Source organism: Janthinobacterium sp. SUN073, assembly GCF_030397665.1.
In the GTDB taxonomy this organism is placed as follows: Bacteria; Pseudomonadota; Gammaproteobacteria; order Burkholderiales; family Burkholderiaceae_D; genus Janthinobacterium.
This window is the reverse complement of sequence record NZ_JAPUBT010000010.1, coordinates 1-57,671: the sequence shown is the minus strand read 5'-3', so window position 1 is coordinate 57,671 and position 57,671 is coordinate 1. Positions and strand designations below refer to the sequence as shown.

General features: G+C 61.7%; 44 protein-coding genes and 1 rRNA gene (1 of these 45 running past the window's edge). 17 read left to right on the top strand and 28 right to left on the bottom strand.

Annotated features, from left to right (window positions below; translation table 11 throughout):
- Positions 1-1,063 carry the 5' portion of a M20/M25/M40 family metallo-hydrolase gene (locus tag O0882_RS22605; RefSeq protein WP_289951688.1) on the bottom strand. Its footprint begins 173 nt before the window's first position, so 1,063 of the gene's 1,236 nt are visible here — the first part of the coding sequence; the start codon lies at positions 1,061-1,063; its stop codon lies beyond the left edge, outside the window.
- A complete protein-coding gene (locus O0882_RS22600) occupies positions 1,060-2,286 on the bottom strand; it encodes a urate hydroxylase PuuD (protein ID WP_289951685.1) in 1,227 nt (408 codons plus the stop codon). Before O0882_RS22600 ends, O0882_RS22605 begins: the two co-directional genes overlap by 4 nt.
- Before the next feature lie 131 nt (positions 2,287-2,417).
- Here O0882_RS22600 and O0882_RS22595 point away from each other — a divergent pair, with 131 nt between their 5' ends.
- Together O0882_RS22595 and O0882_RS22590 are read left to right on the top strand one after the other, a co-directional pair.
- The gene (locus O0882_RS22595) at positions 2,418-3,356 is read left to right on the top strand and encodes a LysR substrate-binding domain-containing protein (RefSeq protein ID WP_071079255.1); all 939 of its coding nucleotides are present in this window, start codon (positions 2,418-2,420) and stop codon (positions 3,354-3,356) included.
- 73 nt (positions 3,357-3,429) lie between these two features.
- Positions 3,430-5,184, top strand: coding sequence for an allantoate amidohydrolase (locus O0882_RS22590; RefSeq protein WP_289951681.1), 1,755 nt, complete (start codon positions 3,430-3,432; stop codon positions 5,182-5,184).
- Positions 5,185-5,206: 22 nt separating this feature from the next.
- On the opposite strand, the gene O0882_RS22585 is transcribed toward O0882_RS22590, so the two are convergent.
- The 7 genes from O0882_RS22585 to O0882_RS22555 all read right to left on the bottom strand — a co-directional run bounded on the left by O0882_RS22585 (position 5,207) and on the right by O0882_RS22555 (position 15,122).
- Complete coding sequence (locus O0882_RS22585) at positions 5,207-6,442, bottom strand: Zn-dependent hydrolase (RefSeq protein WP_289951680.1); 1,236 nt, start codon at positions 6,440-6,442, stop codon at positions 5,207-5,209.
- Between the two features lie 15 nt (positions 6,443-6,457).
- Positions 6,458-7,849: a dihydropyrimidinase gene (hydA, locus tag O0882_RS22580; RefSeq protein ID WP_289951678.1), complete on the bottom strand. Its 1,392-nt coding sequence runs from the start codon at positions 7,847-7,849 to the stop codon at positions 6,458-6,460.
- Positions 7,850-7,870: 21 nt separating this feature from the next.
- Complete coding sequence (locus O0882_RS22575) at positions 7,871-9,355, bottom strand: NCS1 family nucleobase:cation symporter-1 (protein ID WP_289951676.1); 1,485 nt, start codon at positions 9,353-9,355, stop codon at positions 7,871-7,873.
- 134 nt (positions 9,356-9,489) lie between these two features.
- Complete coding sequence (gene preA / locus O0882_RS22570; protein WP_289951675.1) at positions 9,490-10,770, bottom strand: NAD-dependent dihydropyrimidine dehydrogenase subunit PreA; 1,281 nt, start codon at positions 10,768-10,770, stop codon at positions 9,490-9,492.
- On the bottom strand, positions 10,770-12,137 hold the full coding sequence (locus tag O0882_RS22565; protein ID WP_289951673.1) for an NAD(P)-dependent oxidoreductase: 1,368 nt from the start codon (positions 12,135-12,137) through the stop codon (positions 10,770-10,772). The genes preA and O0882_RS22565 overlap by 1 nt, the downstream gene beginning before the upstream one ends.
- A gap of 47 nt (positions 12,138-12,184) precedes the next feature.
- A complete protein-coding gene (locus tag O0882_RS22560; RefSeq protein ID WP_289951671.1) occupies positions 12,185-13,687 on the bottom strand; it encodes a CoA-acylating methylmalonate-semialdehyde dehydrogenase in 1,503 nt (500 codons plus the stop codon).
- Between the two features lie 118 nt (positions 13,688-13,805).
- Complete coding sequence (locus tag O0882_RS22555; protein ID WP_289951669.1) at positions 13,806-15,122, bottom strand: aspartate aminotransferase family protein; 1,317 nt, start codon at positions 15,120-15,122, stop codon at positions 13,806-13,808.
- 360 nt (positions 15,123-15,482) lie between these two features.
- Between O0882_RS22555 and O0882_RS22550 the strand changes: the two genes are divergently transcribed.
- From O0882_RS22550 to O0882_RS22525, 6 genes are all read left to right on the top strand, one after another.
- A complete protein-coding gene (locus O0882_RS22550) occupies positions 15,483-16,952 on the top strand; it encodes a PLP-dependent aminotransferase family protein (RefSeq protein ID WP_289951668.1) in 1,470 nt (489 codons plus the stop codon).
- 10 nt (positions 16,953-16,962) lie between these two features.
- Positions 16,963-17,640: a TetR/AcrR family transcriptional regulator gene (locus O0882_RS22545; RefSeq protein WP_289951666.1), complete on the top strand. Its 678-nt coding sequence runs from the start codon at positions 16,963-16,965 to the stop codon at positions 17,638-17,640.
- 91 nt (positions 17,641-17,731) lie between these two features.
- Positions 17,732-18,247 (top strand): hypothetical protein, encoded by a 516-nt coding sequence (locus O0882_RS22540; RefSeq protein ID WP_289951664.1) that lies wholly within the window; start codon positions 17,732-17,734, stop codon positions 18,245-18,247.
- Between the two features lie 137 nt (positions 18,248-18,384).
- The gene (locus O0882_RS22535; RefSeq protein WP_289951663.1) at positions 18,385-18,654 is read left to right on the top strand and encodes a hypothetical protein; all 270 of its coding nucleotides are present in this window, start codon (positions 18,385-18,387) and stop codon (positions 18,652-18,654) included.
- Between the two features lie 160 nt (positions 18,655-18,814).
- Positions 18,815-19,237, top strand: coding sequence for a VOC family protein (locus tag O0882_RS22530; protein WP_289951661.1), 423 nt, complete (start codon positions 18,815-18,817; stop codon positions 19,235-19,237).
- 11 nt (positions 19,238-19,248) lie between these two features.
- Positions 19,249-20,412 carry a dipeptidase gene (locus tag O0882_RS22525; RefSeq protein WP_289951660.1) on the top strand — a complete coding sequence of 388 codons (1,164 nt, stop codon included), beginning with the start codon at positions 19,249-19,251 and terminating at the stop codon, positions 20,410-20,412.
- On the opposite strand, the gene O0882_RS22520 is transcribed toward O0882_RS22525, so the two are convergent.
- The 7 genes from O0882_RS22520 to xapA all read right to left on the bottom strand — a co-directional run bounded on the left by O0882_RS22520 (position 20,409) and on the right by xapA (position 29,023).
- The gene (locus tag O0882_RS22520; RefSeq protein WP_289951929.1) at positions 20,409-21,626 is read right to left on the bottom strand and encodes a nucleoside deaminase; all 1,218 of its coding nucleotides are present in this window, start codon (positions 21,624-21,626) and stop codon (positions 20,409-20,411) included. The two genes, O0882_RS22525 and O0882_RS22520, sit on opposite strands and share 4 nt — an antisense overlap.
- A gap of 4 nt (positions 21,627-21,630) precedes the next feature.
- A complete protein-coding gene (locus O0882_RS22515) occupies positions 21,631-22,065 on the bottom strand; it encodes a cytidine deaminase (protein WP_354670285.1) in 435 nt (144 codons plus the stop codon).
- Between the two features lie 58 nt (positions 22,066-22,123).
- Complete coding sequence (gene deoA / locus O0882_RS22510) at positions 22,124-23,446, bottom strand: thymidine phosphorylase (RefSeq protein ID WP_289951658.1); 1,323 nt, start codon at positions 23,444-23,446, stop codon at positions 22,124-22,126.
- 74 nt (positions 23,447-23,520) lie between these two features.
- Positions 23,521-25,872 carry an aldehyde dehydrogenase family protein gene (locus O0882_RS22505; RefSeq protein ID WP_289951927.1) on the bottom strand — a complete coding sequence of 784 codons (2,352 nt, stop codon included), beginning with the start codon at positions 25,870-25,872 and terminating at the stop codon, positions 23,521-23,523.
- 42 nt (positions 25,873-25,914) lie between these two features.
- Positions 25,915-26,874, bottom strand: coding sequence for a deoxyribose-phosphate aldolase (deoC, locus tag O0882_RS22500; protein ID WP_289951656.1), 960 nt, complete (start codon positions 26,872-26,874; stop codon positions 25,915-25,917).
- Positions 26,871-28,064, bottom strand: coding sequence for a phosphopentomutase (locus O0882_RS22495; protein ID WP_289951654.1), 1,194 nt, complete (start codon positions 28,062-28,064; stop codon positions 26,871-26,873). Before O0882_RS22495 ends, deoC begins: the two co-directional genes overlap by 4 nt.
- A gap of 119 nt (positions 28,065-28,183) precedes the next feature.
- The gene (xapA, locus tag O0882_RS22490; RefSeq protein WP_289951651.1) at positions 28,184-29,023 is read right to left on the bottom strand and encodes a xanthosine phosphorylase; all 840 of its coding nucleotides are present in this window, start codon (positions 29,021-29,023) and stop codon (positions 28,184-28,186) included.
- Positions 29,024-29,390: 367 nt separating this feature from the next.
- Between xapA and O0882_RS22485 the strand changes: the two genes are divergently transcribed.
- From O0882_RS22485 to O0882_RS22455, 7 genes are all read left to right on the top strand, one after another.
- Entirely contained in the window at positions 29,391-30,548 is a 1,158-nt protein-coding gene (locus tag O0882_RS22485; RefSeq protein ID WP_289951650.1) for a carbohydrate kinase, read from the top strand.
- Positions 30,549-30,551: 3 nt separating this feature from the next.
- The gene (locus O0882_RS22480; RefSeq protein ID WP_289951648.1) at positions 30,552-31,481 is read left to right on the top strand and encodes a pseudouridine-5'-phosphate glycosidase; all 930 of its coding nucleotides are present in this window, start codon (positions 30,552-30,554) and stop codon (positions 31,479-31,481) included.
- A gap of 90 nt (positions 31,482-31,571) precedes the next feature.
- Positions 31,572-32,474: a LysR family transcriptional regulator gene (locus tag O0882_RS22475; RefSeq protein ID WP_219132978.1), complete on the top strand. Its 903-nt coding sequence runs from the start codon at positions 31,572-31,574 to the stop codon at positions 32,472-32,474.
- 493 nt (positions 32,475-32,967) lie between these two features.
- Positions 32,968-33,963, top strand: coding sequence for a BMP family ABC transporter substrate-binding protein (locus O0882_RS22470; protein ID WP_071079281.1), 996 nt, complete (start codon positions 32,968-32,970; stop codon positions 33,961-33,963).
- Between the two features lie 81 nt (positions 33,964-34,044).
- Positions 34,045-35,574 (top strand): ABC transporter ATP-binding protein, encoded by a 1,530-nt coding sequence (locus O0882_RS22465; protein ID WP_289951645.1) that lies wholly within the window; start codon positions 34,045-34,047, stop codon positions 35,572-35,574.
- A complete protein-coding gene (locus O0882_RS22460) occupies positions 35,571-36,650 on the top strand; it encodes an ABC transporter permease (protein WP_289951644.1) in 1,080 nt (359 codons plus the stop codon). The genes O0882_RS22465 and O0882_RS22460 overlap by 4 nt, the downstream gene beginning before the upstream one ends.
- Before the next feature lie 4 nt (positions 36,651-36,654).
- Positions 36,655-37,626 (top strand): ABC transporter permease, encoded by a 972-nt coding sequence (locus O0882_RS22455; RefSeq protein WP_086145100.1) that lies wholly within the window; start codon positions 36,655-36,657, stop codon positions 37,624-37,626.
- A 142-nt stretch (positions 37,627-37,768) separates the two neighbouring features.
- On the opposite strand, the gene O0882_RS29130 is transcribed toward O0882_RS22455, so the two are convergent.
- Positions 37,769-38,725, bottom strand: a complete 957-nt coding sequence (locus O0882_RS29130; RefSeq protein WP_354670284.1) for an NUDIX domain-containing protein — start codon at positions 38,723-38,725, stop codon at positions 37,769-37,771.
- A 75-nt stretch (positions 38,726-38,800) separates the two neighbouring features.
- Between O0882_RS29130 and O0882_RS22445 the strand changes: the two genes are divergently transcribed.
- Positions 38,801-39,565, top strand: coding sequence for a DeoR/GlpR family DNA-binding transcription regulator (locus O0882_RS22445; RefSeq protein ID WP_289951643.1), 765 nt, complete (start codon positions 38,801-38,803; stop codon positions 39,563-39,565).
- 35 nt (positions 39,566-39,600) lie between these two features.
- Here the strand turns inward: O0882_RS22445 and O0882_RS22440 are convergent, their stop codons facing one another.
- The 10 genes from O0882_RS22440 to puuE all read right to left on the bottom strand — a co-directional run bounded on the left by O0882_RS22440 (position 39,601) and on the right by puuE (position 56,831).
- Positions 39,601-40,668 (bottom strand): S1/P1 nuclease, encoded by a 1,068-nt coding sequence (locus O0882_RS22440; RefSeq protein ID WP_289951642.1) that lies wholly within the window; start codon positions 40,666-40,668, stop codon positions 39,601-39,603.
- 2 nt (positions 40,669-40,670) lie between these two features.
- Positions 40,671-41,900, bottom strand: coding sequence for a phospholipase D-like domain-containing protein (locus tag O0882_RS22435; protein ID WP_289951640.1), 1,230 nt, complete (start codon positions 41,898-41,900; stop codon positions 40,671-40,673).
- A gap of 16 nt (positions 41,901-41,916) precedes the next feature.
- On the bottom strand, positions 41,917-43,614 hold the full coding sequence (locus tag O0882_RS22430) for a bifunctional metallophosphatase/5'-nucleotidase (RefSeq protein WP_289951638.1): 1,698 nt from the start codon (positions 43,612-43,614) through the stop codon (positions 41,917-41,919).
- A gap of 156 nt (positions 43,615-43,770) precedes the next feature.
- Positions 43,771-47,217, bottom strand: coding sequence for a TonB-dependent receptor (locus O0882_RS22425; RefSeq protein ID WP_289951636.1), 3,447 nt, complete (start codon positions 47,215-47,217; stop codon positions 43,771-43,773).
- Between the two features lie 792 nt (positions 47,218-48,009).
- A complete protein-coding gene (locus O0882_RS22420) occupies positions 48,010-49,497 on the bottom strand; it encodes an adenosine deaminase (protein WP_289951635.1) in 1,488 nt (495 codons plus the stop codon).
- A gap of 43 nt (positions 49,498-49,540) precedes the next feature.
- Entirely contained in the window at positions 49,541-50,857 is a 1,317-nt protein-coding gene (gene guaD / locus O0882_RS22415) for a guanine deaminase (RefSeq protein WP_289951633.1), read from the bottom strand.
- 9 nt (positions 50,858-50,866) lie between these two features.
- Positions 50,867-51,946, bottom strand: coding sequence for a xanthine dehydrogenase accessory protein XdhC (gene xdhC / locus O0882_RS22410; RefSeq protein ID WP_289951631.1), 1,080 nt, complete (start codon positions 51,944-51,946; stop codon positions 50,867-50,869).
- Between the two features lie 9 nt (positions 51,947-51,955).
- A complete protein-coding gene (gene xdhB / locus O0882_RS22405) occupies positions 51,956-54,301 on the bottom strand; it encodes a xanthine dehydrogenase molybdopterin binding subunit (RefSeq protein ID WP_289951629.1) in 2,346 nt (781 codons plus the stop codon).
- Positions 54,302-54,311: 10 nt separating this feature from the next.
- Positions 54,312-55,778: a xanthine dehydrogenase small subunit gene (gene xdhA, locus O0882_RS22400; protein ID WP_289951627.1), complete on the bottom strand. Its 1,467-nt coding sequence runs from the start codon at positions 55,776-55,778 to the stop codon at positions 54,312-54,314.
- Positions 55,779-55,877: 99 nt separating this feature from the next.
- Entirely contained in the window at positions 55,878-56,831 is a 954-nt protein-coding gene (gene puuE, locus O0882_RS22395) for an allantoinase PuuE (protein WP_289951624.1), read from the bottom strand.
- A 121-nt stretch (positions 56,832-56,952) separates the two neighbouring features.
- On the opposite strand from puuE, the gene uraH reads away from it, so the two are divergent.
- Positions 56,953-57,306, top strand: a complete 354-nt coding sequence (gene uraH, locus O0882_RS22390; RefSeq protein WP_289951623.1) for a hydroxyisourate hydrolase — start codon at positions 56,953-56,955, stop codon at positions 57,304-57,306.
- Positions 57,307-57,563: 257 nt separating this feature from the next.
- Here uraH and rrf read toward each other — a convergent pair.
- A 5S ribosomal RNA gene (gene rrf, locus O0882_RS22385) occupies positions 57,564-57,671 on the bottom strand; the annotation flags it as partial.

The window sequence follows — 57,671 nt, the reverse complement described above, 5'->3', positions numbered from 1 at the left end:
CCGCATACAGCGGCGTGCCGAGGGCGGGAATCGTCTCGCCAAGGATGGCTTGCGCATTTTTCTGCAGACTGCCGACCAGCTGCTCGGAACCGGGCAAGGGCCGCAGCGCATGCGACAACAGCAGGCGGCGGATTTCGATGCGGATGCCAGGTTCGCCGCTCACGGCGTCTTCGATCAGCGCGCGCACCTGCGCTTCCACCGCCACCGGGTCTTCTTCCGGGATCATGCGGCGGTCCATCTTCATGACCACCTTGCCCGGCACCACATTGGTATTCGTGCCGCCGTCGATGCGTCCCACCAGCATGGTGGGCGAATCGATGCCAGCGACTTTGGATTTGATCTTTTTCAGCTCCGGCAGCTGGCTGTAGATGGCGTTGAGGATCTTGTTGGCCGCCTGCAGCGCGTCATGCCCCGTCTCCGGCATGGAGCCGTGGCCCGACTTGCCGTGCACGGTGATTTCCAACTGCAGGCAGGCGTTGTGCGCCGTGACGATGCCATAGCTGAAACCGGCGGCGATGACGAAATCGGGCTTCGTCAGCTGCTGTTCCAGCAACCAGCCCGGCCCCAGCAAGCCGCCGAATTCCTCGTCGTAGGTAAAATGCAGTTCCAGCTGGCCCTTCAAGGCAATACCCAGCGCTTCGAGCGCGCGCGCGGCAAACACATAGGTGGCGAAATCGCCCTTCGAGACGGCCGTCGCGCGGCCGTAGATATAGCCTCCGTCGATCTGGCCACCATACGGCGGATACGTCCAGTTGTCGCCGGGCGGCACCACGTCGCCATGCGCGTTCAGGGCCACCGTCGGCCCGCCTGCGGCATACGGGCGGCGCACGATCAGGTTGGTGATGCTCTGCATGCCATATGCCACCACCTGGTCCACAGGTACGGCATGCTTTTCCGCGTTCCAGCCATATGCCTGCAACAGCTGCGCCACCAGCTCCGCATGCGGCGCGTTGTTGCCGGGTGGCGTATCCGTCGGCTGCTGCACCACCTGCTGTAAAAAGGCGACTTCTTCGTCGAAGTGTGCGTCGATCCAGGCCGTGATTTTTTCTGCGTGCGTTGTCATTTTGCTCCTTGCATGGTCTGTTGCAGCCAGGCGCCCAATTCGCTGCGCTCGGCCTCCGTCATATTGGTCAGGTTCCCGATCGGCATGGCTTTCAGCTCGATGGCCTGCTTGTAGATTTGCGCCGCGTGCTGGCGGATTTGCATTTCATTATCCAGCATCATGCCGGCCGGTGCCGTGGCGAAACCCGCTTGCGTGGGCTGGGCCGAATGGCAGGTGGCACAGCGCTGGGCGATGATGGCATGCACGCGCTGGAACTGCGCGACCGGGTCCACCGCCGGCGCGGCCGCCACGGGCGCTTTCGGCGCGATGGCGACGGCCACGGCCAGCAGCAAGGCCACGCCGATGGCCGGATAGCGCCACTCGACACGCCCCTTGTGGCGCAGGTTGAAAAAGTGGCGGATGAAGACGCCAGCCGCCATGATCAGCGCCAGCACCAGCCAGGCGTGATCATTGCGGTAGGTCATCGCGTAGTGGTTGCTGATCATGATGAACAGCACCGGCAAGGTAAAGTAATTGTTATGCACGCTGCGCTGCTTGGCCTTCAGGCCGTGCCTGGGATCGGGCAGCTTGCCGGCGGCCATGGCTTCGACCATCTTGCGCTGGCCGGGAATGATCAGCATCAGCACATTGGCCACCATGATGGTGCCGATCATGGCGCCCACGTGGATGTAGGCGGCGCGCCCGCTGAGCAAATGCGTGAGCACATACGCGGCGCCGACGATCAGCGCAAACACCGTCACGCCGAACCACAGTTCATATTGCGCCAGCTTGGAGCGGCACAACAGGTCGTACACGGTCCAGCCGATGACGAGGGTGGCGATGCCGATGCCGACGGCCTGCCCGCTGCTGATGTCAGCCACGGCTTTGTCGATCATCATGGCCTGGGCATTGAAGTAATAGGCAATCGTCAGCAGGGCAAAGCCGGACAGCCAGGTCGAATATGCTTCCCACTTGAACCAGTGCAGTTCCTTTGGCAGTTCGGCGGGGGCCAGCAGGTATTTCTGCGGGTTATAGAAGCCGCCGCCATGCACGGCCCACAGCTCTCCCGAGACGCCCTTCTTCGCCAGCTCGGAGCCAGGCGCGGGCGGGCGGATCGAGTTGTCGAGCCAGACGAAATAAAAGGAAGCGCCGATCCAGGCGATGCCCGTGATGACGTGCAGCCAGCGGACGATCAGGTTCAGCCACTCCAGGCCGTACGGAATCAGGTAGGCAAATACTTCCATAAATTTCCTCTAGTCAGACCGAACCCATATTCGTGCCAATCTACACAAGATAAACGGATTTACCGCCCTTCACATGAAAAATATCGTATATTTGACATATTCAAATCGATATACAACAGAGCCGCCGCCACATGTCCAGCCTGCCACAACACCTCGACCTGCACCTGATCCGCATCCTCTACCTGCTGCTGGTGGAAAAGAATGTCTCGCGCGTGGCGCTGAAACTCAACCAGCCGCAGCCGTCGATTTCCGCCTCCTTGCGCAAGCTGCGCGAATTGACGGGCGACCCGCTGCTGGTGCGCGGCGCACGCGGCATGGTGCCCACCCAGCATGGCGAAAGCCTGCTCAATCCGGCCAAGCGCATCCTCGACCAGACGGAGAGCCTGTTCATCAAGAAGACGCCGTTCGTGGCGCAGGAAGAGGCGCGCACCTTCCATATCGCCGCGCCCGACTACCTGGACAGCCAGTTCCTGCCCAATGTGGTGGCCCAGCTGCGCCGCGGTTCGCCGAAAAGCCGCGTCGTGCTGCACAGCCTGGGACCGGGCATCGATCATATCCGGCAATTGTCCGACGGGGGGCTGGATCTGGTCATCGCCAACTGGGATGAACCGCCCGCCCATCTGCACATTTCGAAACTGTTCGAAGATCCCATCGTCTGCGCCATGCATGCGGAAAACGCCTATGCGCGGCGCACGGCCAGCGACGCCATGACGCTCGACGATTATCTGAGCCTGCCCCACGTGGCGCCGTCGCAGATGATGCCGGGCTACCACGGCGTGATCGACTCCTTCCTCGAACGGCAAAACCTGCAGCGCAACGTGGTGGTGGAATCGGCATATTTCGGCCTGATCCCCTACATGCTGACGCAGACGGACCTGGTACTCACCACGGGCCGGCAGTTCATGCGCTTCTATGAAAAGACCCTGCCGCTGAAAACGTATACCGTGCCCTTGAAATTCCCGCCCATGCGCTTTTACCAGTTGTGGCACCAGCGCGTGCACCAGGCGCCCGAGCATAAATGGCTGCGCGACCAGGTCAGCGCGGCGGCCAAGGCGCTGGTGCAGCGATAGCCGCTATCAGCACGCGCATATAATGGATGCAGGAACGGGGCGCTATCATCACCGCTTGCATGATCGGAAAACCATGACCACCCTTTCAGACCTGAACGCCGGCAACCAGGCCGATTTTATCGCGCAGCTGCATGGCATCTATGAACATTCGCCCTGGATCGCCCAGCGCGCGGCCGCCGCGCGGCCGTTTGCCAGCCTGACGGCGCTCAAGACGGAATTGCAGCGCGTGCTGGCCCTGGCCTCGCCCGAAGAACAGCTGGGACTCATACGCGCCCACCCCGAACTGGCCGGCAAGGCCGCCATTGCGGGACAGCTGACGGCCGAGTCGACGCGCGAACAGGCCAAGTCCGGCCTGAACCTGTGCAGCACCGACGAATTTGCCACCCTGCAGCGCCTCAACAGCGACTACAACGCCAGGTTCGGCTTTCCCTTCATCCTGGCCGTCAAGGGCCCGACGGGCGAGGGTTTGACCCGCCAGGACATCATCGCCACCTTTGCCCGGCGCCTGAAGAACCGGCGCGCCGATGAACTGGCCGAATCGCTGCGGCAGATCAAGCGCATCGCCGAGCTACGCCTGAACGACCTGTTCGACGTGCGTCTGGACTTCGGCCCGGCCATCATGCAGCACGCTGAAACACTGGCCGGCTGGAGCGACAGCGATTACAACCTGACCTGCGCCTATCTGACGCCGGCGCACCAGAAAACGGCCGCGCAGCTGGCCGACTGGATGCAGGAGGCCGGCATGCAGGTGTACATCGACGCCGTCGGCAACGTGGTCGGGCGCTATCTGTCCGACGCGCCCGGCGCAAAAACGCTGATGACGGGATCGCATTACGACACGGTGCGCAACGGCGGCAAGTACGATGGCCGGCTGGGTATCGTGCTGCCGATCGCCGTCGTGCGCCACCTGCACGAACGGGGCGAAAAGCTGCCCTTCCACGTCGAGGTCGTCGGCTTCGCCGAAGAGGAAGGCGTGCGCTTCAAGAGCACGTTTTTGGGCAGCACGGCCGTCACGGGCAGGTTCGACTTATCGCTGCTGGAACAATGCGACACGGATGGCGTGAGCATGCGCGACGCGCTGGCCGCCGCCGGTCACGAGGCGAGCGCCATCGGCACCATCGCGCGCGATCCTGCCAGCTTGCTGGGCTATGTGGAAGTGCATATCGAACAAGGCCCCGTGCTGCTGGAGCGCGACCTGCCGCTGGGAATCGTCACGGCGATTGCCGGCAGCTCGCGCTACCTGGTCAATCTTGGCGGCGTGGCCAGCCACGCGGGCACCACGCCCATGACCATGCGCAAGGATGCGGCCAGTGCGGCGGCCGAAATCATCCTGCTGGTGGAACAGCGCTGCAGCCAGGGCGTAGCACTGGTGGGCACCGTCGGCCAGCTGCAGGTGCCCAACGGTTCCGTCAACGTGATCGCTGGCGCCTGCACCCTGTCGCTCGACATCCGCGCCGCCAGCGATGCGGTACGCCAGGCGGCCGTCGACGATATCCTCGATGGCATCGCCGCCATCTGCGCACGGCGCCAGATCGACTATCAGCTAGAACTGCTGCTGTCGGCGCATGCGGCGCCGTGCGCGCCCTGGCTGATGGCGCAGCTGGCACAAGCCGTGGAATCGGTGGGCATCGAACCATACGCGCTGCTGTCGGGCGCCGGCCACGACGCCATGGCCATGGCCGCCATCACCGACGTGGCCATGCTGTTTACGCGCTGCGGCAATGGCGGCATCAGCCACAACCCGCTGGAAACCATGACGGCCGACGACGCCGACATCGCGGCGCGCGCGCTGCTGGCGTTTTTGCGCGACTTCCAGCCCAAGCCCTGAGTGAGGGACGTGGGCCGGTGACCTATACGGCCACGGCCCGCTCCAGCATCGCGTGCAGCAGCACGTTGCAACCCGCTTCCAGATGTTCGGGCTTGGCATCCTCGATTTCATTGTGGCTGATACCGTCCTTGCACGGCACGAAGATCATGCCGGCCGGCGCCAGGCGGGCAGCGTAGATGGCGTCGTGACCGGCGCCCGACACCACGTCCATCACGGAATAACCCAGCTTTGCGGTGGCATTGCGCACGGCGCCCACGCAGTCGGGGTGAAACGGACATGGCGGGTAGTAGGACACCCTTTCCAGTGAAATGCCCAGGCCCGTCCTGTCACGCGTGGCGTCGATGAAGGCCGTGATCTCGCCGTGCATGGTGTTGAGCAGTTCGTCGTTCACATTGCGCAGGTCGATGCTGAATGTGACTTCGCCGGGAATCACGTTGCGGCTGTTCGGGAACACCTGCACCATGCCCACCGTGCCGCGCCCATACGGCGGGTAGCGGTTGGCAATGGCGACAACTTCCTGCATGATGACGGTGGCCACCTGCAGCGCATCCTTGCGCAGGCCCATGGGCGTGGGGCCAGCATGCGCTTCCATGCCCGTCACCACACAGTCGTACCACGACAGGCCCATCACGGCAGGCACCACGCCGATGACTTTATCGGCGTCTTCCAGCACAGGGCCCTGCTCGATATGCGTTTCAAAATAGGCGCCGATGGGATGGTCGCCCGGCACCTGGTCTCCACGATAGCCGATGCGCGCCAGCTCCTCGCCCACCGTTTTGCCTTCCGTGTCTTTCGCCGCATACGCGGTTTCGAGCGAGAATGCGCCGCAAAATACGCCGGAACCCATCATCACGGGCACGAAGCGCGAGCCTTCCTCGTTGGTCCAGAAGGCCACTTCGATGGGCGATCGCGTCTTGATATTGAGCTCGTTCAAGGTGCGCACTACTTCCAGGCCCGCCAGCACGCCGTAATTACCATCGAACTTGCCGCCCGTGGGCTGCGTATCGATATGGCTGCCCGTCATCACGGGCGGCAAGCTATTGTCGGCGCCGTCGCGGCGCATGAAGACATTGCCGATCTGGTCGATGGTGATGCTCATGCCCGCCTCGCGGCCCCAGCGCACCACCAGGTCGCGCCCCTGTTTGTCGAGGTCCGTCAGGGCCAGGCGCTTGACGCCGCCCTTCACTGTCGCGCCGATCTGCGCCAGTTCCATCAGGGCTGCCCACAATCGTTCGCCATTGATGCGTAGATCATCCATTATTGTCTCCTGACTTCATGCGGTGGTGGCGGCAAACGCCGGGCGCTCGATATAGCGCCCTGCCCCTTCGACGGCCGTCAGCTCGCCCTGGTGGAACACCACCTTGCCGGCGGCAATCGTGGTGCGGGGGATGCCGCGCACGGTACGCCCTTCGAAGACGTTGAAGCCCCCTTTGGCGAACTGCGTGGCGGCGGAAATGGTGCGCGTGCCCTGCGGGTCCCACAACACGATGTCGGCATCGCTGCCCGCGGCGATGAGGCCCTTGCGCGGATACATATTGAAGATCTGCGCCGCATTGGTCGACGACACCTTGACGAATTCGGACGGCGTGAGCATGCCGGAATTGACGCCCGCATCCCACACCACGGCCATGCGTTCTTCGACGCCGCCGCAGCCGTTCGGGATGCGCGTGAAGTCGTCCTTGCCGGCCGCCTTCTGCTCGGCGCAGAAAGTGCAGTGGTCGGTGGCCGTCGTGTGCAGGTTGCCGCTTTGCAGACCGTGCCACAGCGCCGCCTGATGGTGCTTGCCACGGAACGGAGGACTCATGACGTGGCCCGCCACGTAGTCGAAATCATCGCTCTGGTAGACGCTGTCGTCGATCACCAAATGGCCCGCCAGCGCTTCGCCATACACGCGCTGGCCGTTGGCGCGCGCGCGCGTGATGGCGTCGAGCGACTCCGCGCACGAGACGTGCACGATGTACACGGGCGTGTTGAGCACATTGGCGATGGCGATGGCACGGTTGGCCGCTTCCGCTTCCACGGCCGGCGGGCGCGACCGAGGATGCGCCTGTGGCCCGGTAATCCCCTTCTTCAGCAAGGCTTGCTGCAATTGAAAAACCAGCTCGCCGTTTTCCGCATGCACGGTGGGCAGCGCGCCCAGCTCCAGCGAGCGGGTAAAGCTTTTCACCAGCGTTTCATCATCGGCCATGATGGCATTTTTGTAGGCCATGAAGTGCTTGAAGCTGTTCACGCCATGCTCGCGCACCAGCACTCCCATTTCTTCATGAACCTGCTCGCTCCACCAGGTGATCGCCACGTGGAAGGTGTAGTCGCCGGCCGCCTTGGCCGACCATGCGCGCCACTGGTGATAGGCCTCGATCAGCGACTGCTTCGGGGCAGGAATGACGAAGTCCATGATGGTGGTGGTGCCGCCCGCCAGTCCCGCCGCCGTGCCCGTGAAAAAATCGTCCGACGTCACCGTGCCCATGAAGGGCAGATTCATGTGCGTGTGGGTATCGATCCCGCCCGGCATCACGTACAGGCCGCCCGCGTCGATCACGGTGGCGCCCACCGGCAGCGGCAAGTTCTCGCCGACGGCGGCAATCGTGTCGCCCTCGATCAGCACATCGGCGCGGAAGGCCCGGTCGGCGTTGACGACGGTACCGCCACGTATCAGTGTAGTCATCTTGTCTCCTTCTCGAAAAGATCAGGACTGCGGTGCCTGCTGCACGCGTGCTGCCGCCTTGCCCTTCATCATGACGCCGTAGACGACTGCGGCGATGGCCACGCCCACGAACCAGGCGTAGGTGTAAATGGTTTTAAAGCCTTCGGCCACGCCGGGAAACGCCGTGGGAAAAGCCGCGTTCAGAAAGCCGGGAATATTCGGCAGCACGGCGATGACAAAGGCGATCAGCGCCGCCATGTTCCAGCCATTGCCATACGAGTAGATGCCATCGTCGCGGTATAGCTGCCTGACGTCGAGCTGCGTCTTGCGCACAAAATAATAGTCGACGATGAGGATGCCGGCAATCGGCCCCAGCAGGGCCGAGTAGCCGATCAGCCACGTGAAGATATAACCCTGCGTCGATTCGAGCACCTTCCACGGCATCATGACGATGGCGATGAAGGCCGTGATGTAGCCGCCCATCTTGTACGAAATCTGCTTCGGTGCCAGCGAGGAAAAGTCGTACGCCGGGCCCACCAGGTTGGCCGCCAGATTGACACTGACCGTGTCGATCAGCAGAATGATCAGGGCAACCAGCACGGCGGCGCCCGTCATGCGGCTGGCCAGGTCGACGGGGTCCCAGATGGCCTTGCCGTACATGACCACGGAGCCGGCAGTGACGATCACGGCCAGCATGGCCAGCAATCCCATGGGCACGGGCAAGCCGACGGACTGCCCGATCACCTGGTCGCGCTGCGTCTTGGCGAAACGCGTGAAGTCGGGAATGTTCAGCGCCAGGGTAGCCCAAAAACCCACCATGGCCGTCAGCGATGGCCAGAAGACGCTCCAGAACTGGCCCGCCTTCTTACCGCCCGGGATGAATTGCGATGGCTGGTCCAGCAAGCTGGCCACGCCGCCGGCCTTGCTGTGCACCCAGTACAGCAGCACGAAGCAGATGAGGATTTTCAAGGGCGCCGTATAGGTTTCGAGCTTGCGGATCGACTCCATGCCGTGCAGGATGTAATAGAACTGGATAGCCCAGAAAGCCAGGAAGCACAGCAGCTGGCTGCCATTGATGCCCAGGCCCGCGATCTTCTCGCCGCCCAGTTCATGCCCCATCAGCACGCCCATCAGGGTATAGATCATCTGGCCGCCGAACCAGGTCTGGATGCCGTACCAGCCGCAGGCGACGATGGCGCGCATCAGCGCCGGCAAGCGCGCGCCCATGGTGCCGAACGAGGCACGCGCCAGCACCGCATACGGGATGCCGTATTTGGTGCCCGCATGGCCGATCAGCAGCATGGGCAAGAGCACGATGGCGTTGGCGAGGAATACCGTGAGCACGGCCTGGTAACCGGACATGCCGCTGTCGATCAGGCTGGCCGACAGGGTGTAGGCGGGAATGCACATCACCATGCCGACCCACAGCGCGGCAAAGTGATACCAGCGCCAGGTGCGCTGCGCTGCCGTGGTGGGCGCAAGATCTTCATTCCACAGCTGCGTATTGCCTGAATAGTCGTGGTTCACAGGTATTCTCCATCGGTTAGGCCGCCGGCATCTTGAATGACGCCAGGGATACGGCATTGTGTAAACTGCGGCAGTCTAGCTTACTGCAAAGACAGGTAACAGTTTATAAAATAAACGTACGCAAAAAACGTGCCCTACACCGTTTCCGTCAATGCCCGTGGATTTCTGGGATCCTGCGTCCAGTTCATATATGGCTTGCCCGTGGCCTGCGGCACCATCGTGATGCAGCCCTGCACCGGACAGGTGATTTCGCACAGGTTGCAGCCCACGCATTCCTCCTTGATCACCTCATACGTGCGCGTGCCGGCAGCGTCGATCAGTTGCGCAATCGACTGGTGCGAGGTGTCTTCGCAGGCCACATAGCACTTGCCGCACTTGATGCAGTCGTCCTGGTTGATGTGCGCGATGACCTGGTAATTCATGTCCAGGTATTTCCAGTCCGTCGTGTTGGCCACGGCCTTGCCGGCAAAGTCGCTGATGCGCTCATAGCCCTTCTCGTCCATCCAGCGCGACAAGCCATCCTTCATCTCGTCGACGATGCGAAAGCCATGCAGCATGGCGGCCGTGCACACCTGCACGCAGCCGGCGCCCAGGGCGATGAATTCGGCCGCGTCGCGCCAGTTGCCGATGCCGCCGATGCCGGAAATGGGCAGGCCGCGCGTCTGCGGATCGCGGGCGATTTCCGCCACCATGTTCAGGGCGATGGGCTTGACGGCAGACCCGCAATAGCCGCCATGGGTGCTGGCGCCGCCCACGATGGGCAAGGCCACCATGCGGTCCAGGTCCAGCGAGGTGATGGAATTGATGGTGTTGATCAGCGAGACGGCGTCCGCGCCGCCCGCCTTGGCCGCGCGCGCCGGCATGCGCACGTCCGTGATGTTCGGCGTGAGCTTGACGATGACGGGTAGTTTGCTGTGCTTCTTGCACCAGGCGGTGACCATCTGCACGTACTCGGGCACCTGGCCCACGGCCGCGCCCATGCCCCGCTCCGGCATGCCGTGCGGGCAGCCGAAATTGAGTTCGATGCCGTCCGCTCCCGTCGCCTCGACCTTCGGCAAAATGTCGGCCCAGTAGTGCTCTTCGCAGGGCAGCATCAGCGAGACGATCATGGCGCGGTCGGGCCAGTCCTTTTTCACCTGCGTGATTTCGCGCAGATTGATCTCCAGCGAGCGGTCCGTGATCAGTTCGATGTTATTGAAACCGACCACTTCGCGGTTCTTGCCGTACAGGGCGGAATAGCGCGACGAAACGTTGACGGCGGCCGGGTCTTCACCGAGGGTTTTCCACACGACGCCGCCCCACCCCGCCTCGAAGGCGCGCACCACGTTGTAGGCCTTGTCGGTCGGCGGTGCGGACGCCAGCCAGAAGGGATTCGGCGCCTTGATGCCGCAAAATTCGATGCTGAGATCAGCCATTATGCAGCCTCCACTTTATTCAAGAAATCGGAATGGATGGCCAGTGCGGCCAGCTTGCCATGCTGGACGGCTTGCACCGTCAAGTCCTGTCCCGGCGCCACGCAGTCGCCTCCCGCGTAGATCCCCGGCAGCACCGTGCGAAAACCCGCGTCGACGGCGATCTTGTCGCCTTCGCGCTGCAGCAGCGACGCCATCGGATCATGCAGCACGCCGGTGTCGAGGCTCTGGCCGATGGCCTTGAAAATGGCGTCGGCCGCCACGTCGAACGTTTCGCCCGTCCCTGCAAGGCGCGTGCCCTGTATGCGCGTTTTCTCGAAACGCATGCCGGCGACATGGCCAGCCGCGTCGAGCAGCACCTGCTGCGGCTGAGCCCACGTCAGCATGCGTACCTGGTTGGCCTTGGCGATCTCCTGCTCATGCTGGGTGGCCGTCATGGCGTCGAAGCCGCGCCGGTAGACCAGGGTGACTTCCTCGGCGCCAAGCCTTTGAATCTGCACGGCCATGTCGATGGCCGTATTGCCGGCGCCGATGACGATGGCGCGTTTCGGCACGGGCAGCGCGGCCAGGTCGTCGGCCTGGCGCAGCGCGGCGATGTAATCGACGGCGGCCAGCAAGCCAGGAGCATCTTCGCCCGTCAGGCCCAGCTTGCGGCTGGCGCCCAGGCCCAGGCCGAGGAAGACGGCATCGTACTGCGCGTGCAAGTCGCGCAGCTGCAGGTTCTCGCCCAGCGCCTGGCGACATCGGATCTCGATGCCGCCTATGCCCAGCAGGAAGTCGATTTCCTTTTGCGCGAAGTCGTCCGTCAGCTTGTACTTGGCGATGCCGTATTCATTCAGGCCGCCCGCCTTGCCTTCTTTTTCAAAGATCACCACGTCGTGGCCCAGCATGGCCAGGCGGTGCGCGCACGACAGGCCGGCCGGGCCCGCGCCGACGATGGCGATCGTCTTGCCCGTGCTTGCCGCCCGCCTGAATGGGTGGCTGGCAAAGTGCATGTGGTCGACGGCGTAACGCTGCAAGAGGCCGATTTTCACAGGCTGGCCTTCCGCGTCGTGGTTGCGCACGCAGACATCCTCGCACAGGATCTCCGTGGGGCAGACGCGGGCGCAACTGCCGCCCAGGATGTTCTGTTTCAGGATGCCGGCGGCGGCGCCGTTGATGTTCTTGTCGTGGATGTTGCGGATGAAGCTGGCCACGTCGATTTCCGACGGACAGATGCGGCTGCACGGCGCGTCGTAGCAGTACAGGCAGCGGGCGCTTTCGATGGCCGCCTGGCGCGCCGTCAGGGGCGGCGCCAGGTCCGTGAAATGGCCCGCCAGTTCTTCATTGGGCAGGGCGGGATGCGGCAAATAGTTCAGGGACTCGATCATCGCGTTTTCCTTCGTTGATCCTGCGGTGGACTTTTAGTTTTAAACCGTCACTTCATCTGGGGAAAAGCAAATTCCACACCAGCGCTTGCCGTGTTCGGCCAGCGCTGCATCACGGCCTTGTGGCGCGTGTAAAAACGCACGCCTTCGGGTCCATACGCGTGGTGGTCGCCGAACATGCTGCGCTTCCAGCCGCCAAAGCTGTTGAAGGCCATCGGCACGGGCAAGGGAATGTTGACGCCCACCATGCCGACCTGGATCTGGCGCACGAATTCGCGCGCCACGCCGCCATCGCGCGTGTAGATGGCCACGCCGTTGCCATACTCGTTGGCGTTGATCAGCTCCACCGCATGCACCACGTCAGGACACCGGAGCACGCACAGCACGGGGCCGAAAATCTCTTCCTTGTAGATGCTCATGTCGCGCGTGACGTGGTCAAATAAAGTGCCGCCGACAAAGAAGCCGTTCTCGCGACCCGCCACCACGTGATTGCGGCCATCGACCACCAAAGTGGCGCCCTGCTCCACGCCCGAGGCAATGAGTTTTTCGATCCGCTGCTTGGCGGCCAGCGACACGACCGGTCCCATTTCCGCACCATCTTCCATGCCGTCGCGCACTTTCAGTGCGGCCGTGCGCGTTGCCAGTGCGTCGATCAATTTGTCGCCCGCGTCGCCCACGGCCACCACCACGGAGATGGCCATGCAACGTTCGCCCGCCGAACCATAGGCCGCGCCGATCAACGCATCGACCGTCATGTCCATGTCCGCGTCGGGCATCACCACCATATGGTTCTTCGCGCCGCCCAGCGCTTGCACGCGCTTGCCACTGGCGCTGCCGCGCGCATAGATGTATTCGGCAATCGGCGTCGAGCCGACAAAGCTGATCGCCTGCACCACGGGGTGGTCAAGCAAGGCATCGACTGTCACCTTGTCTCCCTGCACCACGTTGAAAACGCCGTCGGGCAAGCTCGCATCTTTGAGCAGCTTCGCGTGCAGCAGGGAGGCCGACGGATCGCGTTCGGACGGTTTCAAGACGAAGGTATTACCGCAGGCAATCGCCACTGGGAACATCCACATCGGCACCATCACGGGGAAGTTGAATGGCGTGATGCCGGCCACCACGCCCAGCGCCTGGCGCATGGACCAGGCATCGATGCCGCGCGAAATCTGGTCCGTGAATTCGCCCTTTAACAATTGCGGGATGCCGACGGCAAATTCCACCATCTCGATGCCGCGCGCCACTTCGCCCTGGGCATCGGCAAAGGTCTTGCCATGTTCGCGCGTGAGCATGGCGGCAAAATCATCCGTGTGCTGCTGGCACAGCTGCAGGTAGCGAAACAGCACGCGCGCGCGCGTCAATGGCGGCGTGGCGGACCAGGAAGGAAAAGCGGCGGCGGCGGCCTGCACGGCCGCATCGACGTCTTCCACGGTGCCCAGCGCGACCCTGGCGACGGGTACGCCCAGCGCGGGGTTGTAGACGTCGCCGTAGCGGCCACTTTGCGTGTCGACCTTGGCGCCGTTGATGTAGTGGGTAATCGTATCGAGATCAGTCATAGTGTTCCTTTTTAACCCCAAGGGCAGAGGCTGGGGTCAGACCCTCAATGCCGCTAACGCAAAAGTCGACGCTAATGGATGAGGGGGTCTGACCCCGGGTTTTGTTTGAGTTTGCCGTTCAATCGAGATTTTTGAGTACCTTGGCCAGCTTGCCAAACAGCTCGTCGACATGCTGTTTTTCCAGCACCAGCGGCGGCGACAGGGCGATGATGTCGCCTGTCGTGCGTATCAGCACGCCGTCGGCGAATGCCTGTTTAAACGCGTTGAAGGCGCGCGTGCCGGGCTTGCCGGCGATGGGATCGAGCTCGATGCCGGCGATCAGGCCGATGCTGCGCAGGTCGATCACGTGCGGCAAGCCTTTCAGCGAGTGCACGGCATCCTGCCAATACGCCTGCATCGCTTTAGCGTGGCCGAGGATGTCCTGCTCCTCGAACACTTGCAGGGTCGCCAGCGAAGCGGCGCAAGCGAGCGGGTGGCCGGAATACGTGTAGCCATGGAACAGTTCGATGCCCGGTGGCGCATCCATGAAGGCGTCGTGGATATACTTTTTGCTGAACACGGCACCCATCGGCACCATGCCGTTGGTCAGGCCCTTGGCCGTCGTCATCAGGTCCGGCTCGACGTCGAAATAGTCGGCGGCGAACGGCGTCGTCATGCGGCCGAAACCCGTGATCACTTCATCGAAGATGAGCAGGATGCCATGCTTGGTACACAGCTCGCGCAAGCGTTTCAGATAACCTTTCGGCGGGATCAGCACGCCCGTGGAACCGGCCACCGGTTCGACGATGACGGCCGCGATCGTCGAGGCGTCATGCAGGGCGACGATGCGTTCCAGTTCATCGGCCAGGTGGGTGCCGTATTCGGGCTCGCCCACCGTATAGGCGTTCTGGTCCAGGTTGTGCGTGTGCGGCAGGTGGTCCACGCCGGGCAGCAAGGGGCCGAAGGTCTTGCGGTTGCCGCCGATGCCCCCCACGGAAATACCGCCGAAGCCCACGCCGTGATAACCGCGTTCGCGGCCGATCAGGCGCGTGCGTGCGCCCTCGCCGCGCACCCGGTGATAGGCCAGCGCGATCTTCAACGCCGTGTCGACGGCTTCGGAACCGGAGTTCGTATAAAACACGTGGCCAAATTTATGCCCCGTGTAGTCCATCAGTTTTTCCGCCAGGTCGAATGCGGCCGGATGGCCCATCTGGAAGGTGGGCGCGAAGTCGAGCTGGCCGACCATCTCGCGGATGGCGCCGACGATCTGCGGCTGCGCATGGCCGCATGGCACGCACCACAGGCCGGCCGTACCATCGAGGATGGTGTTGCCATCGACGTCCTTGTAATACATGCCTTCGGCCGACACCAGCAAGCGCGGGTTGGCCTTGAAATCGCGGTTATTCGTAAACGGCATCCAGAATGCCGACATCGATTCCGGCCTTGTTTCGTTCATGATCTTCTCCTTGAGATGGGCTGGCGCGGGGCCAGGATCGTTTTTGACGAAGCGTAAAATAATTTACCAGTTGGCAAAAAGCTGATGTAATAATAGACAGGCCATCCCCAATGGCACAGATACACAAACGGCAAAGTATCCCAACCGTACAGGTCGAAAAAACAATACAGTTTTGTGTTAAGTAATCCTCGGGAAATTATTGTGAATTTATGACGAACAGAACCGGATGCTATGCAAGGCGCCTGTTGCGACGCAGTGCGAGCACTGCTAGCAGCAGGCAACGCTGCAGAGCGCCGGTTATGGAAGTCAGAAAGCACAAGAATTTATTGGGGGTTACTTGAGCAGCATAAGGAGCCACCGGTGACGCACAACGTGAAGCAGGACGAGGGCGAAGGTAACGCCAGTGGCTGGCCCGTGCTGGATATCGACCGCCAGAAAAAGGGCGGCCTCGTCGAGCAGATCGTCATCGCCATCAGCGTCATGGTGGGCAGCCGCGCCCTGCGCATCGGCACGCGGATGCCGTCCGTGCGCCAGTTCGCCCGCTGCAATGGCGTGTCGACGTTTACCGTCGTCGAATCGTATGACCGCCTGGTCAACCTGGGCCTGCTGTCGTCGCGGCGCGGCTCCGGCTATTTCGTCGCGCGCCACGATATCGCCGCCTCGCCGCAGGCCGCCCTCATTGCCAACACCCTTGCCAGCCCCACCGCCATCGACGCCCTCACGCCGGACCTGTATTCGGGCGTATCCGATGCCCTGCCCGTGGGCGCGGGCTGGCTGCCGCCCGAGATGTATGGCGAAGCGACCGTGCTCGATGCCGTGCGCCAGGCCATGCGCATACCCGCCAGCCGGCTGCGCGGCTATGGCCACCCGCTCGGCTTTGCCTCGCTGCGCCAGCACCTGGCAAACAGCCTGTCGGAAGAGCTGTTCCAGGTGGAGCCGGACCAGGTCTTGCTGACGCACGGCGCCACGCATGCCTTCGATCTGATCCTGCGCAGCCTGACCAAGCCGGGCGACACGGTGCTGGTGGAAGACCCCGGCTACAGCAATCTGCAGTCGCTGATACGCCACCACGGCTGCATCCCCGTGGGCATTGCGCGCAGCGAGGCGGGCCTCGATCTCGATGCGCTGGCCGTTGAAGCCGCGCGCACGCAGCCGAAGCTGATGTTTGTCAACACGGTACTGCAAAATCCGCTCGGTACTTCCTTGAGCCAGGCGCAGACGCACCGTCTGCTGGCGCTGGCCGAGCAATTCGATTTCTGGCTGGTGGAAGACGATATCTACCGCGAACTGGCGGCGCGCGGCGACGCATCGCTGGCGGCGATGGACGGCTTGCGCCGCGTGATCCGCGTGGGCAGTTTTTCCAAGACCCTGTCGCCCGTGCTGCGCGTGGGGTCGATTTGCGCCTCGCCGCCGCTGGTGGCCGAACTGGTGCGCGTGAAAATGCTGGCCGGACTGACGACGTCGGAAATCAACGAGCGCGCCGTCTACCACGCCATCTCCGCGCGGCCCTACAAGCGCATGGTGGAACGCCTGGTGGCGCAGCTCGAGGCGGCCCGCGAGCGCAGCATCGACTGCCTGGCGCAGGCGGGCATGGCGCCCGTGGCGCGACCGCGTGGCGGCATGTTCGTCAGCGCCGGCTGGCCCGACCTGCAGACACCGGAATGGAATGGCAAGATCATCGCCGACATGGCATTGAAGGCCGGCATCCTGCTGTCGCCGAACGAATTTTTCATGCTGCGCGCGCCCGAGACGGTGTGGTTCCGCTTCAACGTGGCCTACACCGATACCCCCGTGCTGCAAGCCTTCCTGCAATCGATCCGCCCACGCTAAAGAATCCGCCATGGCCAGCGACAAATCCCCTGCCCTTCCCGTGAAAAATGCCGGCGGCCGGCGCCTGCAAAACCGCGACCGTCTGGAAGCGGACATCCTGCAGCAAGCCGTGCGCGTGTTCGCGGAAAGCGGCTATGAAGGTGCGTCGATCGCCACCATCGCCGAGCGGGCCGGCCTGTCGAAGCAAAACCTGATGTATTACTTTCCGTCCAAGCAGCTGCTGTACCAGCGCGTACTCGACGATGTGCTCGACGACTGGCTGGCGCGCATGGAGTCGCTGGCCAATGAGCACGACGAGCCGCGCGACGTGCTGCGCGCGTACATCGGCGCCAAGCTGCGTTTTTCGCGCGAACAGCCGTGGGCTTCGCGCGTGTATGCGCTGGAAGTGATCAATGGCGCGCCTCTGTACGGCGCGCAGATACGCGACCGGGTCGTGCCGCTGCTGCGCAAGGATATCGCCGTCTTCGAAGAATGGATCGCGCAAGGCCGGATCGCCGCCGTGAACGCCACGCACCTGATGTTCGCCATCTGGGCCATGACGCAATCGTATGCGGATTTTTCGGCGCAGATGGCTCTGGTGCTGGATCGCAAGCAGCTCACGCGCAAGGATTACGAGGACGCCGAAATCCTGCTCACGCACATGGTGCAGGCGGCCATCGCCCTGCCTGCGGCAGTGCCCGGCGCGTGATGAAATTTCCAAGGAACAAACGAGCAGTGATAGCATGGCGCGCTGGAGCGTTTGCAATCGCGGCGCCATAGCGACAGGACAAGGAACAGGCATGAAACAATGGTCATCGGCGCGCACCGCGTCATTGCTGGGCAAAGCTGCCTGCGCGGCGCTGCTGGCAGCGGCGTCCACGGCACAGGCGCAGACAGTGGGCATGATAGACAATCAGCCGCTGAGCGAAACCTGGCTCAACGCGGGCTTTTATTCGTATCACTTTCAGCGCGACAAGAACCTGAACGACAGCAATCCGGGCCTGGGCGCCGAATACCGCTTTTCCACAGTTGCCTCGGTCACGGCAGGGCGCTTCTACAATAGCGACCGCGCCTACTCGAACTACCTGGGCGTGTACTACCAGCCGATCAAGGTGGGCCCGCTGCGCATCGGCGCCGTCGTTGGCGGCTTCAGCGGCTATCCAAAGATGCGCGACGGCGGCTGGTTCCCGGCCCTGGTCCCCACCATCAGCTATGAATACCAGCGCGTGGGCGTGAACATCGCCATCGTGCCGTCCTACAAGGACCGCCTGTATGGCGCCCTCAGTTTCCAGCTGAAACTCAAGGTGTTTGAATAACCATTTGTCCCGGTTTGTCGCCGTTCGCTCCGCCATTCCTGCCATTCGTCGCATACACGATGTCTGGCAGCAAGGTTTTACCTATAGTGGATTCATCGCCAGCCTGCATACGGCAGCGGCAACCACAGGAGAACGGCATGAAAGACATCAATTCGGCACCGGGCAGCACTTCCTTCAGCGCTTTCTGGAGCGAACTGTGCGCTTACGCGCACCAGGGCATGGCCGCCCTGCGCGCCATGTCCTGGCCCATGCTGCTGGGGTGCTGCCTGGGCCTGGCGTTCCTGATCACCATCTTGCCACTGGCCATCATGCTGTTTGCCCTCGTCATGCTGCTGAAATGGGCAAGCAGCAGCGACGATACAGGCACGGACACGAAGGCAGCGAACTCTTCGCAGTCACCGCAATAAAAATTTGCGTCGTAGCAAGAGTGCAATGATGGTTCTATGGCACTATGAGTGCGCGCAGCATTGACGGGCATCAAACCCATCCCGATGGATGGGTTTGAGACGAAACGCTACGCTGAATAGACGATCAAAGCTACTCCCCCACATCCATAGGAGTTTTCTGATGACCTCGACAGCAAAAGCTACAACCGGCACGACCATTCCCTGCCTGCGCTACCGCGATGCGCCCGCCGCCATCGAATGGCTATGCAAGGCGCTCGGTTTTGAAAAACAATTGATCGTGCCTGACGGCAATGGTGGCGTCGCCCATGCGCAACTGAGCTTTGGCAACGGCATGGTCATGGTGGCGCCGGCCCTCGACAGCGACTATGGCCGCCTGATGAAACTGCCTGGCGACATCGGCGGCGCCAACACGCAAAACTGTTACCTGGTCGTCAGCGATGCCGATGCCGTCTACCGCAGCGCACGCGAGGCCGGTGCCGAGATCGTGCTCGACATCAAGGATGAAGATTACGGCGGACGGGGCTTTACGTGCCGCGATCCGGAAGGCCATATCTGGAGCCTGGGCACCTACGACCCATGGTAAGACGGAGAACAATGATTATCAGTACCCTCGCCGCCGCCAGCCTTGCGCTGGTTGGCGGTTTTCTGTCCGCTCCCGTCCTCGTCGACGAGCACCTCAACCGTGTCCACCCTCCCTCCGGCAAGACGCCTTCGACGGCCACCGTAGCCCTGCACCAGAGCCTGTGGATCGCCGACCTGCACGCCGACAGCCTGCTGTGGCAACGCAATCTGAACCGCGACAGCCAGCGCGGGCATGTCGACTTCCCCCGCCTGCAGCGGGCCAACGTGGCGCTGCAAGCCTTTTCCGTCGTCACCAAGACGCCGCGCAAGATGAATATCGAGCGCAATGGCAGCGACACGGACAACATCACGGCACTGGTGGTGGCGCAAGGCTTGCCGCCCGCCACCTGGAACAGCCTGCTGGCGCGCGCCACCTGGCAAGCCGACGAGCTGCGCCAGCAAGCGGCCAACAGTCATGGCAAGGTCCGCGTGATCGGCAGCCGCGCCCAGCTGCGCAGCTTCATCGCCGCGCGCGAACAGGATCCCGCTCTGCTGGCCGGCTGGCTGACACTGGAGGGCGCGCATGCGCTCGAAGGCAAGCTGGACAACCTCGATACCCTGTACCGGGCCGGCTACCGCATGGCCGCACCCACGCATTTCTTCGACACGGAACTGTCCGGCTCCCAGCACGGCCTGAAAAAAGGCGGCCTGACGCCACTGGGCCGGCAATGGCTGCGCGCCATGGAGCAGCGCAAGATGATCGTCGACCTGGCGCACGCCTCGCCGGCCACCATCGACGACGTGTTAACGTTGGCGAAACGTCCCGTGATGGTGTCGCACACGGGCGTGCGCGGCACTTGCGCCAACGGACGCAACCTGAGCGATGGCCAGTTGAAACGCATCGCCGCCCAGGGTGGCCTGGTGGGCATCGGCTTCTGGAATACGGCCGTCTGCGGCAAGGATGTGGCGTCGATCGCGCGCGCCATCAAATACACGGTAAAACTGATCGGGGCGGAACACGTGGCGTATGGCTCGGACTTCGATGGTGCGGTTACCACCGCCATCGACGCCGCCGGCCTGCCACGATTGACGCAGGCGCTGCTCGACGCGGGCCTGTCGGAAGCGCAAATTCGCCGCGTGGCGGGTGAAAACGTGCACGACTTTTTACTCAAGAATCTGCCCGACGACGATGCCTAGCCCAGTGCGCTGATCAAAGCCTGGTCCGCCACCTGGCATGGCCGGATGCGTATCAGCTTGCGGTACAGCGGCGGCATGGCTTCGCACAGCGCCAGCAGCGCGTCTTGCGCCATGGCCGGGCGCACGTACTGGAATTGTGCGGGATTGTTCTCCGGCAGCGCCCCTTCCATGGTCGAACCGTAGGCGCCCAGGGTCATGAAACTGGCGGCGCTGTCGTCCGGGCCGATGGCCAGCACGAAGGTGCCATGCTTGGGGTGGCCCAGGTAACTTTTGATTTCTTCCTGCCGCGCCGGCGCCGCATTCGCCATCAATTCAAAACGCAGCTGCGCGTACTGGCGCGTGCATTCCATGAACGGCGTGCGGATGGCCGATTGCGCCAGTTTTCCCGGCATGCACAGCAGCAGGTTGCCAAAGGAATCGAGCAAGGCGGCCGCGTCGCCCTGGCCGCCATCGCGTGCATCCTGCTCCATGGCCGCCTGCAGGAAGGGCGCCAGGCCAGCATCGGGCGCATGCGGGTCGCAGCGGTAAGTCAGGGCATCGGGATAGCGGCGGCGCAGAGCGCGCACCACGGCATGCTCAGACGGCAAGGTGGCGGGATCGCGCAGGTGCACGTCGTCGCCGGCGTTCAGCAGCTGCATTACCTGCGCCGAAGTCGCTTCGAACACCAGCGAGCACAGTGCCTGCGTCGCCTCGTGGATGCTCTTGCCGATGAAAAAAGATTTGGGCGCGGCGCCGGACGGCAGGCGCGCATACTCGGTGGCGCCACGCACGGCCGGATAGCAAAAGCTGCGGCCGGCCTGCGACTGCAACGGCGCCGGCAAGGCCGTGAACGTGGCGGTGCCATCGTAATTGATGCCCGCCTTGACGTCAGGCGCGGCTGCCACCACATTGAAACCGGCCGCCAAAATCGCCCCCGTGCACATGCAGCACGGGTCGAGCGAGGTGACGATGGTGAGTTCACCCGGCGGCGGCAAGGGTGTGCCCTTGGCCCGCTCGGCGAAATACCAGTCCACCAGCTGTCGCTCGCCATGCGCGGTGGGGTCGAACACCAAGCCCTGGCGCACGACGTTGTTGTGCATCGATTGCAGCACGTTGCCGGCGCCATCGAGCAGCACGCCGCCCACGCCGAAGGTGCCCTGCGTCTTCGCTGCCATGGCTTCGGCCGCGGCAATCGCCACGGCGGCCTGGATGTCGATCGTCTTGTTCAAGCGTATCCTGTTACTTCATGTCCAGGTCGGAATTGCCGAAGCCGTGCGGCAGCAGCCAGCCCGCCGTCACTTCCATGACATCGTTTTTCAGGTTCGTCAGGATCACCGGCAGGTCGGCGCCACCCATCTCGAAGATCACCTGGCGGCAGGCACCGCATGGAGAGATCGGTTCAGCCGTGTCGCCCGTGACGGCCAGCATGGCGAAGTCGCCTGGTTTACAGCCATGCGCGATGGCGCTGAAAAACGCCGTGCGTTCGGCGCAGTTGCACAGGCCATACGCGGCGTTTTCCACGTTACAGCCACGGAAGACGCGACCATCCTTGCACAGCAGCGCCGCGCCCACCTTGAAACGCGAATATGGCGCGTAGGCCAGTTCGCGGCCGGCGTTGGCTTCGGCGATCAGTTCTTGGTTGTTCATTTGATTATTTACCTGTAAAACCCGCAAAGGCCGGGGTCGTACCCTCAGGGTACGACCCCAGACCCTGCTTTGGGGCTAAAAATAGTTACGGTCGAATGGTACGGTAAATCACCGGACTGGCCGCCAGCGCCACCGCGCTGATGGCATACGCGTCCTGGATTTCCTTGACGGCTTGCTGCGCCGCCGCTTGCGTGCGCGCATGCACCATGGCCAGCGGCTGGCCAACGGATACTTGCTCGCCCAGGCCCACCAGGTCCGTCAGGCCGACAGCGAAATCGATGCTGTCGGTCGGACGGCGACGGCCACCGCCCAGGGCCACGACGGCCAGGCCGATGGCGCGGCAATCGCGCACATTCGCGTAACCGGCGGACAACGCCGGTGCCGGCACCACGAACGGCGCCTGCTCCAGGTGCTTGTCCGGGTTCTCGACCAGGTCCGCCGGGCCGCCCAGGGCGGACACCATGCGCGCGAAGCGCTCGGCCGCTGCGCCAGAATCGAGGGCCACCATCAATTTCACGCGCGCTTCCTCTTCGGTGGCAGCCAGGCCGCCCAGCACCAGCATCTCGGCGCACAGCGACAAGGTGACTTCGTGCAGGCGGGCGGGACGCGAACGGCCCGTCAGGTAATCCATGGCGCCGCGCACTTCCAGCGCATTGCCCGCGTATGGCGCCAGCGATTCATTCATGTCAGTCAAAATGGCCGAGGTCTGCATGCCCGCGCCATTGCCGACGGCGACGATGCTCTCGGCCAGCTCCACCGATTTGTCGTAGGTCGGCATGAAGGCGCCCGTGCCCACTTTCACGTCCATCACCAGCGCGTCCAGGCCCGCCGACAGTTTCTTCGACAGGATGGAGCCGGTGATCATGGCCACCGACTCCACCGTCGCGGTGACGTCGCGGATGCTGTAGAAGCGCTTGTCGGCCGGCGCCAGCTGGGCCGTCTGGCCGATGATGGCCACGCCAACTTCCTTGACTACCTTGCGGAACAGTTCATTGTCCGGCACCGTGCAGTAGCCGGGAATGGCGTCGAACTTGTCCAGCGTGCCGCCCGTGTGGCCCAGGCCGCGACCCGAGATCATCGGCACGTAGCCGCCGCAGGCGGCGACCATGGGGCCCAGCAGCAGGGAAACCACATCGCCCACGCCGCCCGTCGAATGCTTGTCAACGACAGGGCCCGGCAGGTTCAGCGCACGCCAGTCCAGCACCTGGCCGGAATCGCGCATGGCCAGGGTGAACGCCACGCGCTCGTCCATGTTCATGTCGTTGAAATAGACGGCCATGCCCAGCGCCGCGATCTGACCTTCGCTGACGCTGCCGTCAGTGATCCCGCGCACAAAAAACTGGATTTCTTCGGCGCTCAGCACGCCCTTGTCGCGCTTCTTGCGGATGATTTCCTGGGTTAACAACATGGAATAACTCCAATCATGAGATCTGGGGTCAGTCCCTGCGGATCTGACCCCAGCTTTGTAACGCTAGCTACTTATCAGACGCCGTAAGGAATCCACACGTTTTTCACCTGCGACGCATGCGCCAGCACGGCACGGCCACCGCTTTGGGCCGCGCTGTACCAGTCGCGGCCTTTGGCGCCACCGACCCAGGTGCGCTTCAGGGTAGCGGCCGACAGGCGCTCGACTTCCGCGCAACCGTCAAGCGAGCCGTCATGGCGCCAGACGGCGTCGATGTCGGCGTGCGTGGCCAGGGTGCGCGCCAGTTCATCGGCGTTGCCACTGATGATGTTGACGACGCCGCCCGGCAAGTCGGACGTGTCGAACACCTGGTACAGGTCCAGCGCGGAGAGCGGATGCGCTTCGGACGGCACCACCACCACGCGGTTGCCCAGCGCGATGGCCGGCGCCACCAGCGAAATGAAGCCGAGTAACGGCGCTTCGTTCGGGCAGACGATGCCGATCACGCCAACCGCTTCATTGAGCGCCACGGTGATGCCTTTGGTGGGCGGCTGATGCGCCAGGCCGTCGTACTTGTCGGCCCAGGCGGCGTAGTAGAACAAGCGCTCGATCGATGCCTGCACTTCCTTCTCAGGATTTTTACTGCCCGTCATGGCCGCGATGCGGGCGGCGAATTCGTCGGCGCGCGCAGCCAGGTTTTCAGCGATGTAGTACAGCACTTGCGCGCGGTTGTGCGCCGTGGCGCTGGTCCAGCCGGACGCCTTATGGGCCGCTTCGACGGCGTTGCGGATGTCCTTGCGGCTGCCCACGCCCACTTCGGCCAGCAGGGCGCCATTCGCGCCAAACACGGGCGTGCTGTAGGCGCTGTCGGGGCGCGCCTGCTTGCCGCCGATGTACATCTTGGCCGTGCGATCGATGGCGAACGGATCGGCTGCCGCCGGTTTCACATTGGCCTTGGCCTTCGCTTCCACCACCGGCAGGGCCGGACGCGCATCTTCGGCCAGGGCCGTCATGTATTCCAGCATGCCTTCGCGGCCGCCTTCACGGCCGAAGCCCGATTCGCGGTAGCCGCCGAAGCCGCAGGCCGCGTCGAACTGGTTGGCGCTGTTGATCCACACCACGCCAGCCTTGATGGCGGGAGCGATATCGAGGGCCAGGCTGATCGACTCGGTCCACACGCTGGCGGCCAGGCCGTACACCGTATTGTTCGCCAGTTGCACCGCTTCAGGCGGCGTGCGGAAGCTCATGGCGACGAGCACGGGGCCGAAGATTTCAGCCTGTGCCACGGCGGCCGACGTCGATGCACCCGTGATCAGGGTGGGCGGGAACCACGAGCCGTCTGCCGGCAGTTCGCACGCCGGTTGCCACACGTCGCAACCTTCGGCTCTAGCCGAATCAACCAGCGCGGCGATGCGCTGGCGCTGCACCGGATCAACCAGCGCGCCCACGTCCATCGATTTGTCCAGGGGCGAGCCGAGACGCAGGTTTTCCATGCGCGCGCGCACCTTGTTCAGGAAGCGTTCCTGGATCGATTCCTGCACCAGCAGGCGCGATCCGGCACAGCACACTTGTCCCTGGTTGAACCAGATCGAATCGACCAGGCCTTCCACGGCGCCGTCCAGGTCCGCGTCTTCGAAGACGATGAACGGCGACTTGCCGCCCAATTCGAGGGACAGCTTCTTGCCGCTGCCGGCCGTCGCTACGCGGATCAACCGGCCCACTTCGGTGGAACCCGTAAACGCGATCTTGTCGACGCCAGGGTGGTTGACGATGGCCGAGCCCACTCTGCCGTCGCCGGTGACGATGTTGACCACGCCGGCCGGCACGCCCGCCTGCACGCACAATTCGGCGAACAACATGGCGGTCAGCGACGTGAATTCGGCCGGTTTGAAGACCACCGTGTTACCGGCCGCCAGGGCCGGGGCGATTTTCCACGACAACATCAGCAGCGGGAAATTCCATGGCACGATCTGGCCCACCACACCCACGGCGCGGTAGTCGGCAAATTCTTCCGACTGCAGCTGCGCCCAGCCGGCGTGATGATAAAAATGGCGCGCGGCCAGCGGCAGGTCGATATCGCGCGTTTCGCGGATGGTCTTGCCGTTGTCCAGGGTTTCCAGTACGGCGAACAGGCGCGAATGCTTTTGCAGCAAACGGGCCAGCGCGTACATGACTTTCGCGCGGCCATGGCCACCCATGCCCTGCCATACGGGCAGCGCGCGGCGCGCCGCCGCCACGGCGCGTTCGACGTCCGCATCGGTGGCTTGCGTCAGTTCGGCCAGCTGCGTGCCGTCGGCAGGATTGGTCGAGGCGAACAGCTCGGCCGGCTCGCTCCAGGCATTGTCGATGAACAAACCGAATGTGCGCTGGTGGCCATCGAGCCACGCCTGCGCTTCTTTTTGACTTTCGGGAGCAGGGCCGTAGTCCATAGTAGTGAGAATCTCGTTAATTGTTGGCATGACGATTGTTCTTTAAGGTTGTGCGTGACGATGATTGGCCGAGTAGCTGCCGGTGACGTAGTGCTCGAGCTGGCGCTCGATGTCGGTCAGCAGGCTGGAAGCGCCGATGCGGAACAGGTGCGGCTGCAGCCATTCGTTGCCCAGTTCTTCCTTCATCAGGGTCAGGTATTGCAGCGCGCTCTTGGCCGAGCTGACGCCGCCGGCCGGCTTGAAGCCCACCTGGAAACCCGTCTGCTCGTGGTATTCGCGCACCGTGCGCACCATCGTCAGGGCCACGGGGATGGTGGCGTTGACGCTTTCCTTGCCGGTGGAGGTCTTGATGAAATCGGCTCCGGCCATCATGCAGACCCACGACGCCTTGGCGACGTTTTCCATGGTCAGCAAGTCGCCCGTGGCGAGAATCGCCTTCACGTGCGCTTCGCCGCAGGCCTTGCGGTAAGCCAGCATTTCGTCGTACAGCACTTGCCAGTTACCGTTCAGGACGTGCTGGCGCGTGATGACGATATCGATTTCGGAAGCGCCGGCGGCGACCGACAGTTCGATTTCGCGCAGCTTCGTTTCCATGCTCGTCAAGCCGGCCGGGAAACCCGTCGACACGGCGGCGATAGGCAGGCGGCCCTGGATGACCTTCACGGCCGGCTGGATCATCTCGTGGTACACGCACACGGCGCCGGTGCTCAATTGCGTCAGGCCCAGGGCATCCATCAGGTCGGCGCGCAGCGGGCGCATGGCCTTCATGCACAAGCGTTCCACGCGGCCCGGCGTATCGTCGCCACCGAGGGTGGTCAGGTCGATCATCTGGATGGCTTTCACCAGCCAGGCGGCCTGGTATTCCTTTTTCACCGTACGGCGGTTCGCCAGGCTGGCCGCGCGGCGGTCCGTCGCGGCGCGGTTGACGCGGATCTGGTTGATCCAGCCCAGGTCGAGGCCGACGGCCTCGTTACGCTTGAATTCGGGGTGCATGAGTGTCATAACAAGCTGGTTCCATTAGCAAGTGGTGGTACGCCAAGGTGCTTGGCGAGGGTTTGGCCAATATCGGAGAAAGTCTCGGAAATACCCAGCGCGCGCGGGGCGACGCCAGGACCGAAGAAGATCATCGGTATGTGTTCGCGGGTGTGGTCGGAGCCGTGCCAGGTCGGGTCGCAGCCATGGTCGGCGGTGATCACGACCAGGTCGCCCTCCTTGAGCTTGGCCATGAATTCCGGCAGGCGCGCATCCATTTCGCGCAGCGCGTCGGCATAGCCCTCGACGTTGCGGCGGTGGCCGAAGGCCTGGTCGAAATCGACGAAGTTCACGAAGGTGAGCGACTTGTCCTGCACTTCATCGGCCGTTTTCAACAGCGCTTCGAACAGCGCCATGTTGTCGACGCCCTTCACGACCCTGGAAATACCCTGGGTGGCGAAAATGTCGCTGATCTTGCCCAGGCCGACGACTTCGCCGCCCGCATCCTTGACGTGATCGAGCAGGGTCTTGCTTGGCGGCGCCACCGCATAGTCGTGGCGGTTGGACGTGCGCGTGTAGTTGCCATGGCTGCCCGTGAACGGACGGGCGATGACGCGGCCGATGTTGTACGGCTCGACCAGCTTGAAGGCCATTTCGCACACTGCGTACAGGCGTTCAAGGCCGAACGATTCTTCGTGCGCGGCGATCTGCATCACCGAGTCGCCCGAGGTATAGATAATCAGCTTGCCGGTGGCGACGTGCTCGTCGCCATGCTTGTTGATGATGTCCGTGCCCGAGGCATGGCAGTCACCCAGGAAGCCGGGCACGCCGGACAGGGCTTTGAGTTTGTCGGTCAGGTCGGCCGGGAACGACGGCGTGGTGCGGGGGAAGTAGCCCCAGTCGAATTCGACGGGCACACCGGCGATTTCCCAGTGGCCGCTCTGCGTGTCCTTGCCGGTGGAGCGCTCGCGCGCCGCGCCGTAGGCGCCGGTAAAGCCGTCGCGCTGGTCGAAGCCGGTGGCCCATTCGCCGCTGGCCAGGTGCGCCGCGGCGCCCAGGCCCAGGCGTTCCATGTTCGGGAGTTTCAAGGTCTTGCCGCTTTTGGCGACAGTGCTGGCAATGTGGCCAAAGGTATTGGCACCTGCGTCGCCATACTTGGCGGCGTCTGGCGTCGCGCCAAGGCCGAAGGAATCAAGCAGGAGGATAAATGCGCGTGACATGATAAGGCTCGCTTTATGGATTGATGCGGGGTGATGCGGACAGTGTAGGCCGGATTTTCCCTGCCTGCCGCGCGGCAGCGCCGGTGGCCGGCGCGCCGCTACTGCGTAAAAAAAAGTGCTTAGGCTTGCGGCGTAGCCGATACGGTCGCCAGGAATGCCAGGATCAGCTTGACCAGGTCTTTCGCGCCGATGGCCGCGTATTTCAGGGTTTGCTCGTGCGACAGGGCGAATGGCGACATGCCTTCGGCCAGGTTGGTGATGACGGACACGCCCACCACTTTCAGGTCGCAATGACGGGCCGACACCACTTCCGGCACCACGGACATGCCGACCGTGTCGGCGCCCAGGCGGGCCATCATGCGGATTTCGGCGGCCGTCTCGAAATTCGGGCCTGGGTAGGCGACGAACACGCCTTCGTGCAAGGTGATGCCATTCGAGGCTGCCGTGTCCTTGACCAGGTTGCGCAGGTCCGCATCGTAGGCGTTGGCCATGCTGAAGAAGCGCGGGCCGAAGCGGTCGTCGTTCGGGCCGACCATCGGCGTGCCTGGCAGCAGGTTGATATGGTCGCTGATGGCCACCAGGCTGCCGGCGTCCACTTCAGGGCGCAGGGAACCGGCGGCGTTGGTGACGAACAGCATTTCGCAGCCCAGCAGCTTCAGGGTGCGGATGGCGCTCGTCATCACGCCCATGCCATAGCCTTCATAGAAGTGGCCACGGCCCTTCATGCAGACGACGGCGACGCCCGACAGGGTGCCGATCACCAGTTCGCCGGCATGGCCGTGCACGGTGCTGATCGGGAAACCTGGCAATTCGTCAAAGCTGATGCTGACGGCGTCCGTCATCTGCTCGGCCAACACGCCCAGGCCGGAGCCGAGGATCATCGCCACGCGCGGCTTGAAATTTTCAGGAGCGCGGGCACGGATGATTTCGGCGGCGTGGAAAGGGGTGTTGTTCGACATGGTTATCCTCTGATTGACTAATGATGATGGTTGCTGCCTGCGCGGCGGGGTACGCAAAGTATCGCGCCCAGGTATCGGGTATGTATGGGTGCTGCTGGACTATCCAGATGCGTATTGCCTTTATTTTCCGCCACTATGCATCAAACGGAATATGTATGGCAAATACCATTTTTCTTGCCCATTTATACAATTCAAATATAAATGGCCGATATTATAGTCGAGGCTAGCCCAGGCCTGCCATGCCCGGGAAATTCATGCATACAAGCTCCATACGAAGGTTTTTTAACCCTGCTTGACACCGGCTTGACACCGATAAGACAAATGTTTACAGTCGCAAACAAATGTTTAACCCTTCAGCGAACACCTTGTGACCGATACCAATAAAAAAGACCAGCTGTACACGCTGATCCGCAACAACCCCTTCATCTCGCAGCAAGACCTGGCGAGCGAACTGGGCTTGTCGCGCTCGGCCGTCGCCGGCCATATCGCCGGCCTCATACGCGAGCGGCGCCTGCTGGGACGCGCCTACGTGCTGCCCGACAGCCGCCCCGTGCTGTGCATAGGCGCCGCCAACCTGGACCGCAAGATGCGTACCCTTGCGACCTTGCAGATGGGCACCTCGAATCCCGTGCGCTCGGAAGAAGTGTTTGGCGGCGTGGGCCGCAACATCGCGGAAAACCTGGCCCGCCTGGCTATCCCCGTGGCCCTGCTGACGGCGCTGGGCGACGATGCGGCAGGCCACGCCCTGCAGACGCATGCGGAAGATGCGGGCATCGACATGCGCGGCAGCTTGCATCTGAGCAACACCAGCAGCGGCACCTATACGGCCGTGCTCGACGAGCATGGCGAAATGCTGCTGGCGATGGCAAATATGCAACTCTACGAACAGCTGACCCCGGCCTTCTTGCACAGCCGCCAGCCGCAGCGCGCCGCCGCCGCCCTCACCATCTGCGACCTGAACCTGGGCCACGACAGCGTGCAGGCACTGCTGGCCGACGCACGCCAGGATGCTGCCCACGCCACGCCCCTGGTCATCGTCGCCGTCTCGCAGCCGAAGATGGCGCATTTGCCACAAGACCTGACTGGCTTGCATCTGCTGATCCTCAACCGGGGCGAACTGGAAACGCGCGTGGCGCGGGCCTTGCCCACGGCGTTTGAGGTGCGCGCCGCCTGCCGCGAAGTGCAGCGCCAGGGCGCGCGCCAGGTGATCGTCACCTGCGGCGGCGAAGGCGTGTACTTCACGGATGGCGACGGCCTGGACGCGCCTGTCGTGCACCTGGCCGCGCGCGAAGTGGACGCCGTCGACGTGACGGGCGCCGGCGACGCGTTTTCCGCCGCCGTCTGCTGGTCGCTCTACCACGACAGCATCGATTTGAAACTGGCGTGCCGGCGCGGCCTGAAGCTGGCCGCCATGACCCTGGAATCGGCTGCCACTGTCTCCCCCCAGATTTCCGCCGGCGCGCTCGACGACATCGACGATGCCGACCTGGCGCCGCCTCCCCCTACCCTCTTTCAACAGGATTGACACATGACCCAATTACAGAATTTCCTCTTGTTCTCGCAAGAAGTGCTCGACGCGCGCGCCGCTGGCAAGGCCATCGTGGCACTGGAATCGACCATCATTTCGCATGGCATGCCGTATCCGCAAAACGTGGAAATGGCGCGCGAAGTGGAACAGATCATCCGTGACGGCGGCGCCGTGCCGGCCACCATCGCCATCATCGACGGCAAGATCTGCGTGGGCCTGTCACCGGAACAGCTGGAATTGCTGGGCACTTCGCCCGACGCCATGAAAGTCAGCCGCCGCGACCTGCCGTTCGTCCTGTCGCAACGCAAACTGGGCGCCACCACCGTGGCCGCCACCATGATCTGCGCGCAACTGGCTGGTATTTCCGTGTTCGTCACGGGCGGCATTGGCGGCGTGCACCGCGGCGCGGAAACCAGCTTCGACATTTCCGCCGACTTGCAGGAACTGGCGCAAACCTCGGTGGCCGTCGTCTGCGCGGGCGTCAAATCCATCCTCGACATCGGCCTGACCCTGGAATACCTGGAAACCCATGGCGTGCCCGTCATCAGCGTGGGCCAGGAAGATTTTCCTGCATTCTTCACGCGCGAAAGCGGCTTCAAGGCCGATTTCCGCCTCGACACGGCCGCCGAGCAGGCCGCCTTCATCGGCACGAAATGGCAGCTGGGCTTGAAAGGCGGCGTGATCGTCAGCAACCCGGTGCCGGCCGCGCAAGCCATGCCGAAGGAAGAAATCGACGCGATCACCACGCAGGCGCTGCAGGAAGCGGACGCGGGCGGCGTGAAAGGCAAGCAAGTCACGCCTTTCCTGTTGTCGCGCATCAAGCAGCTGACGGACGGGCGCAGCCTGGCGACGAATATCGCGCTGGTCAAGCACAATGCCCAGGTGGGCACCGCGCTGGCCATTGCCATGCAGGCAGTCGTGGCACGATAATAGGACCGCTGTAAAGAAGCGCGCGGCCCTCAGGTTCGCGCGCCGTTCCCGCTTAGGTTCCCGCTTAGCATCAGGTAATGCAAGGAAAGCATGTCCATCGATCTGAAACAGTTAAAGTATTTTCTTGCCGTTGCCGAGGAGAAAAGCTTCAGCCGCGCCGCCGAGCGCCTGCATATCTCGCAGCCGCCGTTGAGCCAGCAGATCATGAAACTGGAAAGCGAACTGGGCGTGCGCCTGTTTGCGCGCACCACGCGCACTTTCGAGCTGACCGTGGCGGGCAAGGCGCTGATGAATGAAGCGGCCGAGCTGCTGGCCAAGATGCGCATGACCATCGATACCATCCGCCAGATCGACCGTGGCGAAGTGGGCCGCTTGCGCGTGGGCATCGTCGGTTCGGCCATGTGGGGTCCCATCCCCAGCCTGCTGGAAGAGTTCCAGACCAAATTTCCCCGCGTCAGCTGGACCATCCATGAATTCGGTCCCACGGTGCAGTACGAGGCGCTGCGCGCCAAGCAGATCGACGTCGGTTTCTGGCGCGAACCGAAACTCAATGACGACGACCTGCGCCACGACAACCTGCGCCAGGAGCTGTGCTTTCGCGAAAACGTCTGCGTGGCCGTCAACGAACACCATCCGCTGGCGAAGAACACGGCCATCGAGCTGATCGACATCGCCCATGAGCCCATGCTGACCCTGAACCTCGATAAATCCGCGTTTCCCCGCTACCTGGTGCAATGCTGCGTCAATGCCGGTTTCGAACCCGTGATTTTCCAGGAAGCGAGCGAGCCGCAAACCCTGCTGGCCATGGTGGGCGCGGGCTTGGGCGTGACCCTGGTGCCAGAAACGACGAGCCGCATCGGCTGGCCCGGCGTCGTCTTCCTGCCGATCAAGACCAATCCACCGTCGGCCAACCTGTACATCAGCTACACCACGCTCGACGACGCGCCCGTCGTGCGCGCCTTCCTGAACATCATCAATCCCCCGGCTAATTGAGGCAAAGCCTCAAGCGTCAGCAAGCAACGCCAACCCGAAAAGCAGCAAGACCGGGGTCGGACCCTCAGGGACTCGGCGTCCCCGTCCGACCCCAGCCCTTCGTTTTGGGTTTGCACGCCAATTTATATGACTATCATATAAATAGCTAAACAAAAACGTATTTGTCATACATATCTGGCATGATGCATAGTGATTCGGACGCCCATCGTGGCGCCGGTCCTGCGCCTGCCCTGCCCGTCCATTGACGGCGCATCCCAGCCCGCTCCGGCAGCCCCATTCGATGTTGTAACCATAAAAGAGACGGGGCGCGGCTGTTGCATGAGCATCACACTGCCGACATAAAAGCACGCAAGGCTGGCAATGATCTTGTTCAATACGGTGCAATGTTGATAAGGAATTATCATCTCGTGCATCAAAAACAGGCTAAATCGGCCCCAAATTATATGTTTCACCTATAAAAAATATACAATATCGATCTTCCAGGAGCCAATTCATGAAACTTACACAATTTAGTTTGACGATCGCAGCCGTATTCCTGACTGCTCAAGCGTCCGCGGCTACCCCAAAACTGGGTGTCGTGTATGACGCGGGCGGCAAGTTCGACAAGTCGTTCAACCAATCCGCTTTCGAAGGTGCCTCGCGCTTCAAAAAAGACACGGGCATTTCCTTCATCGAAGTGCAAGCATCGAGCGATACGCAAGCCGAGCAAGTCATGCGCGGCTTGGCCCGCAAGAAACTCGACATGATCGCCGCCATCGGCTTTGCGCAAACGCAAGCCGTGCAAAAGGTCGCAAAAGAATTCCCGAACGTGAAATTCGTGCTGATCGACGGCCAGGCCGCCGGCAGCAACGTCAATTCCGTCGTCTTCAAGGAAGAAGAAGGCTCCTACCTGGTGGGCGTGGCGGCAGCCATGGCCAGCAAGAGCAAGAAGGTCGGCTTCATCGGCGGCATCGATATCCCCCTGATCCGCAACTTCGCCTGCGGCTACGCGCAAGGCGTCAAGGCCGTCAATCCGAAAGCGGAAATCACGCAAAACATGGTCGGTACCACGTCCGGCGCCTGGAATGACCCGGCCAAGGGTGGCGAACTGGCCCGCTCGCAATTCGAGCGCGGCGTCGATGTCGTCTTCGCCGTGGCCGGCGGCAGCGGCATGGGTACGCTGCAAATGGCCAAGGAAAAAGGCAAGCTGGCCATCGGCGTCGATTCGAACCAGAACGGTTTGTACCCGGGCAGTATCCTGACCTCGATGGTCAAGCGCGTCGACAACACCGTGTATGACAGCTTCATGGAAGTCAAGAACGGCACCTGGAAGGGTGGCGTCAGCTATAAAGGCTTGAAAGAAGGCGGCGTGGATTGGGCGCTCGATGCGAACAACCGCAAGCTGATTACGCCGGAAATCGAAAAGCGCGTGTTGGGTGCGCGCAAGGACATTATCGATGGCAAGATCAAAGTGATCGATTACCGCGTCGGCAGCAGCTGCCCGGTTTAATTTTTCTCCGTATCTTCTAGCGCGCCGCCGGGGCCTGTCTCCGCGCGGCGCGTTTCCATGAAACTATCCAGTTATGAACCTATGCAGCCAGCAGTAGAATTTCGCAGCATTTCCAAGCAGTTTGGACATGTGAAGGCGAACGCCGACGTCAGTTTCTCCATCGCCAAGGGCAGTATCCATGGCCTGGTGGGGGAAAACGGCGCCGGCAAATCGACCTTGATGAGCATCCTGTACGGGTATTACCGTGCCGACGGCGGAGAAATCTTGCTCGACGGAAAAGTACAGCCTATCCGCAACAGCCAGGAAGCGATCAATCTCGGCATCGGCATGGTGCACCAGCATTTCATGCTGGTCGAGAACTTCACCGTCCTCGACAATATCATGCTGGGCACGGAAGGCGGTTTTCGCCTGGCCAGCCACCGTGCCGAAGCGGAAGCCAAGCTGCGCGACATTTGTGAGCGCTACCGCCTCGACGTCGACCCGCTGGCGAAGATCGAAGACCTGTCCGTCGGCGCGCAGCAGCGCGTGGAAATCCTCAAGCAGATTTACCGCAGCGCCAATATCCTGATCCTCGACGAGCCGACGGCCGTGCTGACGGCCCAGGAAACGGCGTCGCTGTTTGAAATCCTGCGCCTGTTCAAGGAGCAAGGCAAGACCATCATCCTGATCACGCACAAGCTGCAAGAGATCCTGGAAATCACCGACAACGTCACCGTCATGCGCGGCGGCACGGTGGTGGGCGCCGTGGCCACGGCCGGCACGTCGAAAGAGGAACTGGCCAATATGATGGTGGGCCGCCCCATCCAGAGCCACTTGCCCCGCGCACCGTACAATCCGGGCGCCACGGTGCTGGAAGTGGCGGATCTGCAACTGGCCGACGCGCAGCAAGTCAAGCTGCTGGCCGACATCGGCTTCAACTTGCGTGCCGGCGAAATCGTCGCCATCGCGGGGGTGTCCGGCAATGGCCAGAGCGAATTGCTGGAAATTTTGTCCGGCATGCGCTTGCCCACCTCGGGCAAGCTGCGCTTCCTGGACAAGGACTTGCCGTTTGGCAAGCGCACTGACGCCGACGGCTTGCCGCTGGCCTTCCGCGAACTGGGCATCGCCCACATTCCGGAAGACCGCTTGCGTGATGGCGTGGTGAAGAATTTCTCCGTCATGCAAAACACCATCCTCGGTTACCAGGATCACCTGAAAAACCGCTGGGGCTTGTTCAACTTCAAGGCCATCGGCGCCCGCTGCGCTGAACTGCTGAAAACCTTCGACGTGCGCCCGGCGAACCCGGACCTGCGCATCGGCTTATTGTCGGGCGGTAACCAGCAAAAGGTGGTGATCGCGCGCGAAGTGCTGGCCAAGCCGAAACTGATGCTGGTGGGGCAACCCACGCGCGGCGTCGATATCGGCACCATCGAAAGCATCCATACGCAATTGCTGGCCCTGCGCGACGCGGGCGTGGCGATCCTGCTGGTGTCCGTCGAACTGGAAGAGGTGCGGGCGCTGGCCGACCGCATTCTCGTCATGTGCGGCGGACGCATCACCGGCGAACTGAAAATTGAAGAATTCGATACCACCCGCATCGGTCTGTTGATGGGGGGAATGCATAAATCATGAATAACGACTTGCCACGCTGGGCGACAGCCTTTGTCATGCCCATGTTAAACCTGCTGTCGGCCTTGCTGGTCGCAGCCCTGGTGATTTATATGCTGGGCGAAGACCCGGCCGAATCGCTGTCTATCCTCGTCCACAGCGCCATCCTCAATCCTGAAGGCTTGAGCTACACGCTGTTCTACGCCAGCACCTTCATTTTCACGGGCCTGTCGGTTTCCGTGGCGATGCAGGCCGGCCTGTTCAATATTGGTTCCGAAGGCCAGATGTATATCGGTGGCCTGGGTATCACTTGCGCCATGCTGGCTTTCGATCAATCCCTATCTGCATGGGCCTTGATTCCAGTGGCCATGATCAGTGCGGCCGTGTTCGGCGCATTGTGGGGCTTTTTGCCCGGCTACCTGCAAGCGAAACGTGGCAGCCATATCGTGGTCACCACCATCATGTTCAACTATATTGCGTCTTCGTTGATGAATTCCGTGATTGTGAGATACATCATACCGAAGGGTGAGCAAAACACGGCCAGCCGCGCGTTTGCGGAAAGCGGCGAAATGCCGCGCCTCTCCACCTGGTTCCCATCCTTGGGCGATACGCCGCTGAACATCAGTTTTATTCTGGCGATCGCCGCGCTGGTCATCTACGGCGTGATGGTCTGGCGCTCGTCGTGGGGCTTCAAGCTGCGCGCCACGGGCCTGAACAAGCATGCGGCCCACTATGCGGGCGTGTCGATCAGCAAGATGATCATCATCGTCATGCTCATTTCCGGCGCACTGGCAGGCCTCGGTTCCGTCAATTCCATCATGGGTTCGACCCATTATCTGTCGCTCAATTTTGTGGGTGGCGCCGGTTTCATCGGCATCGCCATCGCGCTGATGGGCCGCCAGCATCCGGTCGGCATCTTTTTGTCGGCCGTGCTGTTCGGCGCGCTGATCCAGGGCGGCTTCGACCTGTCGCTGGAAAAACCGAATATCCCAACGGAAACCTTCATTTTCATCCAGGGCTTGATCATCCTGTTCTGCGGCGCCATGGAAAACTTCTACGCACCGGCCATTTCCGCCCTGCTCAAGCGCACCAAAGGCTAACACCATGACACTCGACGACTTTCATTTCGCCAGCATCCTGGTATCGACCGTGCGCAATGCGCCCGTCCTGATCTTTGCCGCCATGGCCGGCCTGTTCGCCGAACGCAGCGGCATGATCGACATCGGCCTGGAAGGCAAGATCCTGGCCAGCGCCTTCGCTTCCGCCGCCGTGGCCTACACAACGCAAAACCCGTATTACGGCATGGCCGCAGGCATGCTCGTCTGCGTCGCCCTGGCCCTGCTGCAGGCGTATGTCAGCATCACGCAAAAAGGCAATCAGCTGGTGGCCGGCATGGCCATCAACATCGCCATGAGCGGACTGACGTTCGTGCTGGCGCAATTTTTCTTCCAGCAAGGCGGCCGCACGCCCGACCTCGGTTCGGCGCGCCTGTTCGACGTGGTCTTGCCGGGCACGCAATACGTGGAGCACATCCCCTTCATCGGCTGGGTATATGCCCATTTGATCGGCGGCCATTCCATCCTCGTGTATGTGGCGTTCCTGCTGATCCCGCTCGTGCACTGGCTGCTGTACCACACGCGCTTCGGCCTGCGCCTGCGCGCCTGCGGCGAAAACCCGCATGCGGCCGACTCGGCCGGCGTGAGCGTGGAAGCGACGCGCTACCTGGCCATGCTGGTGGCCGGCATCCTGTGCTCGTTCTCGGGCGCCTATCTGGCCATCGTGCAAAGCGGCTTCTTCCTGCGCGACATGTCGGCCGGCGCCGGCTACCTGGCCCTGACGGCCATGGTGTTCGGCAACTGGCGCCCCGTCTACACTTTCCTCGGCTGTCTGATGTTCGGCTTCTTCGCCGCCATCCAGATCCAGATCGAAGGCGTGGACTTGCCCGTCGTGGGCCGCATTCCCGGCTCCTTGATCCAGATGGTGCCGTACGTCGTCACCGTGATCGTGCTGGCGGGCTTGATGGCGAAATCCATCGCGCCGAAGGCCATCGGTATCCCCTTCGTCAAGTCCCGTTAAGAGCACCTGAGAAAATACCCATGGCGTCGTTGCCTTGCCTCGTCGTACATTCGTACTGCCTTCGGCAAGACGCCTAGCCCTGGGCATTTTTCAGGCGCTCCCTAAAATGACAAAAAAGCGAAGCCCGCGGGCTTCGCTTTTTTTACGCCTGGGCAATCTCGTCCAGCGAGAAAAATACGGACAAACCAAGACTGCGCGCCACGGCCACCATCTGATCGGCGCCCTGGGAAGCGCCGCCCAGGCGCAACACGGCATCGCAGTGGCTCAATAAACGCGTCGCATGCGCGTGGAACAGTTCCTCGTACACGGCGTCGCCCACCCGGGTGGAACCAGCCAGCGCCAGCATGGGCAGGGCCAGCCATTCACCGAGCACGGGCATGTGGCCCTTGGCATACAGGGGCAGACAGACAGCTTCCATGGCCGCGACATTCGCCGCCATCAGTGCGGGATCGTCGCCCGTGCCGGAGCGGTAGGGACCGGCAACCAGTATCTGCATGCCAAGTTTGCGCGGCATCAAGTGCAGCTGCGCATGCTGCAGCAGCATGATGGTCTTGCCATCGCAGATGCGGCCATCGGCCACCATCCGCAGCGCCTGCGCCAGGGGCAGTTCCAGCACTTCGATATCTTCGCCCTCATGGGCCAGGCCGCCGCCATCGCCGATGCGGCTGGCAGGGTCGTATTCGGCGACAAAGAAATGCAGGCGCTCGGTCACGGAGCCGGGACTCATGAAAGCCTGGAATATCTTGTGCACCTGCCCCACGCGGTAACCGGTTTCCTCTTCCACTTCGGCGCGGATGCGCTGCTCCGCGCTGGCCTCTTCCAGCAAGCCGGCGGCCGCTTCGATGAGGAAACCGTCGTGGCCTGCGCGGTAGGTGGGAAAGCGGAACTGGCGGATCAGGATCACCGTGCGCCTGATTTTGTTGTAGAGCAGGATGGTGGCGCCATCGCCGCGGTCATAGGTTTCCCGCGTCTGCGTCTGCCACTGGCCATCGTGGCGCAGGTAATCGAAGGTGGTCTTTTGCAGCAGATACCAGTCGTGCGACAGGGTCTGCACCTGCTGGATGCGGACCCGTTCCTGCTTGCTATTTTCTTCGCGCATCGTGTCTCCTTGTGCTTGCGTTGATCGACTTTATCATGCAAACTCGTGCAATATCAAGAAAATACAAGAAAACCCATGCTGACACAGCAACGCAAACAATATCTGCTGGACTTGCTCCAGCGCGAAGGCCAGCTCGTCGCCAGGGCCGTCAGCGATGCCCTCGGCTTGTCGGAAGACACGATACGGCGCGACCTGCGCGAGCTGGCAAAAGAAGGCTTATTGGAGCGCGTGCACGGCGGCGCCCTGCCCTTGCTGCCGCGCTCTCCCGCGCTGGCGACGTTTGCGGGACGCGAACAGATTTCGCCGCAAGCCAAGCCCGCCATCGGCCGCGCGGCGGGCGCCATGATACAGACGGGGCAAGTGGTATTTCTCGATGGCGGCACGACCGCCGTGCAACTGGCGCGCCAGCTGCCGCGCGACTTGTGCGCCACCATCGTCACGCACAGCCCGTCGATTGCCGTCGAACTGGTGCATCACCCATCGATCGAGGTGCTGATGCTGGGCGGGCGCCTGTACAAACATTCGATCGTGGGGGTCGGCGCGGCGACCGTGGAAGCGATCGGCCGCATCCGCGCCGACCTGTATTTCATGGGCGTGTCCAGCCTGCATCCGCAAGCGGGCATCACCACAGGCGATTACGAAGAAGCGTGCGTAAAACGCGCGCTGAGCGAGGCCTCAAGCCGCACCATCGTGCTGGCCTCGCCGGAGAAGTTCAATACGGCTTCACCGTTCCAGATCGCGCCCTTGAGCCAGGTCAACGACATCATCGTGCACCGCGACGTGGACGACGCCCTGCTCGCACCCTACCGCGAGATGGGAATCAACATCATCCTGGCATGAAAAAAGCGGCCCGCAGGCCGCTTTCAAATGACATCTTACTGTGGCCAGATCGCCTGCAGCACGGCGGCCAGATGATAGCCCGCCTCGGTCAGTTGCTGCTTCGCCAGCGCCGAGCTGGGCACAGGATAATTGTCCGGCACTGTCAAGCTCCAGACGTTGTAGACCTCACCCTTGCGGCTGGTCTGCTGCGTGGCCGGACCGGCCACCACGTCCGTAAACGCAATCTTGGACGCCGCCAGCGAGGCATCGGCCCACTGATACGGCCAGGTGGCGGGGTCGCCGTTATTGGCGCTCACCACCGGCGTGCTGGCGATCACGGTACGCGCAAACTGCTGCGGCGTGCGCGTGCTCAGGCGGCGCATGGCGTAATCGACCACGGTCGTATCCCAATACGAATGCAGGGGCTTGGTGGGCGACTTCGGATACGCTGGAGCTTTTGCTGTCCCCTCTTCCGCCGGCAACGGCGCGGGAATCACGGCGTCGGACAGCGCCGTCATCTTCGCATCGTCGAGCAGCAAGTCGTTGCCACCGCGCGCATTGAAAATGGCGACGTCGTCAATCTCCGCCTGCGTGGCGGGCACGAAAAACTGGCCATCCTTGCCGAGAAACGCATTGCCCACATGCAAAGGCTGGTGGATATCGCCCACCAAGTGGGTGATCAGAATCAGTGCTTCGCGCTGGCTGAAGCCGTGCGGATTGCTGGCCGCATCAGCCTTGCCCTGCAGCACCAGGATCGCCTGCTTGAGCGTTTGCACGATATCGTCGTCGGCCGTGCCCACGCCATGGTCATGGTAGTGCGCGTTCTGGAATGGCACGTTCGTGTAATGGTATTCGCCATGCTTGGGGTTTGCCGCCACATACGCCAGCATTTCCGGAGATTGCGGACCGCAATACGTGCCCTTCACGCAGTCGGGCCAGTTGGCGATCTTTTCCAGGCTTTCGCCAGGCAGCAGCAACTTGGCCACTTGCGCCTGGGCCACGCTACCTTTGAGCAATTGATCGGCGATGGCGCCCACGGCGCGGTGGCCATCATTGCCCCAGGCCAGGACATTGCCGGAAGAAATAGCGGCGCCCAGCGCCAGCACGCTCATCAATTTTTTCACGCTTACTCCTTTGCTTGCGGCGTGGCCTTGGCCGGCTTCGGATACTGCTTGTTGATGTCGATCGGCTGCGCATACGCCGAGCTCCACGTTTGCTCATGCAGGGCGGCAATACGCTGCGCCATCTGTTCGTTGCGCAGCACCACTTCCAGGTTGCGCGACAAATCGAAATAGCCGCCCGCCCAGTTGCTCGTGCCGACCCAGGCCAGCTTGCCATCGATGCTCATGGTCTTGCTGTGGATCACGCGCGCGAATGGAATGAAACCCGTCGAGGCCGCAGGAATCGTCACGATGCGGATTTCCACGTTCGGCACCAGGGCCAGGCTTTTCAGGTAGGCGATGGCCGGCGCTTCCGTGTTCCAGGCGGACACCATCAGCTTGATTTTCACGCCGCGCTGGGCGGCCGCGCGCACGGCATTGTCGATCACAGCGTAGTACGGACGCGTGCGGTTCGGGCCGTAGGACAGGGGCGCGTAATCGAGCAGCTGGATGCGCACTTCGCTTTTCGCTTCGGCCAGCAAGGCGGGCAAGCCCGTTTCCGAGTCGCCCACGCCAGCCGGGTTATACGCATTCGGGCTGGCCAGCAGGAAAGCGCTTTGCGCGTAATTGGCTGGCACCACCTTGCTGTTGAGCACCGTGGCGCGGCTGCCTTGCGACGTCAATGCCTGCGCTTGCCAATCCTGCTCGAAAATGGCTTGCACCTGGCTCACCATGCTTGGCTCCGTGATTCTCAAGCCCGTCTCATGGATGTGCTCGAACGAGCGCCAGTCGAAATTCTGGCTGCCGATGTACGCGACCTCACCATCGACGGCCAGGTATTTCGCGTGCACGATGCCATTGCCCGTGATTTTATTGAAATCGATGAGGCGCAAGTCCAGGTTCGGAATCGCCTTGATCCGGGCGATGGTCGCCGCTTCCGACAAGCCCACGCCCTTCTGGTCCAGCAGGAAGCGGATTTTCACGCCACGCTGGCCGGCGGCCGTCAGGCTGGCCAGCACCTTTTCAAAAGCCGTGCCCGGTTTGCTGACGGCATAGAACTGGGCGATGACGATCTCTTTCTTGGCCGAATCAAACAGCTCGCTCCACACGGCGACGGGCTCGCGCAGGTCGGGATTGGCCAAGCTCGTTTCTACGGGCGAGGTGTGCACCAGCTCAAAGCCGGGAATGGTGAAATCGGCGTGGGCCGTGCCCACGAACAGGGTAGAGACGAGCAGGGAAACAGATAAATGACGCATGCTTATTCCTTGTAAATTATTTGACGCGCACGATGCGCCCGGCCGCCGTGGCGCTGCCGGCGGGCTTGCCGGCACGCGCGCGGGCGATCAAGTAATCGCTGAAGGCGTCGATGTCGCGCACGCCCGTGTCGAGACGGCGCGTGCCGGCCGCCAGCACGGTGAAACGGTCGCCGCCGCCAGCGAGGAAACTGTTGGCGGCGACACGGTATTGTTGATTGTCTTCAAGAGCAATGCTATTCAGCATGATGCTGCCCGGTAGCACGCGCTGGCCTTGCGGCTGCGTGCTGTCCCAGCGATATGTAAAACCTTCGGACACTTGCAACAGGTTGTTGTCTTCCGCTACCGCGCCCGGCCATTGCTGCTCAAGCAGGGTACGGATTTGCGCGCCGGACAGGCTGACGACGATCAGGGTATTGCCGAACGGGACCACGGCCTGGTTCTGGCCCACGTTCGTCATCAGGTCGGCGCCCGCTTCCAGGTCCTTGCGGATGCCGCCATTGTTCATCAGGCCGATTTGCGCGCCAGCAGCGCGCGCGCCGAACAGGGTGCTGTCAGCCACCAGGTCGCCCAGCGCGGAAGCGCCACTACCCTTGGTGCTGCGGCCCACGTTCGGCACGGCGATGACGGCCACGGGACGCGACAATTCTTGCGCGCTGCGCTGCTTGACCGATTCCAGGTAGGCTGCCACGGCCGGGTCCGGCTCATACATGCCTGGCAACATGACGACGTTGTGCGCGCTGGCATCGACGACCGCATTCTTGACGGGATCGACCTTGAGCTTGATGCGCGTCAGCATATGCCCGCCCATCTGTGCTTGTGTCACGAGCCGGCCATCGACACGGCACAGATAGCCTTGGTGCGAATGACCGCTGATGACCAATTGAATGGCCGGGTCGAGGCGTTTCACCACGTCGACCACTTCCCCCTTCAGCTGGCTGCAATCGGGCTGGTCGACGGCTTCCTTCGTCTCGCCTCCTTGGTGCAGCAGCACGACGAACACGCCCACGCCCTGCGCGCGCAACTGCGGCAAGGTGGCGTTGATGGCGTCCGCTTCATCGCCAAACTGCAGGCCGGCAATGCCGGCCGCCGTCACCACGGATGGCGTATCTTTCAGCACGGCGCCGATCAGGCCCACCTTGACGCCATGCGCCTCTTCGATGCGGTAGGCAGGCAGCAGGGACTTGCCCGTTTGCGTGTCGATGACATTGGCCGCCATATAGGTGTAGCTGGCACCCTTGAAATCGGGCGTGAACTTGCACGCCTTGTCCGCGCGCGACGACTCGCAGCCGCCGCGCTGCTGGCGCAGCAATTCCGCCTTGCCCTGGTCAAATTCATGGTTGCCGACGGAACTGGCCTTCATGCCCAGCATGTTCATGGCGACGATACTCGGTTCGTCCGCCCACAGCGCCGACATGGCGGGGCTGGCACCGACCAGGTCGCCATTGCCGACAAAAATCAGCTGCGCATCTTCGCGCCGCCACGCCGTCAATGCGCCGGACAAGGTATCGATGCCGCCCGCCTGCACCGTCTTGCGCTCGGTACCGGCGACGCTCGTGTAGGTAAATTTGCTGCGGTCGAGATTGCCATGGAAGTCGTTCAGGGCGACCAGGTTGATATCGACAGGGGTCGTGGGAGGCGTGGAAGGTGCGGCACAGGCGGCCAGCAGCAAGGTCAGGGCCGCCGCTGCGGCGACTGGTGTCAGATGATGTTTCATGGTCCCCACGTAGTCATCGTTGTCAAAAAAAATCTGTCTCGTCCGGGGGGACGCCAAGCGCCGCAAGCCCATCAGAGTATCCAAGAAAGCAGAACATAAACGAAAAAACGGCCGGTGTCGCCACCAGCCGTTTGCAACTTCAATCAAGCGCCGAGATTAGAACTCGTACTTGACCGTAGCCTGGATCGCCCATTGGGACTCACCCTTGTTTTGACGCACTTCATAGTTTTCCACCTTGTCGCGGACTTGGTAGATGTAACGGCCTTGATCATCGAGACCTGCAAAGTCAACAATGCTGCGTGCCTGACCACCGCCCGATTGGAAGCCGATTTCATTGATACGGCCCCACTTGCGGTTGATCATGTTACCCACGTTGAAGAAGTCCATCGTGAACACGCCTTTATTGCCTTTGAAGAAGCCTGGCACTTCCTGGCTGATACGCATGTCGAAGCTGTTGGTCCATGGTGCGAAGCTGCCGTTACGGGAAGCAACACCACCGGCGGATTTTTTCAGATCCGGATTGCTGTTGACGAAAGCCCAGAAACGGTCTTCGTTGGCATGATTGGTGGGGGTGTCGTAACGGAACACCACTTCACCCGAACCTGGTTTCGACGGAATGTACATCAAGTCGTTACCCTGCACGCCATCACCGTTCAAGTCATTGTTGACGGTCCAGCTATACGGCTTGCCCTTGCGACCTTCATAGAACAGACCGAAAGTTGTTTTATAGGTGCCGAAGAAGCGTTTTTGCCAGTTGATCATGGCATTGAAGCGGTCTTTCACCAGATAGCTCGAGTTCGATGCCACTTCTTCATTCGGATTGAAGATACCGCGGGCATTGAAGTTCGAGTTCGACACCGACGACGTCAGTGGCGACACTTCCGTTGCATCCGTGTAAGTGTAGGCAAGCGACCAGCCGAAGCCTTTGGTCATTGGCTGGCTCAGCGACAGGGTCACCAGATTGCCTTCGCCTTTGTCCGTTTTCTTGGCAACGAGTACGTTGTTGTAGTTCGTATTTTTCAGGGCACGAGACACGGCGCCGCCGCAAACCGGAGCCGCCGACGAACTCAGCCCAGCAGTGGCAGTCCAGCAATCCGTATTATAGGCATTCGCCGAGTAGTACAAATTACGTCCATCTGTGCCCTTAGCTGTCGGCGTACCCAGATTCAGGTGCTCGTAGTAAATCGCATCCTTGTTTTTGGTACGCAGGTATTCAGCGCCGAAAACCAAACCCATCCATGGCAATTCATGCTCGAACGCCAGGTTGGCTTTCCAGATCGATGGCTGGCGCAGGCCTGGCGACAGGAAGTCGACGTTGGCGGCGCCATCACCGATAAAGACTGGTTGCTTGTCAGGATCAGGGTTGAACAGGCCGCCGACGGTCGTACACGGCTTGAAGCTGCCGCCGCAACCGACGACGCGGGTCGCCATGCCGGAGTTTGCAAACGGGTTCGACATCCACACGGTCGCCGCCGCACCCTGGAACAAGCCGGCACCGCCACGGATTTGCATCGGACGGGCACTGTCAAACGTGTAGTTGAAGCCGACGCGCGGCTGCACCAGGGTCTGGCCGTCGATGGTCTGGGTATTATCCAGTCCAAAGCCACCCGTTTGCGCCGTGCCGCCCAGGCCAGTGCGGCCGCCCGTGGCAACACCTGCCACCATCGGTGCCGATGCGGCGGTATTGCGCGTAGGACGCTCGCCAATGGCGGCTTTATCCACACGCACGCCATACTGCACGGTCAGGCGCTTGTTGACAGTCCAGACATCTTGCAGGAACAAGCCATAGTTTTTCAGGCTGAAATCAGCAGCGGCCCCCTCAAGCGTGCCTCCCGCGACGGGAATCTGCACCTGGTACGAGCTAGGACGACCAATGCGGAAGTTTTCCAGGATCGCTTGCTGGATAATTTCAGGCGACGAAGCAGTCTTGCCGCCGCAGGTCACGCTACCGAACGAATACTTGTAGGTTGCCGAGCTATTCGTGCAATTGAATGTGTAATTGCCGTTGATATTCTGCGCAAACAGGTTATACACATCGTTCTTGCTGTAATCGCCGCCGAATTTGACTTCGTGGTCACCCAAAGCCCAGTTCGCACCCAGGTAGGCGTCCTTGGTTTTGGTGGTCAGCACATTCAACTGACGGCTCATTTCCGTACCGAAGTTCAGGAAACGGTTATCGGTAGGAACGCCCGCTGGCGAGCCGGCAGGATTGGCGCCGGTAAATTGCAGGCCGATCGCAGGCAAGCGCGAGTTGTTCGTTGGCGTGCTTTCATAATCGCGCGACGACACCTTGAACTCGGTCGAGAAAGTCGGCGTCCAGTCAGCAAACCACTGTCCAACAACGGTTTCGATCTTTTTATTCTGCGTGTACCAGTAGGAATTGAGCGCCAGGCCAGTGGACGTCACGCCGGGGAACATCGGCTCGGATTGGTCGGTTTTCGAATAACGGACCATGGCACGATGGTTATCGTTGATATTCCAGTCCAGTTTCAACAGGGTATCGTTCACCAGCAGCTGAGTGCCCGCAGGTATCGACGTGGTGCCGATATCGAGGCCATTGTAATTATTCTTGGCGATCGCCTGAGCAGCGGCAATTGCGGCATCGGAAATACCGACGTTGGTCTTGTTGCTGCCCAGCGGGCCAAACGATGGCGCGGTGCGCGTGCTTTCCAGGCGCTCTTTATTGGCGAAGAAGAACAGTTTGTCCTTGATCAGCGGGCCGCCGACGGTAACACCCTTGGTCGTTTCGCGGAATGGTTCCGGAGCGCTATAGGTATCCTTGGTATTGTCATAGCGGTCGCCGGCCATCTTGTCGTTACGGAAGACGAAATAGGCGCTGCCTTTGAATTCGTTGGTACCGGACTTGGTCACGGCATTGATGTTCGCGCCCGTGTAACCCTTTTGCGTCACGTCATAGTTGGCGACGTTCACTTGCACGGACTGGATCGCCTCGATCGAAATCGGTTGCTTGGCCGTCGGGCTGCCATTCGATTCCAGGCCGAAGGTGTCGTTCACTGCCACACCATCGATGGTCATCGAGTTATAGCGCGAGTTTTGACCTGCAACGGACAATTCACCGCGCTCTTTGTCGGTTTGCGAAACACGCGGGTCGGAACGGGCGTAGTCTTGCAGATTGCGCTGGATCGACGCCTGCATGGCCAGCTCGCTGGCGCCGATATTGGTGCCCGCACCCATGTTGCTGCGGTTAAAGATCTGTGCGCGTGCGCCCGTGCCGGTCACATTCACCGTCTGCATCTGCGCGCCCAGGGTGGCGTCCACGTTGGCCGTTTCAGCCAGTTGGACGTACACGCCTTCGCGTTTTTCCACTTCACCATTCTTGGTGATGGTGATGGTGTAAGGACCGCCGGCGCGCAAGCCGCGGGCGACGTAGCGGCCTTCCGCATCGGTCGTCACGTTGCTGACGGAACCCGATTCGGTATGAACGATGGTAACGGTGGCACCAGCTGCCGGCTTGCCGTCGGTGGCCGAGATACGGCCGCCGATGGAAGACGTAGTGTTCTGTGCGAACGATGGTGCCGCCGCCAGTGCAATAGACAGGCTTAACGCGATTTGCGTCAGCCGAAGTCGCTTGTGATTGATCATCTTTAACCCCAGAAAAGACTATTATTTTTTGAAAATCCTGGATTGCCCCACTGTCCGGCTGCGCCGCACAGCAACACAAACACAACATTTCCTCTTTACGATACTGCAACTGTTACACCGGCTGGACTGGCTGCTGGCCCTGACAAGACCTTGCACAAACGCCTTTCCACTCATCACAACCATCGATATTCAAGCAATAACGGCGAGAAACGTATTCTCTTCCGTACAACACGGGGCGCTAGCACCTGTGTCATACACCCGACATCCCTACCCGGCTAACATGGCAAGCCGCGAGTGTAATTGTTAAATATTTCAAGCCTGTGACACGGCGGCAAGAAGCAGGAAAATGTCGTCATTTATTCAATTGACTGTTCGTTTTCACCCTGCATCTCACCTTTATTTACTGCAAATACCCATCTTCATACGCTATCAGCCATATGAATTGTGACTTTTTAATATCACACTCATCCCACTATGCATCATCAAAAAATGGATGACAAATACGTTTTTTTTTACATATTTATACATTTTAAGTATAAATAGCATGTGGTAACTAGCCGGATTGATATCGTGTGACAGCGTCCGGGCTTATGGCGCGAGATTATAAATGAGCAATATGTACTTGAAATTAATTCATCCAGGAAATTGTATAAAGTCGTGCATCTGCCGTTAATTGTGTCGCATGGCTGCCACAAAATTAACAAAATAACAGCATGGGAATTTGGAAGGAAAATGGAAAACGGCCGGAGAATCCGGCCGTCTTGATAGGATTAGTTATGAACGTCGCGCAACTTACGGTTTTTCGCTCTTGCCTGCCTTGTCGGCAGCGGCAATTTTCGCTTCAAAACGGGTAAAACGGGCATCGAGCGCTTTCAGCAAACGTTGCTTGTCCGCTTGCGCCAGGAAGGAATAACGCAGGCTGTTGTATGACAGCTTTTTGATTTCCGCATAATCGGTCTTGTACCGGCTGGCAAACAGCACGTACTCATTCGACAGGGTATTGCGCGAAACGCCCGCATCATCGGTGGAGATGACGAACGGCACGCCATATTTGCGGTACAGGGTGATCGGATGGGCCGGTCCCTTGATACCGAGAATGTAATCGTTGCTGGTCAGGTTCACTTCCACGGGAATATTGCGTTCGCGCATCTTCTGCATGGTGGCCAGCGCATTGTGCTCATAGGCGATATCCATGCCATGACCAATCCGGTCCGCGCCGGCCACATCGACGGCTTCGGCGATATGGAACGCCATGCCTTCCGGCGGCACCATGCCCAGCGCCAGTTCGCCGGCGTGCAGGGCGATTTTGACGTTCGGATATTTTGCCTTGAGGAACTTGAACATTTCCATGTGCAAGCTGTAATCGCGCATGGACACATTCACGCTTTCCTGGCCCACGATGTTCACGCCCACCAGCAGCGGATTCAGGCTCGCTGCCTTGAACGCTGCCACCATGGACGAGAACACTTGCGATGGCGACAGGAAACGCAGCACATACGCCTGGTAACGCATGGTGAAATTCGCATCGTCGATGCCGGCGCTGCTGGCGTTGACGTTGTCGTTATACGCGGTGATGCTTTTCTGGAAGCTGGTGTCCTGCTCCAGGCTGCCTGTCCAGTTGGCCAGCACGGCTTGCAGGGCTGCCGGCTGCAAGCCCGGCGCCAGCACTTGCTGGTCGAACTGCGCATTTTGCACGAATGGCGACAGCTCGAAAATCGTCTCGATGTAGCTGAGGTTTTCCGCGATGGCGCGCTGCTTCAGGGTGTTCAGGCCGTCGGCCGTATTGCTCGATGCGACGGGGCCGAAATAGCCAAACGTATCAAAGAAGGTACGGTCCGGTGGCGTCTGGATGGCGCCATGGTTGTAGAAATCCTTGGTCGACCAGCGCTGCAGCAATTGCGCGTACAGGCCCGCATCGGCGAACACTTCCGTGGACGACAGGCAGCCACGCTGCGCGGCCGGCTTGGCGCGCTCGGCCGCCACGACGTCCTTGTTGCTTTCGATGCGATACGTCGTCTTGTTGACGCAATAGTTTTCCTTGTCGACCCAGTCGAGGAATTGCTCGGCGTAAATGGCGCCCGAGTAATGGTGGTGCAGGTCGCCGCCCTTGGGCATCATGGAAAAGAACAGGCTCAACTCGGCTGTCTTCGGCTGCGCGCCGGCAAGCAGGGCGGCAAAATGGCGCGCGGTGGCCGCTTCGTTGGAAGACGGGGCGGCCTGCGCCGTTCCGGTCAATGCCAGCGCGGCGCCAAGCGCCAGGCCAGTGAGTTTCTTGTGCATTCGCGTTCTCGCTCAGGATAATTCGTATGGAACAACGGGTAGGTCAGCCCTGCCCCCGCACATGCACGCATTGCCCGCCTGAATAGGTGGCGGCCACGGCGCGGTCGTCGCCCAGCAGCGCAAAGGCAAACAGCATTTCCTCCAGGCTTTGACAGCCAGCCGTGCGACGCGCCAGCAGCGGCGTCGATTGCTTGTCGAGCACGATGAAGTCCGCTTCCGTGCCTGCCGTGAAATTGCCCAGGGTACCTTCCAGTTGCATGGCCCGTGCAGCACCCAGGGTCGCCAGGTAAAACATGCGCAAGGCGGGCAGATAGCTGCCTTTCAAGCGTGCTACTTTATAGGCTTCGTTCATGGTTTGCAACATCGAGAACGAGGTGCCGCCGCCCACATCGGTGGCCAGCGACAGCAGCACTTTCGCCGCATCGGCCCGCTCGAAATCGAACAGGCCGCTGCCGAGGAACAAGTTGGAGGTGGGACAAATGGCGGCCGCCGAGGACGTTTCCGCCATGCGCGCGCGGTCGCGCTCATCGAGCCAGATGCAATGGCCGAACATGGCGCGCGGGCGCAGCATGCCGTACTGGTCGTACACATCGAGGTAGCTGCGCGCCTGCGGATGCAGTTCGCGCACCCAGCGGCACTCATCCTCGTTTTCCGACACGTGCGTCTGCAGATATGTATCCGGATAGGTGCGCGCCAGCTCGCCAGCCAGGTGCATCTGTTCATTCGTGGACGTCGGCACGAAGCGGGGCGTGATCGCATACAGCGAGCGGCCATGCTTGTGCCAGCGCCGGATCAGCTCCTCGCTTTCGCGCGCGCCGGACTCGGCCGTGTCGCGCAGGAACTCGGGGCAATTGCGGTCCATCATGACCTTGCCCGCCACCATGCGCAAGCCGCGCGCCTCGCTGGCGCCAAAGAAAGCATCCACCGATTGCGGATGCACGCTGCCATATACCATCGCCGTGGTGGTGCCGCAGCGCAGCAGTTCATCGAGGAAAAACTCGGCGACATTGCGCGCATGCACAGGGTCTTCAAATGCGCGCTCGGTGGGGAAGGTATACGTCTCCAGCCACGGCAGCAAGCCCGGTGCGGGCGAGGCGATCATTTCCGTCTGCGGGAAATGCAGATGGGTATCGATGAAACCCGGCACGATCAGCTTGCCGCGGTAATCGACGATATGCGTGCCGGGCGGCAAAGTCGCTTGCAGTGATGCGTAATCGCCAGCCGCCACGACCTTGCCGTCGGCGACGATCAGCAAGCCATCCGCATGCCAGGCGTGCGCCTCCTCGGTGAAAGCGGGATCGGCGTGGAAGTGCAGCAAGCTGGCACGGTAAGCTTGCAATGTGGCAGGAACAATCGGCATGACTTCTTTCTATAACGGATGAATGGCGGCGCGTGGTTGGCGGCGCGGTGGCGCGCTGGCAGAGGCCAGCCGCAGCGGTGTGGCCAGGGCCGCGCTGGCGGCTTCCTCCCACACCATCAGTAATTGACAGGCAACGGAGGCGGCGATCACGGCCGGCGCCTTGTTGCGGATGCCGGGCATGCCGATCGGACAGACCATGGCGGCAATGCGCTCGTCCGGCACGCCGCGCGCCTGCAGGCGGTGCTCGAACTGCTTGCGTTTCGTGTGCGAACCGATCAAGCCGAACCAGCCCGCATCCTCGCGCTCCATGATGGCTTGCGTCAAGCGTTGATCCAGCGCATGGCTGTGCGTCATGACGAGAAAACTGCCGCCCGGCGGCGCCATGGCGACAAACTCTTCGGGCGTGTCGGTGGCGGCGATGCGCACATTACTTGGCAACCCCGCCGGCAACGCCGCGGGAAACATGTCTTCGCGTTCATCGACCCAGGTGACATTGCAGGGCAAATCGGCCAGCGCGCGCACGATGGCCGCACCCACGTGACCGGCGCCAAACAAGGTCAAATGGGCGCGCGGTGCCAGGCAGGGATCGACCAGCCAGCGCCGCCCTTCACTCCCCTGCGCCACATGGGTACTGCGATCGCGTGAAAACGTGTCGGGCGCCAGGCCTGGCATGCCAGCGATCAGCGTGCCCGCCGCATCGAACAGGACCGACGCAGCGTCGCCGTCGAGCGCCGTCAGACGCCAGCTATCGTGCTGGCGGCGCTCGCGCAAGGCGGCCAGCAATGCTTTCAGGCCGGCATCGACATATTCGAAGGCCAGATGGACGACGCCGCCGCAGCATTGCCCGAGGCTGGGACCGAGCGCAAAACGCTCGAGCCGCGCATGCGTGTCGCCCGTGGCCAGCATGGTCTTGGCGATTTCCACGGCACGCAATTCCAGGTGGCCGCCACCGATGGTGTCCATTTGACCATCGAGGGTGACGCGCATCTTCGCGCCCGCCTCGCGCGGCCCGGAACCTTCCACCAGGGCCACCGTCACCAGCACGGATGCCTGCATGTCATTGTCGATTGCTGTCAGCCAGTCGCTCATCTTCTGCACCTATACGCTAGCGCAAACCGCTTGCACGGCCATGACCGCCTTGAGGATTTCCTCGCTGGTGGCGGGGGCATTGAGCGGTGGTTGCACGGCGTGATGGCCCACGCTGGAAATGGCGTCGCGGATGGCAAAGAACACGGAAAACGGCAACAGCAGCGGCGGTTCACCCACGGCTTTGGAGCGGTGGATGCTGTCTTCCACGTTGCGGTTCTGGAACAGCTTGACGCGAAAATCTTCCGGACAATCGGAAATGCCGGGAATTTTATACGTCGATGGCGCGTGCGTCATCAGCTTGCCCGCCGCATTCCACCACAGCTGCTCCGTCGTCAGCCAGCCCATGCCCTGAATAAATGCACCTTCCACCTGACCCAGATCAATCGCGGGATTCAATGACTGGCCCGCATCGTACAAGGCGTCCGCGCGCAGCAGTTTCCATTCCCCCGTCAGGGTATCGACCACCACCTCAGCCACGGCCGCGCCATATGCATAGTAGGAAAATGGATGACCCGTCATCGTCTTTGCATCCCACGACAGGCCGGGCGTGGCATAAAAACCGTCCGACCACAGTTGCACCCGCGCCAGATACGCCTTTTGCACCAGCTCGGCAAACGCCACGACATGGCCATTCACGTGGACGTGGTTATCGAAGAAGCGCACAGCGGCAACATCGCCGCCATACAGTTTGACCGCGTAATCGGCCAGACGTTCGCGGATCTGGCGCGCCGCATCCTGCGCCGCCTTGCCGTTCAGGTCGGCGCCGGTGGACGCCGCCGTGGCCGACGTGTTTGCCACCTTGCTGGTATCGGTGGCCGTGGCCCGTACTTTGTCCAGGTCCAGGCCCAGCTCGTGCGCCACCACCTGCATGACCTTGGTATTGATGCCCTGCCCCATTTCCGTGCCACCATGATTAACCAGCACGGAACCATCGACATATACGTGGACCAAGGCACCCGCCTGGTTCAGATGCGTGACGTTGAAGGCGATGCCGAATTTCAAGGGCGTGAATGCCAGCCCCTTCTTCAAGACCGGGCTGGCCTCGTTGAACGCATCGATGGTGCGGCGGCGCGCGCGGTAATCGCTGCTGTCTTCCAGTTCGGCGACCAGTTCATGGATCACGTTGTCGACGATTTTCTGGCCGTACGGCGTGACATTGCGCCCCTCGGCATCGTTGCGGCCATAGAAATTGAGCAGGCGGATATCGAGCGCATCGCGTTGCAAATGGCGGGCGATTTCATCGATCACGTACTCGATGGCGATGGCGCCCTGCGGCCCGCCGAAGCCCCGGAAAGCCGTGTTCGACTGCGTATTCGTCTTGCCGCAGGCGGCGCGGATATCCACGTCGGACAAATAGTATGTGTTGTCGAAGTGGCAGACGGCGCGCGTGGCGACGGGGCCGGACAAGTCCGCCGAGTAACCGGCGCGCGTGGTCATGTCGACCTTGGCGGCCAGGATCCGCCCGTCGTCGTCGTAACCCACTTCGTATTCATAGTAGAAACAGTGGCGCTTGCCGGTCACCAGCATGTCGTCGTCGCGGTCGGCGCGCAATTTGACGGGACGCTTCAGTTTAGCCGCCGCAATCGATGCGGCCGCCGCCCACAGGGCCGACTGCGATTCCTTGCCGCCGAAACCACCGCCCATGCGCCTGCATTCGACGGTGATGTTATGCGAATGCACGCCCAGCGCATGCGCCACCACGTGCTGCATCTCGCTCGGGTGCTGGGTCGAACACAGCACCAGCATGCCCTGCGCTTCCTTCGGGATGGCGTAGGAAATCTGTCCTTCCAGGTAAAACTGTTCTTGGCCGCCCACATACAGCTGGCCCTTGACCACATGCGGCGCCGCATCGAACGCGGCCTGGAAGTTGCCGCGCGTCAGTTGCATGGACGGCAGCACATACGACTGTGCCGCCTTGGCCGCTTGCGGCGTCATGATCGCAGGCAATTCCTCGTACGACACTTGCGCCAGGCGGGCGGCGCGGCGCGCATGGTCGTGCGTATCGGCCACCACGATGAAGATAGGCTGGCCCACGTATTGCACCAGTTCCGCAGCCAGGATGGGATCGTCATGGATGATGGGACCGCAATCATTGGTGCCAGGAATGTCCTGCGCCGTGTAGACGGCGGCGACACCTCGCGCACTACGCACGGCCGACAAATCCATGGCCGTGATGCGCGCATGCGGCTTTTGCGACAGGCCTAGCGCCGCGTGCAAGGTGCCGTGCAATTCGGCGATATCGTCCGTGTAGGTGGCTTGCCCCAGCACATGCAACTGCGCCGATTCATGGGGACTGGGCTTGCCCACGGCGCTCCAGGCAGCCGCTTGCAGTTCGGGCGTGGCAGGATGGTTCATGCTGGTCCTTTCAGGCGCGGCAAGCGTAGGCGTTGACGGCAGTACGCAGCAAAGGCGCACCGGGGCGTGTTTCCAGCCAGAAGCGGCGCAGCAGGTTTTGCGCCGTCGTCATGCGATAGGTATTCGAGGCGCGCATGTCCGAGAGCGGCGCGTAATCGTCGGCCAGCAAGCGCATGGCGATAACAAGGTTGTCTTCCGTCCACGCTTGTCCGCGCAGAAATGCTTCCGTTTGCGCGGCGCGTTGCGGCGTGGCAGCCATGCCGCCAAAGGCGATGCGCGCGTCGACGATGCGCTCGCCGTCGAGTTCGAAAGCAAACGCGGCGCACACGGCCGAGATATCCTGGTCGAAGCGCTTCGCCAGTTTATACGTGCGGAAATGCACGTCGGCACGGGGCAAAGGCACGCGCACGGCTTCGACGAATTCGCCGGGTTGCAGATCTTTCTTTTGGTAGCCCAGATAAAAGTTTTCCAGCGGCATGATGCGCTGGCCGGCGGGACCGCGCAGCACGACCTCACTACCCAGCGCAATCAGCCACGGCATCGAGTCGCCGATGGGCGAACCATTGGCCACATTGCCACCCAAGGTGCCGGCATTGCGGATTGGCAAGGAAGCAAAGCGCTGCCACAGTTCCGACAATTCTTGCGGATAGTGCCCACACAGCGCCGCATAAGCATCGTTCAGGCTGGCTCCGGCGCCGATGTGCAGCTTGCCATCGTCCACAGCGATGGTTTTCAGGGCAGCCACGTTGCCCAGATAAATGATGTCTCCCAGGTCGCGCAATTGCTTGGTGACCCACAGGCCCACATCGGTGGAACCGGCCAGCAGGCACGCTTGCGGCTTTGCCGCGCGCAGCGTCACCAGTTCATCGATGCTGCGCGGCGCGTGGAAATACTGGCCGGCGTGTTCATAGGTGCTCAGGCTGCCGCGCTGCAGCGCCTGCAATTGCTGCGCCAGGGCATCGCGGTCAAACGCGACATGCGGCAGCTCGCCCATGCGCCTGGCCGCATCGATGATGGGCCGGTAACCGGTACAGCGGCACAGATTGCCGGACAGGGTGTCATCGATTTCGCAGCGCGTGGGCGTCTCGCCGTTTTTTGCCAGATACATGCCCCACAGCGACATGACGAAGCCGGGCGTGCAAAAACCGCACTGGGAACCGTGGCACTCGACCATCGCCTGCTGTACCGGGTGCAGGGCGCCGTCAGGCTGCTGCAAGTCTTCCACAGAAAACAGGGCCTTGCCATCGAGGGTAGGGGTGAGCTGGATGCAGGCGTTGACGGCCTTCATCTCCACCTGGCCGTCAACCAGGCTGCCGATGACCACCGTGCAGGCGCCGCAATCGCCCTCGGCGCAGCCTTCCTTGGTGCCCGTGCAATGCAAATCCTCGCGCAGGTGCTGCAACACAGTCTGCGTAGGGGCGGCGTTGCGTACTTCCTGTACGGCACCACGGTAATAAAAGCGGATCGGTTCTGACATGCTGGCCTCGGTATAGTCCCAGTATAGGAGATTAACACCGGCATATGGGACAACTATATGCAAAGACTGATTTTACTTATCATCCAATATCAATACCCATCAAACATCATAGGGATGGTTCGCATGCCAGTGCTCGGCAATATCGATGCGGCGCGTGATCCACACCTGCTCATGGCGCTGTACATAGTCGAGGAAGCGCGCCAGCGCCGCAGCCCGTCCAGGCCGCCCCACCAGGCGACAATGCAAGCCCACGGACAACATCTTCGGCTGATTCAAGCCGTTCGGATCGCCTTCCGCGTACAGCACATCGAAGGCATCCTTCAGATAATCGAAAAACTGCGTGCCGGAATTAAAACCCTGCATGGCGGCAAAGCGCATGTCGTTCGTGTCCAGAGTGTAGGGCACGATCAGTTGCGGCTGCACGGCCGCCGCGCCTGTCGCATCCGTATAAGCCACCTTCTCCCAGAATGGCAAGTCATCGCCGTAATAATCGGCGTCGTAGCGAAAACCGCCATGTTCGACCACCAGTTTGCGCGTATTCGGCGAATCGCGCCCTGTGTACCAGCCTTGCGGGGCGGAACCCGTCAATTCGCGGATGATCTGCACGGCTACACGCATGTGTTCGCGCTCAGTCGCTTCGTCCATGTTTTGATAGGAAATCCAGCGCAAGCCATGACAGGCGATTTCATGCCCCAGTTGCTGGAAGGCGGCTACCGCTTCTGGATTGCGCTTCAAGGCCATCGATACGCCAAACACGGTCAGCGGCAGGCCCCGCTCCTCGAACATGCGCAACAAGCGCCATAGTCCGGCACGCGAACCGTATTCATAAATCGACTCCATGCTCAGGTGGCGCGCAGGAAAAGCGGCCGCACCGATCATTTCCGATAAAAACGTTTCCGAGGCGGGATCGCCATGCAGCACGTTGTTTTCCGCCCCCTCCTCGTAATTGAGGACGAATTGCAAGGCAATGCGGGCCTTGCCCGGCCATTGCGGATGCGGTGGCTTGCGGCCATAGCCGATCAAGTCGCGTGGATAATGTTCGTAATTGTTCATGCGGAGGCGCGCCTATAGGAGGACAATGTTGGCTATATGCCCAATCATATAGCCGGGCGCAGTCACCGGTATATGATTTGCACGATAAGCACATTCACTCACCCTATATACAGGATAGCAAATGGGAAAACTCAGCACGCATGTACTCGATATCGCCCACGGCAGGCCGGGAGCCGGCGTCAAGGTGGCCCTGTTTTCAGTCACGCCGGAAGGCAAAGTGTTATTGAAGATGGATATGACCAATAGCGACGGCCGCTGCAGTTCACCCTTGCTGGAAGGCGACAGCATGAAGGCGGGCCAGTACGAACTGGTATTCAACGCAGGCGACTATTTCGCCGCCCAGGGCGTGGAACTGCCCTCGCCCCGCTTCATCGACCTGGTCACCCTGTCCTTTGGTATCGCGCATACGGATGAAAACTACCATGTACCGCTGGTGGTGTCGCCGTGGTCGTACTCGACTTATCGCGGAAGTTAAGCGACGTTAGATGACAAAGGCAGCGCGCAGCGCTGCCTTTTTTTCGTCTGTTGTGCGGCACCGGGGTCAGACCCTCAATACCGCTAACGTAAGATTCGACGCCAACGCGCGAGGCGGGGGGATGCGCCCCAGTGGGGCACATCCCGATCACGAAGTGACTGACCCCAGCCTTTGCTGTTGGGTGGCCCCGGTAAATATCCAGACGAAAAAAAACCCGACCATTGCTGATCGGGTTTTTCTCTTACTGCGAATAACAAGCCTGACGATAACCTACTTTCACACTGGTTGCAGCACTATCATCGGCGCAAAGTTGTTTCACGGTCCTGTTCGGGATGGGAAGGGGTGGGACCAACTTGCTATGGTCA

What these genes read in the sequence shown, in the direction of transcription:
- guaD (WP_289951633.1), bottom strand. Translation starts at nt 50,857, where the DNA reads ATGCCGATTGTTCCTGCCACATTGCAAGCTTACCGTGCCAGCTTGCTG.
- O0882_RS22590 (WP_289951681.1), top strand. Translation starts at nt 3,430, where the DNA reads ATGACCACCCTTTCAGACCTGAACGCCGGCAACCAGGCCGATTTTATC.
- O0882_RS22545 (WP_289951666.1), top strand. Translation starts at nt 16,963, where the DNA reads ATGGCCAGCGACAAATCCCCTGCCCTTCCCGTGAAAAATGCCGGCGGC.
- O0882_RS22585 (WP_289951680.1), bottom strand. Translation starts at nt 6,442, where the DNA reads ATGGATGATCTACGCATCAATGGCGAACGATTGTGGGCAGCCCTGATG.
- O0882_RS22470 (WP_071079281.1), top strand. Translation starts at nt 32,968, where the DNA reads ATGAAACTTACACAATTTAGTTTGACGATCGCAGCCGTATTCCTGACT.
- O0882_RS22525 (WP_289951660.1), top strand. Translation starts at nt 19,249, where the DNA reads ATGATTATCAGTACCCTCGCCGCCGCCAGCCTTGCGCTGGTTGGCGGT.
- O0882_RS22565 (WP_289951673.1), bottom strand. Translation starts at nt 12,137, where the DNA reads ATGATCGAGTCCCTGAACTATTTGCCGCATCCCGCCCTGCCCAATGAA.
- O0882_RS22530 (WP_289951661.1), top strand. Translation starts at nt 18,815, where the DNA reads ATGACCTCGACAGCAAAAGCTACAACCGGCACGACCATTCCCTGCCTG.
- O0882_RS22430 (WP_289951638.1), bottom strand. Translation starts at nt 43,614, where the DNA reads ATGAAACATCATCTGACACCAGTCGCCGCAGCGGCGGCCCTGACCTTG.
- xdhA (WP_289951627.1), bottom strand. Translation starts at nt 55,778, where the DNA reads ATGTCAGAACCGATCCGCTTTTATTACCGTGGTGCCGTACAGGAAGTA.
- O0882_RS22595 (WP_071079255.1), top strand. Translation starts at nt 2,418, where the DNA reads ATGTCCAGCCTGCCACAACACCTCGACCTGCACCTGATCCGCATCCTC.
- deoC (WP_289951656.1), bottom strand. Translation starts at nt 26,874, where the DNA reads ATGACACTCATGCACCCCGAATTCAAGCGTAACGAGGCCGTCGGCCTC.
- O0882_RS22540 (WP_289951664.1), top strand. Translation starts at nt 17,732, where the DNA reads ATGAAACAATGGTCATCGGCGCGCACCGCGTCATTGCTGGGCAAAGCT.
- O0882_RS22425 (WP_289951636.1), bottom strand. Translation starts at nt 47,217, where the DNA reads ATGATCAATCACAAGCGACTTCGGCTGACGCAAATCGCGTTAAGCCTG.
- O0882_RS22600 (WP_289951685.1), bottom strand. Translation starts at nt 2,286, where the DNA reads ATGGAAGTATTTGCCTACCTGATTCCGTACGGCCTGGAGTGGCTGAAC.
- O0882_RS22465 (WP_289951645.1), top strand. Translation starts at nt 34,045, where the DNA reads ATGCAGCCAGCAGTAGAATTTCGCAGCATTTCCAAGCAGTTTGGACAT.
- O0882_RS22445 (WP_289951643.1), top strand. Translation starts at nt 38,801, where the DNA reads ATGCTGACACAGCAACGCAAACAATATCTGCTGGACTTGCTCCAGCGC.
- O0882_RS22535 (WP_289951663.1), top strand. Translation starts at nt 18,385, where the DNA reads ATGAAAGACATCAATTCGGCACCGGGCAGCACTTCCTTCAGCGCTTTC.
- O0882_RS22495 (WP_289951654.1), bottom strand. Translation starts at nt 28,064, where the DNA reads ATGTCACGCGCATTTATCCTCCTGCTTGATTCCTTCGGCCTTGGCGCG.
- xapA (WP_289951651.1), bottom strand. Translation starts at nt 29,023, where the DNA reads ATGTCGAACAACACCCCTTTCCACGCCGCCGAAATCATCCGTGCCCGC.
- deoA (WP_289951658.1), bottom strand. Translation starts at nt 23,446, where the DNA reads ATGTTGTTAACCCAGGAAATCATCCGCAAGAAGCGCGACAAGGGCGTG.
- O0882_RS29130 (WP_354670284.1), bottom strand. Translation starts at nt 38,725, where the DNA reads ATGCGCGAAGAAAATAGCAAGCAGGAACGGGTCCGCATCCAGCAGGTG.
- O0882_RS22475 (WP_219132978.1), top strand. Translation starts at nt 31,572, where the DNA reads ATGTCCATCGATCTGAAACAGTTAAAGTATTTTCTTGCCGTTGCCGAG.
- uraH (WP_289951623.1), top strand. Translation starts at nt 56,953, where the DNA reads ATGGGAAAACTCAGCACGCATGTACTCGATATCGCCCACGGCAGGCCG.
- preA (WP_289951675.1), bottom strand. Translation starts at nt 10,770, where the DNA reads ATGGCTGATCTCAGCATCGAATTTTGCGGCATCAAGGCGCCGAATCCC.
- O0882_RS22555 (WP_289951669.1), bottom strand. Translation starts at nt 15,122, where the DNA reads ATGAACGAAACAAGGCCGGAATCGATGTCGGCATTCTGGATGCCGTTT.
- O0882_RS22420 (WP_289951635.1), bottom strand. Translation starts at nt 49,497, where the DNA reads ATGCACAAGAAACTCACTGGCCTGGCGCTTGGCGCCGCGCTGGCATTG.
- xdhB (WP_289951629.1), bottom strand. Translation starts at nt 54,301, where the DNA reads ATGAACCATCCTGCCACGCCCGAACTGCAAGCGGCTGCCTGGAGCGCC.
- xdhC (WP_289951631.1), bottom strand. Translation starts at nt 51,946, where the DNA reads ATGAGCGACTGGCTGACAGCAATCGACAATGACATGCAGGCATCCGTG.
- O0882_RS22505 (WP_289951927.1), bottom strand. Translation starts at nt 25,872, where the DNA reads ATGGACTACGGCCCTGCTCCCGAAAGTCAAAAAGAAGCGCAGGCGTGG.
- O0882_RS22435 (WP_289951640.1), bottom strand. Translation starts at nt 41,900, where the DNA reads ATGCGTCATTTATCTGTTTCCCTGCTCGTCTCTACCCTGTTCGTGGGC.
- O0882_RS22455 (WP_086145100.1), top strand. Translation starts at nt 36,655, where the DNA reads ATGACACTCGACGACTTTCATTTCGCCAGCATCCTGGTATCGACCGTG.
- O0882_RS22560 (WP_289951671.1), bottom strand. Translation starts at nt 13,687, where the DNA reads ATGACTGATCTCGATACGATTACCCACTACATCAACGGCGCCAAGGTC.
- O0882_RS22480 (WP_289951648.1), top strand. Translation starts at nt 30,552, where the DNA reads ATGACCCAATTACAGAATTTCCTCTTGTTCTCGCAAGAAGTGCTCGAC.
- puuE (WP_289951624.1), bottom strand. Translation starts at nt 56,831, where the DNA reads ATGAACAATTACGAACATTATCCACGCGACTTGATCGGCTATGGCCGC.
- hydA (WP_289951678.1), bottom strand. Translation starts at nt 7,849, where the DNA reads ATGACTACACTGATACGTGGCGGTACCGTCGTCAACGCCGACCGGGCC.
- O0882_RS22460 (WP_289951644.1), top strand. Translation starts at nt 35,571, where the DNA reads ATGAATAACGACTTGCCACGCTGGGCGACAGCCTTTGTCATGCCCATG.